Below are 47,537 nucleotides of genomic sequence, written 5' to 3' on the forward strand. Positions count from 1 at the left end.
TGGCCACCGTCAAGCCCGAGTCGAAGCGCGAAATCAGGCGGTCGTCCATGCCCGTGATTTCCTTCGGATACGTATCCGAGGTGATGATGATTTGTTTCTTAGCGGCAATTAATGCCTCGAACGCATAGAAAAACTCTTCCTGCGTGCGGCTCTTGCCGCCAAAGAATTGAATATCATCGATCAACAGCATGTCGAGCGAGTGGTAATAGTGCTTGAAGTCGTCGAAACCCTTGCGCTGGTAAGCGGTCACTACGTCGCGAACGTACTGTTCTGCGTGAATGTAGCGGATCTTTGCGCCCGGATTGTCGGCCATTACCTGGTTGCCGATGGCGTGGATCAAGTGGGTCTTGCCCAGACCGACGCCGCCGTAGAAGAACAGCGGGTTGTACGACACGCCCGGGTTGTTCGCCACCTGGATGGCGGCGGCGCGCGCCAGCTGGTTGGCCTTACCGGTCACGAAACTGTCGAAGGTCAGGTCGGTGTTGATGCGGCTCTGTTCGCGGCGCGGCGCGGCGCCGATGCTCAGTTCCGGCACGCTGGGCTGCGGCTCCGCGGCGCGCGCGCTGGGCGCGCCGCCATTCGGATCGCTGGCCGGGGTGCTGGCGGCAACGGGTTTCTTCGGCAGGGCCAGGCGCGGGTCGAGCACGAACTGCACTTCCGTGGGCGCTTCGAAGTACTGAATGGCCAGGGCAGTGATGCGGCTGGCGAACTGGGTCTTGACCCAATCGAGCTTGAAGCGATTGGGCGCAGCAATGCGCAGCTTGCCCTCTTCGTAATCGAGAGGGATAAGCGGTTTGATCCACGCACTGAATTGTTGCGGTGTCAGCTCCAGTTCCAACTGCGCGGAACAGGCCTGCCAGAAATTATCCATGTATGTCTATGTGAAAAGGTGTGGGAGGGCGTATCGATTCTGCCCTGCGGTCACCGTGTTGCAAGGCCGGCGTCGCGCGAGGGCTCGCCACACGTAACGCGCTATTCTACTCCCGACTGCGAAAGTTATCCACAGGCACGGCTGTTATTTTTGTGTGGCGGGGTGGGGCGCCGTGTGCATAAGAGGCGACTTATCCCCCGGTTATCCCGTGACAGGCAGTGCTGGCGCGGCCTGCGGCGGGGCCTTGCCGGCAGGCGGAGCCCGGCGCGCAAATTTCTTGGCGATCACGGCAATCCTTGACAAGAGGGGGGCATATGCTGAATAATTCAGGGTTCCCCGCCCGTATTCCGTGTTTATTCATTTGGAACGACAATATGGACTAAGCGTGGATTAAGCGGGCGATGAGATTGGCCAGCTTGTGCCTTGGCATAAGTGCGCGATTGTCATTGGCACCAAAAACTGACGGGACGTCAGACCCGATTTTGCATTTTTTTTGTTTTTAGCGAGACCAACATGAAACGTACTTACCAACCTTCCGTCGTTCGCCGCAAGCGTACGCACGGCTTCCGCGCTCGTATGGCTACCCGTGGTGGCCGTGATGTGCTCAACGCACGTCGCGCAAAGGGCCGCAAACGTCTGGCCGTCTAGGCTTGTCGTTGACAGCTGATCGCGTGGCTAGCTGTACTCCAGTCGGCAATCAACGCGAAGGTTCACACGACTTCGCGCGCGTTCGGCGTATCGTTAAAACGGATGAATTTTCATCCGTTTTTCGTTTGCGCCCTTCGCAAAAAACAGCGCATTTTGTGCTGTACACCCGACACAATCAATTGCCGCATGCGCGGCTGGGCGTCGTTGTGGCCAAGCGTTTCGCGCCGCGCGCGGCGACCCGCAACACGATCAAGCGCGTGACGCGCGAGCTGTTTCGCAACAGCGCGATGCCGCCGGTCGACTGCGTGGTGCGTTTGTCGCGCGCCGTCAACAGCAAGGATGGCCCGGCCACCACGACCCGGCTCAAAGCCGAGCTGCGTGAAGAATTGAGCCGCCTGTTCGCGGCGCAAATCGCCGCCCAGGCCCGTTCTGTTGCTGCGCCACCACCGTCCGCGCCATGAAAACCCTGCTGCTGTTCCTGCTGCGTGCTTATCAGTTGCTGATCAGCCCCATGCTGGGACAGAATTGCCGTTTCTATCCGAGTTGTTCGCATTACGCGATGGAAGCGCTGCGCGTGCACGGTACTGCCAAGGGCAGCCTGCTGGCTGCCAAGCGCCTGTGCCGTTGCCACCCCTGGAATGAAGGGGGCGTCGACCCGGTGCCGCCGGCCGACGCTAAACAATCTTCAACGACCGCTTGCGGTTGCAACCACTCCTGACAAATACCCTAATGGATATCAATAAACGTACCATCCTGTGGATCGTGTTTTCCGTCTCGCTGGTAATTCTCTGGAACGAATGGATGATCTCGAACGGCAAGCCGTCGATGTTCTCCGCGAACACGGAACAAACCGCCAAGGCGCCTGCGACCCCTGCCAAGACGGCCGCTGTGTCGGCTGCGGCAGGCGTGCCTGCCCTGCCGGGTGAGGCTGTCGATCCCGCCGCGTTCAAGCGCGAAGTGATTACCATCACCACCGACGTCATCAAGGTCGACATCGACACCCTGGGCGGCCAGGTCAAGCGTCTGGAATTGCTGAAATTCAAGGGCGCGGGCAATCCGGGCTGGTTTGGCGGCTGCTTCGGCCTGTTCAAATGGTGCCAGCCTGACGACGGCAAGCAAAACGAAGTGCTGTTCGACGAAGGCGCAAACCATACCTACCTGGCGCAATCGGGCCTGGTCGGCGGTCCCTTCCCTACGCACGCGAGCGGTTTCACCGTGCAGCCGGGCGTACGCACCCTGGCCGATGGCAAGCAGATTCAACTGGTGATGGAAGCCGTCGAAGGCGGCGTCAAGCTGACCAAGACGTTTACCTTCAAGCGCGGCGACTACGTCATCGACGTGCGCCACGACGTGGCCAACGTGGGCGCTGCGCCCGTCACGCCGCAGCTGTATCTGCAACTGACGCATGACGGCAACAAGCCCGTCGGCGACTCGTTCTTCAACAGTAGCTTCACGGGCCCGACCCTGTACACGCCGCAAGACAAGTACCAGAAGCTGACGTTCGAGAAAATCGAAAAAGCAGCCGTGGAAGACGAGAAGAAGGGCAACGACAACGCCATGAAGGCGCTGCACCCGGCCACGGCAAATGGCGGCTGGTTTGCGATTTCGCAACACTTCTTCGTGTCGGCCTTCGTTCCGCCTGAAAACGCCAAGCGCGACATCTTCACGAAGAAGGTCGGCACCAACCTGTACGCCATCGGCAACGTGCTGCCTCTGCCTACCCTGGCGCCGGGCGCTTCGGCCAGCATGGACAGCAAGCTGTACTCGGGTCCGCAAATCGCCCACTTGCTGGAAAACGTCTCGCCTGGCCTGGAACTGGTCAAGGATTACGGCTGGCTGACCATCATCGCCAAGCCGATGTTCTGGGTCATGGAACAGATCCACAGCGTGCTGGGCAACTGGGGCTGGACCATCATCGCCTTCACGATCCTGATCAAGCTGCTGTTCTTCCCGCTGTCGGCCGCCGGCTACCGCAGCATGGCCAAGATGAAACTGGTCACGCCGAAGATGCAAGCGATCCGCGAACGCTTCAAGGGCGATCCGCAAAAGATGAACCAGGCCACGATGGAGCTGTACAAGACGGAAAAAATCAATCCGCTGGGTGGCTGCCTGCCGATCCTGATCCAGATGCCCGTGTTTATCGCGCTGTACTGGGTCTTGAACGCGTCCGTGGAAATCCGCGGTGCGCCATGGATCGGCTGGATCACGGACCTGGCCCAGCATGACCCATGGTGCATCCTGCCCGTGCTGTACGCGATCTCGATGTTCATCACCACCAAGCTGAACCCGGCGCCGGCCGATCCGATGCAAGCGAAGATGATGCTGTTCATGCCACTGGCATTCTCGGTGATGTTCTTCTTCTTCCCGTCGGGCTTGGTACTCTACTGGGTCGTCAACAACGTCCTGTCGATCGGCCAGCAATGGGTGATCACCAAGAAATACGCGCCAGCCGTCAAGTAAGTCCGGCCAGCGACCAGAAAGCCCGCCTCGCGCGGGCTTTTTTTTGACATCGTACCCAATGGGCACGATGTCAAAAAAGTGGGTTTTGCCGGTTTTCCACATACCTCCCCTTCATGTGCACCCGGTCTGTCGCTGAAAATACCGTGGCTCCTGCAGCCTTCCCGAATACACTACAATTAGCCCATGAAACTCGACTCTTCCCCTATCGCCGCCATCGCCACCGCTCCCGGGCGCGGCGGCATCGGCGTGGTACGCGCCTCCGGCAAAAATCTCGCTCCCCTGATGACGGCCCTGTTCGGCGCGCAGCAGCTGAAACCGCGCCACGCCACCTACCTGCCGTTTACGGACGGCGACGGCGCCATCATCGACCAGGGCATTGCCCTGCATTTCAAGGGCCCCCATTCGTACACGGGCGAAGACGTGCTGGAATTGCAGGGCCACGGCGGCCCCGTGGTGCTGCAGCTGCTGCTGGCGCGCGTGCTGGAAGCGGGCCGGGACAGCGGCTTGCGCCTGGCCGAACCGGGCGAATTCACGCGCCGCGCCTTCCTCAATGACAAGCTGGACCTGGCGCAGGCGGAAGCCGTGGCCGACCTGATCGACGCTTCCACGGAAGCGGCCGCCAAGTCCGCCTCGCAATCGCTGTCGGGCGCGTTCTCGAACACCATCCACGCGCTGGTGGAGCAGGTGACGGGCTTGCGCATGCTGGTCGAGGCGACCCTGGACTTCCCGGAAGAAGAGATCGACTTCCTGGAAAAATCAAATGCGCGCGGCCAGCTGAAAGCCGTCATCGAAGCCCTGAACAAAGTGTTTGCGCAGGCGGCGCAGGGCGCGCTGCTGCGCGAAGGTCTCAATGTCGTGCTGGCGGGCCAGCCGAACGTGGGCAAATCGTCGCTGCTGAACGCGCTGGCGGGCGCCGACGTGGCCATCGTCACGCCGATTGCCGGCACCACGCGCGACAAGGTCAGCGAAACCATCCAGATCGAGGGCATTCCGCTCAACATCATCGACACGGCCGGCATCCGCAGCGCGGGCGAGACCATCGACGCCGTCGAGCGCATCGGCATCGAGCGCACCTGGGGCGAAATCGGCAAGGCCGACGTCATCCTGCACCTGCTCGATGCCGACCACGGCCCCACCCTGGCCGACGAAACCATCGTTGCCGCCTTCCCCGAAGGCGTGCCCGTGGTGCGCGTGTGGAACAAGATCGACCTCTCGGGCCACAAGCCCAGCGTCGACAGCTTGCCGGACGCCACGCACGTCTACCTGTCGGCGCACGAGCACGTCGGCATCGATTTGCTGCGCGCCGAGCTGCTGCGCATCGCCGGCTGGCAACAGACGGGCGAGTCGCTGTTCCTCGCGCGCGAACGCCATTTGATCGCGCTCAAGTCGGCCGGCAAGCATTTGAATATCGCGGCCGCGCACGCGGCGCAGGACGACCAGTCGCTGGACCTGTTCGCGGAAGAGCTGCGCCTGGCGCAGGTGCAGCTGTCGAGCATCACGGGCGAGTTTTCGCCCGACGATCTGCTGGGCGTGATCTTCAGCCGTTTCTGTATCGGCAAGTAAGCGCACTATCAGACTTTCCGGTGGCCAGTCCTGGCCGCTCTTTCTGCTCTTTCCAGCACGGCTGGCCTGTCCGGGCCAGCCGTTTCCTTTCTGCTCCCAGCCTTGCCGGCATCTGCCGGCACGCCATGTTCACTGTCGTTGCACGATTCGCGCAGCCTCGGCCGTTTGCGGCCGGCCGCTTGCGCGCCGTCGCCTCACCGTTTCCTGCACCGGCCCGCTGCTCAAGATCTTGAGCGGAATTTTAAAAAATTCAAATCTTTTTGAGTCCGAATTACGTTTTTAATTTTTTAAAAAATATTTAAAATCAATGGCTTAGATGTGTTTCCGCGATTGGCATGCGAATTGCCATAGAGAAGAGGTCACCGATGGACCTTTCTCTTTTAATCGTGGAGTCTTGCATGCATATCTCGAACGCGGAATTATCGACAGTCACTGAAACCCTGCAATTGCACGAGCTGGAGCAATTGGTGCGAACCCAGGGCCGGCGCCTGCACAATTTTGTCCGGCGCCGCATCGGCAATGCGGAGGATGTCGACGATATCACGCAGGAGACCTTGCTGGAAGCCATGCGCTGCCGCGATAAATTCCAGCATCAGTCGCGCCCCGAGACCTGGCTGTTCGGCATCGCCTTGAACCTGATCCGCAACCACTACCGGCGCAGCCGCGTGCGCGACATCTTCGACGACGTGGAGGCTGGCGAACTGGTCGATGAAGCGGGACGCGGCCCGGCCGAACTGGTTGAGTCGCACCAGATCATGCAGCGGGTCTCCGCCGTGTTCGAGCGCCTGTCCGAGGAAACGCGCGCAGTCATCCATCTGATTTTCAATGAACAGCTGTCGTATGCCGAAGCCGCCAATGAGCTCGACATTCCGATCGGCACCGTTCGTTCGCGCATTTCGCGAGCCCGCGCCCAGCTCAAGCAGGAGAGTCTGGACTGATACCGCAGCCCTGGCCGCCACGGATGCGGTTCCAGGCAAAAGCTTGCCGCGTTCATTCTTCCTGTTATCCTGCCGCTGCCTTCCGCCGTTGCGCCTGGGCTGGCAGCACTGCACGGCGGCACCGCACCATATCGTTCATGGTTGCAATGCGGCCAGGCAGAGATGGTTGCTGTAACGCAAGATATTGCTGAAAAAACAGGGATTTGGCAGCGCCTGCGTGGCTGGCATGAAGCCTGCTATAGCCATGCAGTCGGCATGCATGCCGTCGCCTCTCCCACTCACGGGCCACCTAGAAAGGACTGAACACGCAACCATGTCGACCCACCACTACCAAGTATTAATTGACGAAGTGTGCCGCTTTCACGGCATCGTTCCCACGGGCGATCTCGCGCATGGTGCGCATATCGTGGTTGCCGGGGTCGCGCTGACCTTGCTGCCCAGCGAAGATGCCCACAGCCTGATGCTGTTCTGCGATTTCGGTGAACCGCCATGGCAGTGGCGCGCGGAGGTGCTGCAGCGCGTACTGGAGAGCAATTTGTTCATGTTCTCTGCCGATAGTCCGCACTTTTCAATGGACCATGAAAGCGGCAGGGTGATGCTGCTCGAGCGGCTGGTGGCATCGCATATCAATGCCGATGGCCTGCTGGCCAAGCTCGAACGTTATGCGCAGCATGCGCTGCGCTGGCAGAACAGCTTCCTGCAGCTCGATGCGGACGCGGGCTCCATCGCCAGGCTGAATGAAGGCCTGGCCAGCCTGACCTTGCCAGTACCTGCCAGCCACTACACTTCCGGTCCGGACAAGCACTGAGAATTACCGATGCTCATGGCGCCTGCGGCACATATTCTGGCAGGCGCTGGGACAGGCGGCTTTCCAGCATGGCGTTGAGCTCGCACAAGATCGCTTCCTCGCGCACGCGTTCCGTGATGTCGGTCGCTATCGTGCAGACGGCATGGATATTGCCGTTTGAATCGCGCAGGACGGATTTGACCGACGTGTAGGTATGCGGCATACCGCCGTGCAGCCGCACTTCCTCGCATTCGATGGCGATGCCGGTGGCAATCACCTGGCGGTCGAATCCGGCGAGCGCCTGCGCCATCTCCGGCGGGAAAATATCCTCGTCGCTCAAGCCGCGCATGTCGCCGCTGGCGCCGCTGGCGCCGCCGAACAGCTGTTGACAGCGATGGTTGGCCAGCAGGTAGCGGCCGTCAAGATCCTTGACATAAATGATGGCGGTGGAGCTGTCGATGATGGTCTTGAGCAGTTCGCGGCTTTCATGCAGCGCTTCCGTCGCTTCGCGCAGCTCGGCGCTGCGTTCCAGGTTGCGCTGCTCCAGCTGTTGCCGCAGGCTGCCCAACGTCAACTGCATTTCCAGCCGTGCCAATACTTCGGGCGCGGCGATGGGATGGGCCACGAAATCGGCAGCGCCGGCGGTGAACGCCTGCACCTTGTCCCAGGACCTGTCGTTCGCGCAGATAAAAATGACGGGGACGGCGCACAGGCGCGGATGCGCCTTGATGTGGCGGCACAGGGCGTAGCCGTCGATGCCGGGTTTCTGTACATTGAGCAGCACGATATCAGGCAGGTTCAACGCCATGAACTGCAGCGCGGCCGCGCCGCTAGGGACGAGCAGGATGGTGTAGTTCTGCGCGGCCAGCAACTGTGCCAGCGGACATTGGTGCGCCGGCGTGTCGTCCACAATGAGCACTCGTGCGCACGGCCTCGGTGCGAGGGGGGCATTCATAAACGCGTTCCTTTTTACCTGACGGGTTGATCCTGGCGTCGCGCGCTGCCCTGAGCGGCAGATGGAAAGCGCCATGGAATGCCGCTGTTGATGCGCTGGGGGCGGCGTGAAATTTTGCGTAGCCTAGCATCATTAGGCGGGACTGGCTACAAGGTGGCCAGGACGCCAGAATACGCTTGGAAATGGCGTCTGGCAGCTGCCTTTTTCTTCGCGTTTCATGCTGCTGCGCACTTTGGTGGAAGCGCCATTGCGCTGGCGTTGAATTTCCTGTAAGTTTTCTGCGCTCTATGCTATTTGCTTAAATTCACTGAAAAGTTTCAGCCCTAATTTGAAGTGGCGCCCAAGAGGCGCCGGTGCTTGGTTCAAGGAGATGAGAATGGATGCTGGCCGCCACGGGCCCCGCGAAGGTTGGCTGTATCACGGCAGGGAAATACGCGACGCACACACGGAGGCGCCGCTGGATATCCAGATCAGCGCGGCGGCACCGGGGCGCTTCGCCACCGCTGCTGGCCGCACGCCTACGCTGCAGCAGTTCCAGACCAACGTCACGCGTCTGCTCAAGGTGGAACTGGACGCCGAGCGCGAGCGGGCCAGGAGCCGGGAAGCCCTGGTGCATGCGGGAAAAATGGTGGCGGTGGGCCGCATGGTTGCCAGTGTTAACCATGAAATCAAGCGTCCGCTGGCCAGTATGCAATTGCTGGTCGAAAACGCGCTGGATCTGATCGCCCATGGCGACATCGATTCCGCTGCGGAGAATCTGTCGCTGTTGTTGCGGGCCACCGGCCAGATGAGCGAGCTGTCGCGCCAGCTGGAAGGTTTTTCGCGCAAGACGCCGGTCAACCAGGCCAGCGTATCGGTGCTCGACGTGGTCGAGCATGCCTGCGCCGTCGTGTCGCCGAAGGTGAAGACCCGGCGCTGCCAGCTGGTTGTGCGGGCCGACGGCCATCTGGTGCTGGCCGATTCCGACCGGCTGACGCTAGCCTTGGTCAATCTGGTTGACAATGCGCTCGATGCCAGCGCCGGTACGTCGGACCCGCGCATCGAGATCGCCACCAGCCTGCAGGGCGCCATGGTGGAAATTCTGGTGCGCGACCATGGGCCAGGCATTGCCAGACATGCGATGGAGTGCCTGTTCGATGCCTTTTTTACCACCAAGCCCTATGGCGAAGGACTGGGGCTGGGCTTGGCGCTATCGAGTGAAGTGATCGGCGAGATGGGCGGTGAGCTGAGCGCCAGAAACCACCCGGACGGCGGCGCGGAATTTCGCATCGTTCTGCCTGCGGTGCGGAGCGCGCCATGAGGGCTGCATGCGACATGGCCGCCCTCGCCGGGCGCTTGCCAGGTGCAGCGGCGCCCGACGAGGAGCGTGCCTACCGCGTGGTGGTGATCGAGGACGACGATATGCTGCGCCACGCCGTGACGCAGTCGGTGACCGTCGCCGGCTTCAAGGCGCATGCCTTTGCCTATGCCCACGAGGCGCTGGAACAGTTGGCGCAGATTGCACCTGACGTGGTGCTCACCGATATGTTTCTCAGCGAGCGCGATGCGCTCGACGGCCTGGGCGTGCTCGACAAAATTCGCCATAGCGATGCCAGCCTGCCGGTGGTGCTGATGACGGCGCGCGGCAATATCCCGCTGGCCATCAAGGCGACCCGCCACGGCGCCTACGACTTTCTGGAAAAACCGTTCGAGAAGGAGCGCCTGGTTGGCGTGCTCAGGCGCGCGGCGGAGCAGCGCCGCCTGCAGGTGGAAAACCGCCAGTTGCTCGAGCGGCTGGCGTTTGCCGCAGGCATCGAAAGAGTGCTGGTCGGCAGCGGCAGCGCCATGCGCGAGCTGCGCGCCCTGATTCTGCGTATTGCGCCGGCGCCGGCCAATGTGATCATCCTGGGGGAAACCGGTTCCGGCAAGGAAATGGTGGCGCGCTGCCTGCATGAGTTTAGCGGACGGCAAGGCAATTTTGTGGCGGTCAACTGCGCCGCCATACCCGAGGCGCTGTTCGAGAGCGAACTGTTCGGGCATGAAGCGGGCGCCTACACGGGCGCCGTCAAGCAACGCATGGGCAAGGTCGAATATGCGTGCGGCGGCACCCTGTTCCTCGATGAAATCGAAGCCATGCCTTTGCATCTGCAAGCCAAGCTGCTGCGCGTCCTGCAGGAACGGCAGGTCGAGCGCCTGGGGCAGAACAAGACCATTGCCGTCGACTTGCGCGTGGTGGCCGCCACCAAGGTCGACCTGAAGGAGTTGGGCGTGCAGGGCAAGTTCCGCATCGACCTGTTCTATCGCCTGTGCGTGGCCACCCTGAAGATTCCGCCGCTGCGCGAGCGCCGCGAGGATATCGCCATGCTGTTTGCCCATTTTGTCCACGAGGCGGCGCTGCGCTTCAAGCAGAGCGCCGTCACGCCGACGCGCGACATCCTGCAGCAATTGCTGGCCTATGACTGGCCGGGCAACGTGCGCGAGCTGCGCAACGCGGCGGACCAGGTGCAGCTGGGCATTCCGGTATCGGTCGGCGGCGCCGAAAGCCTGGCAGGACCGCAGTCGCTGGAGGATATCATCGCTTCAGTCGAGAAGGCCGTGATCGGCGATACGCTGCGGCGCCATGGCGGCGCGGGCGGGGCTGCCTGCGCCGAACTGAAGATTAACTATTCCACGCTGTACCGCAAGATGAAGCTGTATGACATGGACCTTGCGCAATATAAGTCCGCTGTCGCGGAGTAATTGAACGCGCGCGCCGCCGCTCCCTCGGAACGGCGGTGCGCATGTTGTCCACGCACGGCCGCGCCAGGCCGCACCCCCGCCACATTGCCTGCATTTCCCCACTCCCGCTTTTTGCCGCCCTTCATATTCTTGCGTCATGGAACTATTGGCGCGCACCCGTTACTTAACTGTTGTGCCGCGCAGCCTTGCATGATGGAGTAATTCGCTTCCTTGCGTCTTTGCAAGTGCGCACTCGCGCGGTCCATCCCGTTTTGGTTCGCGGTACCCGTGTCTATCGGCGCCAGGCCCTTTCCGGCGGCTCTGGCACGGGTGTTGCTATTGATGGGTATGCAGCGGCAGCACAGGCGGTCTCCGGAATGGCGACCGCCGTGCGGCAAGCCGTCTTTATCGCGCGCGCCGGTTGTGCCGGCCAGCGCTTGTCTCGCGCAGCAAACAGGAGTCTTTGTAATGAATCAATGGTCTGAGATGCGGATGAAAAAGAAACTGGCGCTGCTCACGGTGGGCGCGCTGCTTGGCGTCGCTGCTTCGGCGCCGGTCTGCGCGGCGGTAGCGGGCGGCCGCGATGCGGGCGCGAACGCGGCGGCGCGCAATGTGGAGCTGGTACGCGGCGCGGCGCGCGATATGCCACTGGGACAAGCGATCCATGCGATCGTGCCCAGGGAATTTACCGTGCGCACCTCCGGTATCGCGCGCCAGGTGCTGGATGAACCCGTGTCCTGGAGCGGCGGGCGCGCCTGGACCGAGGTCTTGCTCGATCTGCTGGATCCATACCCGGACCTGGCGGCCGATATCTCGCTGAGCACGCGCAAGGTGACCGTGCGCCAACTGCCGCAGGGTGCCAGGATGGCCGCCCTGCAAGAGGAGACGGCGGCGGAAGCGGCCGCCGCGGCGCGGCGCGAGAGCAAGACGGAATTGGGCGATGCCGCGCGCCGCGCGCTTCCGGCTGCGGTGCAGCCCCGGCCGGTTGCCGCCGGCGGCAGTGCCGCAGCGCGCCAGGCGCCGGCCGCGAACGCCACGCAGGAAGCGACGCTGGCCGTCATGCAGATGGCGATTCAGACGGCGACGCAGACCGCGATCCAGTCCGCAGTACAGGCGGCACTGCAAAACGCGGGCGCGCCGGCAAAGCCGGCCGCCACGGCGCCAGCCGTTGCCTCTGCCGCGCCCGCCGCGCCGCCTCCGGCCCCTGCGGCCGCAGCTCCTGTGCCTCCTGCGCCGGTCAAGGCGGCGCCGCCGCCCCTGCCCACCTGGGAGATCCTGCCGCGCGACCGCTCGGTGCGGACGGCGCTGGAGCGCTGGACAGCCAGCGCCGGCTGGCAGCTGTCATGGGAGCTGGCGGTGGACTATCCGGTTGTCGCGCGTACCAGCATTTCCGGCACGTTTGAAACGGCCGTCGAGGCCGTTGCGCAAAGCCTGGAGCGGGCCGAGGTGCCCGTCAAGGCCGTCATGTACCGCGGTAACCGCGTGTTGCGTATCGTTGCGAAAGGAAGCGAGTGATGCGCATCGCGACCTATGCCTTGCTGGCAGCGGGCCTGCTGCTGGCCGGCTGCGCCGGATTGCAGGCGAAAATTGCCGGCGCCAGCGCACAGACGGACGAACGTGTCACGCGTCTGCTCAAGACGGTAGGACAGGCGGAGCCTGCCGCCAAGGCCGCGCCGGTGGTGAGCTATGAAAACGGCCTGTGGCTGGCGACTACGCCCGTCAAGCTGACCAGGCTGCCGCCCGTATTCCAGGCCAGCGCCACCTTCGACCGCACGGTCGATTCGCTGGCCGAATTTGCCGAGCGTATCGGCATGCGCTCCGGCATGCCGGCCAGGGTCACGCCGCAGGCTGCGGCGATTGCCGCTGCGCGGGCTGCCGATGTGCCGCCGACCGCGACCGCGCCAGCAACCGGGGCCGCGTCCGCGAATGGCGGCGCAGTGCCTGCGCTGGGCTTGCCGCCGCTGCCCGCGTCACCGGCGTCCGCCTCCGCTGCGCGCGGCACTCCGCTGCGCATCACCTATGCGCACGGCACGCTGCAAGACTTGCTCGACACGGTGGCCGCGCGTTTCGGCGTGTTCTGGAAATATGCCGACGGCGGTATCCAGTTTTATTACACGGACAGCCAGACCTTCCAGATCAGCGCGATCCCGGGCGAATCGGCGCTGAGCGCCAATGTCGCCAGCAACTCGACGGCTGGCGACAGCGAACAGGGCGGCAATGCATCGGGAGCCGGCGCCGATGCCGGCTCCGGCAGCAGTTCCAGCGCCCGCAACAGCCAGAACACGGGTGTCAAGTCTCAGCTGTCGGTCTTCGCCAGCATTGAAAAGACAGTGGGTTTAATGCTCTCGCCGCACGGCAGGGTGGTCGGCTCGCCCGCCACGGGCGGCATGACGGTGGTCGATACGCCGGACGTGCTGGCGCGCGTGGCGCAGTTCATCGATGGCGAGAACAAGGTGCTGGCGCGCCAGGTGATGATCAATGTGACGGTCCTGGCGGTGACCTTGAGCGAAGGCGAAAATTACGGCATCGACTGGAACCTGGTGTACGGCAATCTCTCCGGCCGCTATGGCATCAAGAATACCTTTGCCGGTACGCCGGGCAGCACGGCGTTTTCGGCGGCGATCCTGGGCACGTCGAACAGCAACTTTGCCGGTTCCTCGATGATGATCGAGGCGCTCTCCAAACAGGGCAAAGTGCGGCGCGAAACGTCGGCTTCGGTGGTCACGCTGAATAACCAGCCGGTGCCCGTCCAGGTGGCCAAGCAGACCAGTTATCTGAAGTCCTCGCAAACCGTGCTGTCGGCCAATGTCGGCTCCAGCACCACGCTCATTCCCGGCGTCGTCACCTCGGGTTTCAACATGACCTTGCTGCCGCATCTGCTGCACAACGGCACGGTGATGCTGCAGTTCTCGACCGATATCTCGAACCTGCGCCGTATCGATGAAGTGCGCAGCCAGAACGGCATGATCCAGACGCCTGAACTGGACACGCGTAACTTCCTGCAGCGGGTGGCGATGCGTTCGGGGGAAACCCTGGTTGTCAGCGGCTTTGAGCAGGTGGCCGACGATCTCGACCAGCAGGGGCCTGGCAAGCCTGGCAATACCCTGCTGGGCGGCGGGCTCAAGGCCAGCAGCGCCAAGGAAATCATCGTGATCCTGATTACTCCGATCGCCATGGCCGGCGCCTGAGCCCGGGCGGAATGCACGATGGCCATTCATATTGTCCCGATCGGGAAAACCAGTTTCATCTGCGGCCTGTTCTGGCAGTCGCTGTCGCGGCCGCGCGACCTGCGCGCCGAGGCGCTGGCGCTGGCGCGCAAGATCGATGTCGACCTGATGGTGCTGCGCAAGGAACACGCGGCAGCGCAGGCTGGCTATGCCAGCAGCCACGATGGCGCCCAGCGCGGCATGGTGTCGCTGGCCGCTGCCGTGGCGCGCACGGTTGCTGCTGACGGCGCCTACTACGACAGCCGCCAGCAGCCAGCGCAGAACTGGCTGGGGGCCTTCCGCCTCAACGACACCAGCTGGGCCTACTTTGCCATGCGCGATGGCAATTTCTTGCCCAATGGCGATTTTGCCGGCAGTCGCGAAGAGGTGCTCGAGCGTTTGCATGGCGACTATGGGCTGGGCGGCTGGAACGTGGTGCTGGGCGAACCGGAACTGGCCGACCAGGGTTTTCATAATTTCAATGCCAAGCGCATCGACGAATTGTTGCCGCGCAGGCCGGGACGGCGTTTTGCCGGCGGGCTGTATGCATTGCGGCCGGCCGTGCGCGCGCCGTATGGCAAGCCGCTGGCGCTGCTGTCCCTGGCGGCACTGCTGCTGGGTGGGGCAGGTTTTGCTGCCTGGCAGCAGCACCAGGCCAGGCTGGACGAAGAGGAGCGCGCGCGCGCCATGGAGGCAGCGCGCAAGCGGCTCGGCAGTGGCGCGCAGGCCGTGCCGCATCCCTGGCGTAGCCAACCGCTGCCGGCCGTGCTGGCGGCGGCTTGCCTGCCCGTGCCGCGACTGATGGCGGCAGGGGGCTGGGCGTTGAGCGAATTCCAGTGTACGGCCCAGCACATCAGCTATCAGTGGGCACGCGCCGATTCCAGCGTGGCCTATCTGCTGGCGCAGGTGCCGCAGGCCCAGGTCGACCTGGGCGGCGCCAGCGCCCGCCATACCTTGCCGCTTGCCCTGGCGGCGGGCGGCGACGAGGCCCTGGCGCCCGCGTCTGCACTGCTGACTCCGCTTTTGGGACGTTTCCAGCTGCTGGGACTGGAGCCCAGGATCGTCTTGCGGCCCAGGCCCAGCGCGCCACAACCCTTGCCCGGCGCCGTTGCGCTGCCGCCACCGCCCGCGCCGGCATGGCAAACCTACAGCCTGTCGGTGCAGGCGGGCGCCATGCCGCCGGCCGTCGTGGCGGCCATTCTTACCGATCCTGGCACCCGCCTGGAAAAGCTGACGTATCGCGCAGGCGAATGGACTATTGAAGGAGTCATCTATGCAAACTAGCTTGAAGTTGCTTGCCCTGGCCGCGGCGTTGTCGCTGGTGCTGTCGGGCATGGCGCGGGCGCAGAACAGCGCGGCCGCCGACCTGACCCAGCTGGAGGCCGAAACGACGCTGCTGAAGGCACGCGCCCGGAAGCTCGACGTGCAGGCCCAGATCGCCACGCGCCAGGCCGAGATCGGACGCCTGGCGGCTCCCGTCGCCAGTGCCGGCGCCAACATCACCGTGCGCGCCATCGAGGGTATCGGCACGCCCCTGTATGCCACCTTGCAGCTGGACAATGGCGAGATGGTCGACGTGAAGGCCGGCGATGTGCTAGCCAACGGCGTCAAGGTGGTGTCGGTCACGCGCGACACGGTGATGGTGCAGCGCAAACGGGGCAAGCCCTTCCGTCTTGCCAGCGCCATCGCCGCGCTGCGCCAGGCACCGCCTGCGCTGGCCTTGCCGCTGCCGGCCGGCCTGCCGCCGATGCCGCCGCCGCCCGGGAGCGCACGATGACGGGCGCGGCGGCCATGGCGGCGGAAGCGCTGCCGTTCAGTCCTGCGGCCAGCGATTACACGGGCGTGAGCGTATTGAGCCGCGACGGCGATTATGCGGGTAGCGCCGAGGAAATGAAGTTTGTCTGCCTGCTGTCCGATGGCCGCCTGCTCGTCGCCGACGGCCAGGCCATGAATTCGCACGTGCTGTCGTATTGCGCCCGGCTCGAGCGCATGGGGCGGCCGTTCCAGCGGGTGTTTACCCGCATCGACAAGATCAGCCAGGCCTATCAGGCGGGCACGGCGGGAGCGGCCCGCCTCGATCATTCGCTGATGCAGCAGACGGCCAAGGAATTGCTCAATACGGCCTGCCAGCAGCGCGCGTCCGACATTCACATCCGCGTGCGCAAATTCAGTACCGAGATCTATTTTCGCGTGCATAACGATCTGCTCAAGGTGAGCGGCCATCCGCGCGATTTCGGCGAGCGCCTGCTGGCCACGCTGTACGGCGCCATGACCACGGTGTCCGACAATGCCTATAAGCCAGGCGAGCGGCAGGATGCCAGCATCGGCGACCGCGACAAGCTGCCGGAAAAGCTGTTCGGCGTGCGCATTGCCACGGCGCCCACGGGCGAAGGCAGCGTCATGGTGCTGCGCTTGCTATACAACGATGCCGGCGATGAGATCGACGTGCGGCCGCTGGGCTTTTCCGAGGAGCATGCTGTCTTGCTGCAGCGCTTCAAGGAGCATCCGCTGGGGATGAATATCATCAGCGGGCCGACCGGTTCGGGCAAATCGACCACCTTGCAGCGCCTGCTGGTGGGCGAAATCCACGAAACCGGAGCCAGGCTGCATGTCATCACGGTGGAAGACCCGATCGAGTACCCGATCGAAGGCGCGGTGCAGACCTCGATCACGAATGCCGGCAGCGAGGACGACCGCTCGCGCCTGTATTCGGCAGCCATCGCCAATGCGATGCGGCTCGATCCCGACACCATCATGATTGGCGAGGTGCGCGACCGCGCCTCGGCGCAAAGCGCGCTGCGGGCGGCGATGACGGGCCACCAGGTGTGGACCACGGTGCACGCCAACAGCGCCATGGCCGTGATCGACCGCCTGGTCGACCTGGGACTGCCGCTGGGCATGGTGGCCGATGCGGGCGTGGTCAGCGGCCTGGTCAGCCAACGCCTGGTGAAGCTGCTGTGCCCGCATTGCAAGAAGAACCTGCTGGCGCATCGCCATGTGCTGGGCGAGGCCCTGCTGGTGCGCCTGCAGCGCGTGCTGGGCACGGCTATCGGCCAGGCCTGCATCGCCGGCGACGGCTGCGCCCATTGCCGCCAGCAGGGCACCATCGGCCGCACGGTGGTCGCCGAAGTCATCGCGCCCGACGCGCGTTTTTTCGAGCATATCCGGGCCGGCGAGAAAGGACTGGCGATGGCCTACTGGCTCGCCGAACTCGATGGCAAGACCTTGCTGCAGCACGCCATCGAGAAAGTGGCCAGCGGCAGCGTCGATCCGCGCATGGCCGAGCGGGCAGTGGGCCACCTGAGCGTGGCCGAGGCCGGGATTGGTAGCCGGCGCGGCTCCAGCCGCGAGCGCAAGGCGGAGACGGTCGCGCGCGGGCACTTGGCGCAGCGGGAAGAGGCGGACCATGCAGCTTGACATGAACCGCTGGTGGGCCAGGGTCCAGCTGGGCGACGCGGCGCGCCTGCGCCTGTATCGCAAGATCGCCACCATGCTGTCGAACGGCTTGCCGCTGCTGAAAGTACTGGAAGACATGCAGCAGCGCGCGGCCGACGGCGGGCGCAAGCCGAACGAGGCGATGGCCATCGTGCTCGACGACTGGCGCCGCGCCGTGCAGAACGGCCACCGGCTGTCGGACGGCATGGCTGGCTGGGTGCCGCAGTCCGAGCAGATGATCATCGGCGCCGGCGAGCAGTCGGGCCGCATCGAGCAAGCCCTGCTGGCAGTGGTCAGCGTGGTGCAATCGGGCCAGCGCATCAAGCGCGCCGTGGTGGGCGGCCTGGCCTATCCGCTGGCGATTGCGGCCATGATCGCCGCGTATATCTATATTTTCGGCACCAGCGTCATTCCCGAATTCGCGCGCATGGCCGATCCCGCGCAATGGCGTGGCGCGGCGCGCTCGCTGTACCTGATGTCGAACTTCGTGCGGGGCTGGATGCCGCTCGTGCTGCTGCTGGCCGTGGCGCTGGGCGCCGTCGTGCTGGTGTCCATGCCGCGCTGGTGCGGCAATGCGCGCGTGCTGGCCGACCGCCTGGTGCCGTACTCGATCTATCGCCTGATCGCCGGCAGCAGTTTCCTGATGGCATTTTCGGCCTTGCAGGCGTCGGGTGTGACGGTGGAAAAGGCGCTGCTGCGCCTGTCGGTCGGCGCCAATCCCTGGTTGCGCGAGCGCCTGGACGGCGCCCTGATGGGCGTGAAATCGGGCCTGAACTGCGGCGAGGCGCTGCGCAACGCCGGATATGGATTTCCGTCGCAGGAAATTGTCGAGGATCTGTGCATCTATGCCGACTACCGGGGCTTTTCGGAGGCGCTCAAGCTGCTCGCCGACGAGTGGCTGGAAGCGGGCGTGGAAAGAGTCACGGCACAGATGAAAGTGTTGAACGGTATCGCCATCGTGTCGCTGGCGATGGTCGTTGCCTGGCTGGTGACGGGTTTTTTCGGCATCCAGCACGAAATCGCCGCGATGACGCGCGCGCTCCAATAACTCCACTCAATCAAAGGAAACCATCATGACTTCGATACGCCAACACGCCGCCAGCCGCAACATGGGCCGGCGCTTTCAACGCGGTGCCTCTCTGCTCGAGGGCATCGCCTACCTGGGCATTGCCGCCATCATCATCCTCGGCGCCGTTTCGCTGCTGAGCAATGCTTTCGGCAGCGCCCATACCAACCGCAGCTATGGCGAACTGACGTCGATACGCACGGGCGTCAAGAAGCTGTACATGGGCCAGTCGGCCGCGTTCGGTACGGGGGAGCTGACGGAAACGCTGATCGGCGCGAAAGTGTACCCGACGTCTCTTTTCGTCAGCGGCAACACCGTCAAGAATTCCTGGAACGGCAATATCGTCGTCACGGGCGCCGGCAATACGTTCACGATTTCCTATGCTGCCGTGCCGAAGGATGTCTGCGTGAACATGGTCAGCGGCGGCAATGACTGGATCGCGCTCAAGGTCAACGAGGGTTCTGTTTTGGCGCCGCCGATTACGCCGACGACGGCCACCACCGCCTGCGACAGCGCCAGCAATACCATTACCTGGACCGCCAGCTAGGCGGCGCGGGGACGCCATGTGGATGCTGTGGCTATTGTTTGCGCTGGGCGCGCTGGCCGGTCATGTGGCGCTGTCCGGCCAGACCGGCCAGCTGCTTGCTGCACCCGCGCGGGCCGGCGACCTGGCGCAGAACATGGCGGTGTACCGGACCGCCGTGATGGCATACGTGGCCGCGCACGCCGGTTTCAGCGGCACGGTGGCGGACGGCGACCTGAGCCTGCCGTCCTGGTATGTGCGCTTGCCGTGGTGGCGCAACCATGTGGCGGACGGCATGGTGACGGTGTATGCGGTCCCGCCGCCGACGGGTTTTTCCGCCGAGCTGCAGCGACTTGCGCGCGGCTCCATGCTGGCTGGCGAGGCGCGTGGCGGCAGGCTGCACACGCCGGATTTCGGCGATACCGGCATCGCCTTGCCCGCCATGGTGCCCGACTTTGCGCCCGTGTGGCTGGCGCCAATCGATTGAACGGAAAGAGCATGCGGACACAGAATCGGGGATTCACGTTGATCGAGGTATTGGGCGCGCTGGCGATCGGCAGTGCGCTGGTGGCCGGCGTGGCCGCCATGGTGGAAGCGGCGCTGGAAGACAGCCGCGGCGAACAGGCGGCGCTGTACCAGGCGCAGATCGTGGTGGCGGCGGCGAAGTACATCAACGTCGATGCCAACTATGGGCAGCTGCTGGCTGCCGCCGGCGGCGCGGCGCCCGCCGTGGTCACCCTCGCCATGCTGAAGGCAACGGGCCATCTGTCGGAAAATGTCATGGCGACCAATGCCTATGGCCAGACGCCGTGCGTGCTGGTACGGCAAACGGCGCCGGGCCGGCTCGATGCGCTGGTGGTGAGCGAGGGCGGCCGTGTGATTCCCGCCAAGGCCGTGGCCGCAGTGGCCGCCAGCGCGGGCCCCGGCGGCGGCTATATCCCTGCCGATGCACCCGCCACCGCGCGCGGCGCGTTCACGTCATGGTCGCTGCCGCTGGCCGGTTTCAGCGGCGCCAGCTGCTCCGGCACGGTGGCAGGCGCCAATCACCTCGCCAGCGCCCTGTTCTTCAACGGCCCGGGCCAGATGGCCACCGATTTCGTGTACCGCAGCGCCGTGCAGGGACGACCCGAGCTGAACCAGATGAATACGCCGCTGCACATGCGCGCCCAAGCCACCGAAGGCAGCTCGGATGCCCTGTGCGTGGCGGGCGATGCGGCGACCTATGGCCGTATCGCGGTCGACGCCAGCGGCGCGCTGTTGAACTGCCGCCTGGGCGTGTGGCGCGGCGCGGGCGGCCACTGGAAAGACCCGGCCGCCAGTTTCGCCGCCTTGCCGGCCAGCGGCAACGAGCAGGGCGACGTGCGCCTGGCGCTCGACACGGGCCGCGCCTTCAGCTGGAATGGCGCGAGCTGGATGGCGCTGGCCGTCGACGAGCTGGGTAACCTGAGCGTGCCGGGCCGCGTCACCGCCGGCCAGATGCTGCTGGAGCGGATCGTCGCGCACCGCGACGCCTGCGAACCGGATGGCTTGCTGGCCCGGGATGCCAGCGGCATGCTGCTGTCCTGCCAGCGCGGCAAATGGCGCAAGTTCACCGAATCGGAAACGACCGATACGGCCTACTACCGGTATTTTGACGTCCGTAATGGCCAGCCCGATATGGATACCAGCATCGACCTGCGCGCCTTGCCCGGTTCGCGTCCCCTGTTCATTGCTGGCGATACCTGTTGCTCGTCTTCCAGCGACGCTGCGTCCGAGGTCCGTGTCGAATTGTACGACGCAGCGGGAGTATTCCTTGGCTATGCGGGCGGCTGCACGGGCCAAAGCAGCTACAACGATGGCAAGGTGGTCAGCGCCACGCCCATCGCCATGCAGAAGATTCCCGAAAATGCCGCGCGGCTCAGGGTCACGGTGGCGACCGCGGGCGACAAGGGCAACAGTGCCGATACCAATATCTATATTTACAACAGCCGCTGACGGCACATGGCCAGGGAACGATACAACATGAACAGGCAGCGGGGAGCGTCGATGATAGAACTGGTGGGGGCGCTGGCAGTGGGCATGCTGGGACTTGCCGGCGTGGCCGCGTGGGCAGATGGGGCGCTGGAAGACAGCAAGGGCCAGCAGGCGGCGCTGTACCAGGCGCAGCTGACGCAGGCCGCGCGCCGCTACATCGACGCCAATTACGCCACGCTGCGGGCGCAGGCTGGCGCGGCGCCTGTGCGCATCGACCTGACCATGCTCAAGGTCGGCGGCCATCTGGCGCAGCGCCAGTCCGGCGCCAACGCCTACGGCCACAGCCCCTGCGTGCTGGTGCTGCCGGCGGCAGCGGGAGGGCTGGACGCGCTTGTGCTCGGCGAGGGCGGCACGGGCATACCGGCCCGTATGCTCGCTTACGTGGCGTCCGTCTCGGGGCGTGGCGGAGGCTTTATTGCCGCCGGCACGCCGGCCGTGGCGCAGGGTGCTTTCCAGTCCTGGTCGGTACCGCTGGCCAGGTTCGGCGGCGCCAGCTGTTCCGGCACGGCTGCCGCCGCCAACCATCTGGCGAGCGCCCTGTTCTTTGATGGGCCGGGCCAGCTGTCGAGCGACTTCCTGTACCGCCACGCGGTGCCCGGCCAGCCGCAGCTGAACCGGATGAATACGCCGCTGCACATGCGCGCCCAAGCCACCGAAGGCAGCTCGGATGCCCTGTGCGTGCCGGGCGACACCGCGACCTACGGGCGCGTAGCCGTCGATGACAGCGGTGCCGTGCTGCACTGCCGCCTGGGCGTATGGCGGCGGCCTGGCGGCCGCTGGAAGGATGCGGTCGCCGTTTTTGCCGCCTTGCCGGCCAGCGGCAACGATAGCGGCGACGTGCGCCTGGCGGGCGCTCCGGCGCGCGCTTTCCGCTGGGATGGCGGCGCCTGGAAGGCGCTGCCGGTGGACCAGTCCGGCCACCTAATATTACCTGGCCGTCTGACCGCGAACGAAGCGCTGATCGGCCCGGGCGGCCCGGCGCGCGCCGCCTGCGCCACCGATGGCCTGCTGGCACAGGACGCGGACGGTGCACTGCTGTCGTGCCAGCTTGGCAAATGGCGCTCGCTGGCGGAGTCGGCCATCACGGGCACGGCGTTCAGCCAGTCGTACTTCGGCAGTTCGCGCCAGCCCAGTCCGGTGGAGGCCAGGATTATGTTGGCTAGTCTGCCGGGCTCCCGGCCCTTGTTTCTGACAGGTTTCTCTACCTGCCAGGCCTTCGACACCAATGATCCGATCGTGGAGGTGTTCATGGTGAACGAAGACGCCGTCGAAAGGAAGGTGGGCGGCTGCATCACCGATGCCGTGATCAACAAGGGGCGCGTGCGCATCGACGCCGTCATCGCGTTGCAGCAGATTCCCGAGAATATCGTCGAGGTGAGGGTGCGTCTGAAAAATCCCTCCGCCGGTCCCGTGGGCAACCTGTCCAGTCTGTCGCTGGCGATCCTGAACAGCCGCTGAAGATGCGTGCCCGTCCTCTCTTCAGACCATTTCTTCGCTACCATCGCCGTGTCGTGCTGGCGGCCTTGCTGCTGGCTGGTGCGTTCAGCTCCATGCCGGCGCAGGCGTGCTGGCGCGAGATCGGCGCCAAATACGGCATCAGTCCGTATTTGCTGCACGCCATTGCCAAGACGGAATCGAATCTGAATCCCCGTATCGTCAGCCGCCCGAATGCCAACGGCAGCTACGATATCGGCTTGATGCAGATCAACAGCAGCTGGCTGCCCATCATCGCCAGATACGGCATCACGGAAGCGCAGCTGCTGGAGCCTTGCGTCAGCATCGAAGTAGGCGCCTGGATACTGGCGCAAAACATCCACCGGCTCGGCAATTCGTGGACGGCGGTCGGCGCCTACAACTCCCCCAACGCGGCCACCGGCCTGCGCTATGCGGCGCGGGTCTACCGCAATCTCGTGCCCGAGGCGGCGCGGTAACAGTCCCCGGCAATTCAACGCAGCAAAAAAAACCATCAGCGGCGGGAACTGCCGGCGTTTTGCATCGACTCAACAGGCATGACCAACTGGTCGTGAATAATCGTTAAGGACCTTACGCCATGCTCCTCGGCTCCCCCAATTATCAGCAATCGCAACCGCAACCTGAACTGAAGCTGCCTCCGCCCAGGAATCCCGACATCCGCCCGATGTTGAAGCAATCCGCGGACACGCCAGGTGCATCCATCATGGTGGTGGGATATGCGGCGCATGGCAGGGAACAAGCGGGGAAATCGCTGGAGGTCGTCCATGCGGCCATGAGAAAAAATACCTTAAAAGCCGGCAGCACGGTCATCCTGCATGTGTCCGGCCAAGCCGATACGGCGCAGCACCTGAAAGCGCTGGCAGGGCTGCAGCTGGAACTGCAAAAGAGCGATATCAATGTCGTCATTGCCGAGGCACCGAAATCATACGCGGATGCCGTGCGCCAGGGCGGACTCTCCGGGCTTGGCGCAAGGTGGAAGCGCCCGGAAATCGACAGCCTGGAACAGGCGAGCTTGCATCAGGGGATGGCCCTGGGCCGCGCTGTATTCTCGGACGAAGAGGAAATCGGCGCGCTGACGACTTCCCGTCAGGGGCTGGAAAAGCTGCATTCGCTGGACGCTGGCGATTTGATGAATTCCCTGAAGGATATCGTCGGCGCACAGGCCATGAAGGAAAAGGTCAGGGTGCTGACCGATAGCAATCATGCCTTGCAGCATGCAGCAAGCCGAGTTGGCGTGCCGAAAAATCATCGGCTCGATCAGCAACAGAACGACGTGATGTTCAAAATGAAATCCAAAGGACCCGCTGGCGGGCCGGCCGCGTCTTTCAGGAAGTACGAAGCGGCCGTGCTTGAAAAAATGGAAGCTGCGCTGGGCACAATTAAAGCCAAGTCCATCACGTCAAGAGCCGATGTGCGGGACAAGGCGGTTGATTATTTTTTGAGGAATGCGCGAAACGCCGCCGGGCCGAAGATCGAGGGGAAAACGCAAGGCATCCTTTGCCATGATTCCGTATGGGATCGGGACAAGGGCGTGAAGGTCAAAAATATTGTGTACGTTTCTGTTCAAAGCAACCAGGACTTGATTGCTGCGCACATCAAGAAACAGATGAGCAAGGGAGAAGATACCCCGCCATATTATAAGGAGACCATGTTTGTTTTTTGTGGCCCGGAGGCGGTACCCGGCGTGGATGCCGTCAGTCTGGCCCAGGCCGCCGATGCCGATGGCATTGCCGATGCAGGCGATGTCAGTAATGACAGTGCCGCTTATCTGAGTGAAAAAGGTGGTTCGCGTGCACAATTGATCAAGTTGGAGGCTGATGGAGGGAATGTGCCGACGATTACTCCTGAAAAATTTGAAGAGCAGCTCGAGGAGTATATCAAATTCCAATTTGAAAAATCAGTTGAAAAATATGAAAGCGGGAATACGACGAAAGATTTGCATTTTCGGATGGGACGGACCGATACCATTGTTGCGGCGCATGACTCGCTGTTTCCCAATTCTAGCAAGGGAAGTGAAAAAACAGGTTCAGTCATGTATGACCAGCGTGAGAAAGATTATTTGGCATGGAAGGCCAATCGCAAGTTCCTGGAAATGATGAGTCGGATACTCAAGCAGTTTAAAGAAGCAGAAATGCAGGATGGTGAAATACAGGATCAGCCTATTGAAATAAAAATGAGCGGAAAAAAAGAAGGTACTTCATTGATATTGAAGGAATGGGCGAAGTTAACTTCCAGTCAGGAAGATACTTTGAAATTTCTTGTCGGGGAAACTGAGTATGGGAAGAATAATGGTGAAAAGGATAAAATTCAATTTTTAAGAATGGCGCATGAGTTTTTACATATTGCGGCAAAGAATGACGGTGTTCCAGCAGACCTGAAAGATGACAAGGCAGCACTAAAAGAGAGGAATTACAAGGATTTTAAAACCAAGAAATTTATAGCATTGAGAGAATTGGAGGAGACAATTTTCGAAGCTTATGAAAATGACTGGAAGCATCAGGAGGCCCAGAACCCCGCGATAGGGGCATGATAATGACCTTACGGTTCTGCCGTGACGACTCGAATTTTTCCCACTTCAATTGCGGATAATCGCTCCGGCGATTGAAACGCCAACTCATGCACGGTAGCCAGCAGGCTATCTGGCCCCCGGCGCCATGCCGAGGCGCGCAATGTCCTCCTTATTTCCGCAGAATCCAGATCGCTTGTACACGGGTCGATATCTTCGCGAAAAATGCAAAAAATTATCGATGCAGATGGAACTGGCTGTCCTTTGACGCGACCCAAAGTGGACATGGCCGATTGGTCATGAATAACCCCTTTCTAAGGACATGCTATGTTATCCATAAGTCAAAAACAGAAAGATGAATCCAAGTCCCAAGGCTCTGTTGAGACATCTGATTTGACGAAGTCTGTTGACACACCTAATTTGACGAAGTCCGACATAGGGACGATGTTAAACAAGAGCGAAACCATACTTGTGGTGGGGTATTCGCCAACCGGCGGAGGACACACGGGGCGTTCGCTCGATATTGTTCAGGAGGCATTGAATGAAGGGTCTTTGAAAGACGGTGACACCGTTATCCTGCACGTACCAAGCAAATGGAATGGCAAGGAGCGTCCTGATAGTCTGGAAGTACTTGCAAAGCAATTGAAAGATAAAAACATTAACGTCATTGTTGCTGCCGCAACGAAATCCGTGCAAGGATTTTTACGCGAAGATGGTACATCGGATGATCCAAGAATTTTGACTGATTTTGCAAATAGTCCATTGCGCGATACCTCAGCGTATATTACGGGCTTGGAGGATGCAAAACATCTTGAAAGTAATTTCAAAGATGAGTTTAAAGATGTCAAGACAATAGAAGCGAAGGATTTGATGCAGTCTATTTCTAACGCTATTGGGGCTGACAAGATGAAAACCCATGTCAGGGTACTTACTGATATGGACCACACCTTGCAAAAGGCCGCGAGCAATCATGAGGTACCTTCCGAACATCGACTGGATCAGCAGAACCATGCAGTCATGCTGGAGATGAATGATAGTGATCTGAAAAAAGAAAATGCTGTATTGTCCAAAGTTTTAGGTGGTAATCGTGAGATGGTGGCACATATTGATTTGGGTGGAAAAAATACGTTGTTAGGAGTTCAAGAGAGTATCAATGGAAGTAATAGTAAATTTTCAAATAAGAATAAGATAGATGTGAATATGAGTAAGAAAGCGGCTATGGAAGAGATGGCCGCGCGTTTGATGGATGAGAAAAACGACCTGCGGAAAGTAGGGAAAGATCAGCAATATCAGGGGGTTTTTTATAAGGATGGATTGAAGCCAGAAAATGTAAAAAATATTATGTATGTGTATGCCCATAATTATCAGAATGGAATTGCTGAAAGTATTATTAAAGGTGTTAATGAAGGCAAGAAAGGTTTTGAAGATACATTGTTTGTTTTTTGTGGTGGCGATACGTTGAAGAAAAGGGAGGGGGAAGAAAAAGCGCCTAATGCAATGCATCTGGCTTATGCTGTTGAGGCAGATGCAATTACGACAATGGGAGCGGGCACGGCTGGGGAATTTGTATATCTCCACGAAAAAGGTGGATCGAAAGCAGGATTGATGATGTTTCCCATTAAGGGACACAATGAACAGGAAAAAAATGCTGATGTTTTGGAAGGTAAGGATAGTGTAAAAGATTATTTGGCAAGATATGCTGATGGTGATGATATGGAATCGAAAATTTATGCATATGTGGCTGACCGGAGAGAAAAGGCAGAAGTTAAATATGGTGGTGATGAGAATTTGAGTAAAATGTTTAATGCTGTCAATAATAAAGATACATATGTTTCAGCAGGACATAAATTATTATTTAATAAGGATGGCAGTGAAAGCTTAAGAAATAATGAAATTGAGGGAAAGGAATTGGAGATGCGGGAATCTCCATTGCTTAGGGCTAATCGGAAATTTGTTAAGACCTTATTTCAGGCAATTCATCAGATTAAAGAAGAAGGAAAAAATGGAACGGTCGGTGAATTTGAAAAAATTAATCTGAGGATTTCAATGGGGAAAAAAGAGGGGGAGACGAAGTTGACTGTGGCGCAGCTTAGGGATAAGCTTGATTCCATTGGGGGGATTATGGATGTAATTAATAAGAAGAATAGGGAGGATATTTATCCTGAGGAAGGTGCCGATATTGTTCTGTCGAGGTCTTTGAAACGTAGTGATGACAAGAAGAAAAGGATTGAAGAAGAGGTGACTAACCCGGACGATTTCATTTTGCTTGGCGAAGCAAAAGAGTTTCTTGATAGGATAATAAGTGCAAAATCAGCAGCAGATGCTTCTGCGGCTTTGAGGGACATGGAGGAAAAATTCGGACATACAGTAATCACAGGATTCTGATCCGAGAAACGCCTAGGCAGTTACTTAGATGGCGGTGAGCGTGGAAAGCAGGGATCCACGCTCGCCTCTTTGATGCCGTGCTGCAATCATGGCCGTTCCTTCCATGAGATCAGTTCCTCCATGCCGAGCCATTCGTCGATGATTTGAAGGCTGTTTTTTTAGCGCCAATGCATACTCTTGCTGACGCCATCTGCAATCATTCCCTCAGCCTTTCCATTCTTCTTGGTACGCCAGAATAGTGTCAATTCGTGCTCATCCAGCACGACAGGCGCTGTCATTGTGCTGTCACAATTGAACTGCGGCAGCGATTCACCCGACCGATAAATGGGGAACGCGCCGTAACAGAAGAGACCTGTTTGGCCATGGCCGCCGGCAAGGCGGCGGACAGCCGATTTTATAATTCGCGGCGCCCGTGCGGTGACGATATTCAAGGGAAAGAGCCATGAGCAAGAAGAGTGTGATGTGTAAGGTGTTGGTCGCTGCAGCTGTTGCCGGAAGCATCGGCGTTGCCACCGCCGCCCCGGTGGTGCTGACGATCGAAAGCTGGCGCAATGACGACCTGCCCATGTGGCGCGATCAGATCATTCCCGTGTTCGAGAAGCGCCATCCCGACATCAAGGTCAAATTCATGCCCATGGCGCCGACCGAATACAACGCCGCACTGAACTCCAAGCTCGAGGCGGGCACCGCCGGCGACCTGATCAGCTGCCGGCCGTTCGACGGCTCGCTGCAGCTGTACCAGAAGGGGCGGCTGGCCTCGCTGAACAGCCTCAAAGGCATGGACAACTTCACGCCCGTCGCCAAAACGGCCTGGAGCACCGATGACGGCAAGGCCGCCTTTTGCGTGCCGATCGCTTCCGTGATCCACGGTTTCATCTACAACAAGGATGCCTTCGACAAGACGGGCGTCAAGCCGCCTGTCACGGTCGACGAATTTTTCGCCGCGCTGGCCAAGTTCAAGGCGGCGGGCAGCTATGTGCCGCTGGCCATGGGCACCAAGGATGGCTGGGAAACCGCGTCCATGGGCTATCAGAATATCGGCCCCAACTACTACAAGGGCGAAGAGGGCCGCAAGGCGCTGATCGCAGGCAAGGCGAAGCTGACCGACGCGCAATGGGTCGAGCCGCTGCGCGTGCTGGCGCGCTGGAAGCCGTACCTGGGCGAGGGCTTCGAATCGCAAACCTATCCGGACAGCCAGAACCTGTTTACGCTGGGCCGCGCCGCGATCTATCCGGCCGGTTCGTGGGAAATTCCCGGCTTTGAAAAGCAGGCCCGCTTCAAGCTGGGCGTCTTCCCGGCGCCGGTGAAAAAGGCCGGCGACAAGTGCTACGTCTCCGACCATCCCGATATCGGCCTGGGCCTGAACGCCAAGTCGCCGAATGCGGCGCAAGCCAGGATCTTCCTGGAATGGGTCGCGTCCCCTGAATTTGCCGGCCTGTATGCGAATGCCTTGCCTGGCTTCTTTAGCTTGAACAAGACGCCGGTGGAACTCAAGAATGCCCTGGCAAGGGAGTTCGTCGGCTGGCGCGGCAAGTGCGAATCGACGATACGCCCGACCTATCAGATCCTGTCGCGCGGCACGCCCGACCTGGAAGGGCAGTTCTGGAACGCGGGCAGTGCTGTCATCAATGGCAGTGTGACGCCGGAAGCGGCGGCGCAGAAACTGCAAAAAGGACTGGACGGCTGGTACAAGCCCGCCAAGTAAGGGTTGCTTCCGGCAGGTCGATATGCCTTCTGCTGGCAGCCCCGGAAGCGGAGGCTGCGTGGATCGTCGTCGCGTGGCGCGCCACGCGGCTTCCCCGCGCCTGCTGCCAGCACAAGCGGCTCCCTGCCGGAACCGGCTCCACGCCAGGTCATGCACAGTCCATTTTGCAAAGGAATTTCTTATGAGCAGTAACGTGTTAGCCGCCGGCGCCGTGCCGGCCGGCGCCAGGGCCAGCCGGCCCGTACGTTGGCATATCGGGGTGCTACTGGCCCCCGCCCTGCTGATCTATACGGCCGTGATGGTGATCCCGCTTGCCGAAACGCTGCGTCTGGCCTTTTTCCGGCTCGCTGGCGACCGCCAGGAGTATGCGGGCCTGGCCAATTTCATGCGCCTGTTTGGCGAAGGAAACTGGTCGCAGCAGTTCTGGAATGCCCTGCTCAATAATAGCTACTTCTTCCTCATGCACTTGCTCATCATGGTGCCGCTGGCGATCGTGCTGGCGGCGCTGCTGTCGCTGCCCCGCATGCGGGCCAGCGGCTTCTACCGTACCGCGCTGTTCATGCCGACCCTGCTCTCGTTCGTCGTCGTCGGCTTTGTGTGGAAGCTGATCCTGTCGCCGCTGTGGGGTGTGGCGCCCTCGCTGCTCGACCTGGTAGGCCTGAAATCCCTGTTCGCCCCCTATCTGGGGCGGGAAGCCAGCGCCCTGACCACCCTGGGTTTCATTTCGATCTGGCAGTACGTCGGCATGCCGATGATGCTCAGCTATGCGGCCATGCTGTCGATCCCGAATGAAATCATCGAGGCGGCGGAAATCGACGGCGTTGTGGGTATCGCCCAGTTCCTGCAGATCAAGCTGCCGCTGCTGTGGCCCACCATCGGCATGATCTCGATCCTGACGTTCGTGGCCAATTTCAATTCCTTCGATCTGATCTACACGGCCCAGGGCGCACTTGCCGGACCGAACTATTCGACCGATATCCTCGGCACCTTGCTGTACCGCACCTTCTTCGGCGCCCAATTGCAGCTGGGAGACCCGAACATGGGAGCGACGATCGCCACGATGATGCTGCTCATTATCCTCGGTATCGTCTGCGCCTTCCTCTTTTTTGTCCAGCGCAAGCTGACCCGTTATCAGCTGTGATGGCGACAGGAGCTCCTATGTTTCAAATCAAGAAAATCATGGCCCGCCTGGCAGCGCATGGCGTGCTGATACTGTTCAGCGTCCTGGCGCTGGCGCCCGTGGCCCTCATCCTGATCAACTCGGTCAAGTCGCGGGCCGATATTTTCCAGTCGCCGCTGTCGCTGCCGACAGGCGCCAGCCTCGACCTGGTTGGCTATACCTCGGTGCTGTTTCACAGTAATTTCACCGGTTATTTCTTCAACAGCATCATCGTCACGGTGGCCGCGCTGGCCGCCACCATCGTCTTCGGCGCGATGGCGGCGTTCGCCTTGTCCGAATACCGCTTCCGCATCCGCGGCCTCACCGCGCTGTACCTGACCGTCGGCATCATGGTGCCGATACGCCTGGGTACGGTAGGCATCATCGAGATGATGGCGGGATTGTCGCTGGTCAACACCAAGACCGCGCTGATCCTCGTGTACACGGCGCAGAGCCTGCCACTTGCCGTGTTCATCCTGGCTGAATTCATGCGCACCCTGTCCGATGACCTGAAGAACGCCGCCAGGGTCGATGGCTTGTCGGAATACAAGATCTTCTTCTGGCTGGTGCTGCCGCTGCTGCGCCCGGCGATGGTCACGGTCTCCGTCTTCACCATGATCCCTATCTGGAACGATCTATGGTTCCCGCTGATGCTGGCGCCGGGCGAGGACAGCATGACCCTGACCCTGGGTGCCCAGGCCTTCATCGGCCAGTACGTGACGGACTGGAACTCCGTGCTGGCGGCGCTGTCGCTGAGCATCCTGCCCATCCTGGCGCTGTATCTGGCGTTTTCCAAGGGCTTGATCCGCGGCATCACGTCGGGCGCCGTCAAATGAGACGCGGCGCCTGGCCGCCGCGTGTTGAACCATGCTGGATGTTGCAGCGTATTTAGTAATCTAACCTGAAGGGAACACGATGAAACGAACACATTACATGGCTTGCGCCCCGTGCCGTAGCGGGAGCGCCGCATGAGCCGCGCGCCGAATCAGCAGCCCTTGCGGGTGGTGGTCGTTGGCCTGGGCCAGATGGGAAGGTCGCATGCGCTGGCCTACCACACCAATCCTGCCTTCGAGATCGTCGCCCTGTGCAGCCGCGGCACGGTGGACTTGCCGCCTGAGCTGAGCGGCTACCGCATGGTCGATTCGCTGGCTGCCGGGCTGGACCTGAAGCCCGACGTCGTGTCGATCAACACCTATACCGACAGCCACGTGGAGCTGGCGATCGAGGCCATGGAAGCGGGCGCCCACGTGTTCGTGGAAAAACCGCTGGCATTGAGCACGGAGTCGGCGCTGGCCGCCGTCAACGCCGCCCGCCGCACGGGGCGCAAGCTGGTGGTGGGCTATATCCTGCGCCATCACCCTTCGTGGAACGAGTTCATCAAAACGGCGCGCGGCCTCGGGGCGCCGTACGTGATGCGCATGAACCTGAACCAGCCATCGGTCGGTGCGGCATGGGAGATACACAAGCGCCTGCTGCAGACGACGCCGCCGTTCGTCGATTGCGGCGTCCACTACGTCGATATCATGTGCCAGATCACCGATTCCCGCCCGGTGCAGGTGCGCGGCATGGGCGTGCGCCTGGCATCCGATATCGCGCCGGACCAGGTCAACTACAGCCATTTGCAGATCCTGTTCGAGGATGGCTCGGTCGGCTGGTACGAGGCCGGCTGGGGCCCGATGATTTCCGGTACCGCGTCGATGATCAAGAACGTCATCGGCACGCATGGCGCCGTCTCGCTGGTGATGGGCGAGGGTGCCGATTCGGCCGATATCAACAGCCATACGGGCGCCGGCCAGCTGTGCCTGCGCATCGCGCCGTCCGAGGCGAACAGCCAGGATTATTCGGATGGCTGGATCTCGATTGGCGACGGCGTCGGCCACCAGATGCTGTGCGACCGCGAGCAGGCGTTCCTGGCCGAGGCCATCCGCGAGGACCTGGACCTGACCGGCCACCATGAAGCGGCGGTGCGTTCGCTGGACATCGTCCTGGCGGCCCAACGCAGCATGCGCGAAAACCGCGCGATCGATCTCTGAAGCGATTAAAGGAATATGACCATGCATGCCCTGGAAATCCAGAATGTTGCGAAAGCCTACGGCAAGAACGATGTGCTCAGCGGAATCGACCTGCGGGTCGACAAGGGGGAGTTTGTCGTGATCGTCGGCCCCTCGGGCTGCGGCAAATCGACCTTGCTGCGCATCATCGCCGGTCTTGACGAGCATACCTCGGGACACCTGCGCATCGCCGGCGCGCTGATGGATGGCGTGCCGCCTTCCAGGCGGGGCATCGGCATGGTGTTCCAAAGCTATGCGCTGTATCCCCACCTGAACGTGTTCGACAACATGAGCCTGGCGCTCAAGCGCGAAGGCGTGCCCAAGGCGGAGATTCGCCAGCGTATCGACGCGGCGGCCACCATGCTGGCTCTCGGCCCTTTGCTGGAGCGCCGTCCGGCCCAGCTCTCCGGCGGGCAGCGGCAGCGCGTGGCGATCGGGCGCGCGATCGTGCGCCAGCCGAAACTGTTCCTGTTCGATGAACCGCTGTCGAACCTGGATGCGGAATTGCGCGTGCATACGCGCCTTGAACTGGCGCAATTGCACCGTACCCTGGGCGCGACCATGATCTATGTCACGCATGACCAGATCGAGGCAATGACGCTGGCTGACAAGATTGTCGTCATGCATGCGGGCAAGGTACAGCAGGTGGGCACGCCGCATGAACTCTACAACGCGCCCGTCAACCTGTTCGTCGCCAAGTTCATCGGTTCGCCGACGATGAATATCGTGCATGGCGTGGCGGCGCAACAGGCGGGCGTTGCCACGATCGGTGTGCGTCCCGAGCACCTGTGCCTGACCGAGGAGGCGCCCGTGTGGTCCGGTACCGTGCGCCACCGTGAATATCTGGGCTCGGACAGCTATCTGTTCGTCACCACCGCAGGCGACGGTGAGCTGTGCGTGCGTGTCGAGGGCGAATCGCGCCATGCCATCGGCGACCGCGTGGGCCTGGCGCCCATGCCTGGCAAGCTGCTGGGCTTTGACGGCGATGGCTTGCGCCAGCCGCTCGCGCAAGCCGGCTAGCCGAGTCTTCTGAACGGCGCGCCGCCAGCCCGGTGCGCCAGTCCACTTTTCCCTTTTTTGTCGTCCCTGCAACCTGGCATGCCGCCCAGGTGGCGCCAGCTTTTGCCTTTTTTTTCGGCCGCAAGGCTCCCCCCGCTCGGGATTGTTTCCCGAAATATTGACCCATATAAGGAGAAATCATGAATCGCTCGATACGCAAGGCCCTGTCCGTCGCATGCATGCTGGTGTGCGCTGGCGCCAGCCCCTTTGTTTTTGCCGACGACCCAGGCGACGATCTGCCGGGTTTCCACGGCTACTTCCGGGTCGGCGCCGGGATCAGCAATGGTACCGAAGGCGGCCGCCAGGCGTGTTTCGGCCTGGGCGGCAACACCATGCGCTACCGCCTGGGCAATGAATGCGATGCCTATGGCTATTTCTATTACAACCGGGAACTGGTGAAGAGCGACGATGGCGTCAGCTTTGTCGGTACGGTCGGGGTGCGCCAGTACTCGCCCAACAGCGATTTCGAGAACCGGGCGGTCATTCCGCTGGGCATACACCGCGCCTATGTGGAAGTGAAGAACCTGGACTTCCTCAATGGTGGCGTGGTCTGGACGGGGCGCCGGGAATATGTGCGGCCCGACATCCACATGCTCGACCTGTTCTACACGAACCTGAGCGGCGTCGGCGGCGGTATCGACAAGGTGAAGGCCGGGCCGGGCAAGTTCAGCTATGCCGTGTTCAAGGACAACGACGACGTGGTCACGAGTACGGCCACCGGGCGCATCGTCAACTCCGCGGCGGCCGTGCGGCAAAACCTCGTCTACCAGGACTTGCCTGTCAATCCGGGCGGCACCCTCGATATCGTTGCCGCCGCAATCCTGGCCAAGGGCGAGGACAAGCATAACGGCTACAGCCTGTCGCTGATCCATCGCCAGAACAAGGTCTTTGGCGGTGTCAATACCGTTGGCGTGCAGTATGGCGTCGGTCCCGGCACCGGCGCCGGGCTGGGCCGTTTCGGCGCCTCGGGCAGCACCATGCTGGGCTCGGATGTGACGCGCATGCGGCTGTTCGACAGCCTGTGGATACAGCCGACCCGGGAAATGAGCATGGAGCTGGTGGCGCTGGTGCAGCGCGACAAGTCCGATCTCACGGGAACGTCGACCTGGACGTCGTTCGGCGTGCGCCCGGTCTATGCGTTCAACAACCATTTCAAGTTGCAGGCGGAACTGGGCACGGACAAGGTCACGTCGCCGGCCGGCGGACGCGACCTGCGCCTGACCAAGCTGACGATCGCGCCCACCATCACCGCCGGGCCGGCCTACTGGTCGCGCCCGGAACTGCGCGCCTTTGTCACGTATGGCAAGTGGAATGACGCCGCCACGGCGGCGGTCAACGCGGCCAACGAGGCTGGCGCCGTTTTTGGCCAGCGCACCAGTGCGGTATCCATGGGCCTGCAAGTGGAAACCTGGTTCTAGCACGCTTCGCACTGCGCAGGCAACGCGGCTTGCGCAGATGCGGTCCACATGCCAGAATCGTACCAGTTTTGCCACCGGCTGGCGTACAGGCTGCCACAGGGGACCGCCAGCCGGAGAGTAAGTACCCAAGACCCAAGAATAGCGACGTACTTAATTATTCAAACGCTCGGAGACGCCATGAAAGCATTGTTGGAAAGTTCGCTCATTCCGCAAGGAGCCAATTGGACTTATTTTCACCGCCGGCTCAACGTCTGCATCCCCTTTAACTGGCATTACCACCGTGAAATTGAACTGACCGTCACCCTGAATAGCCAGGGGCAGCGCTATGTCGGCGACAATATCGAACCGTACACGGATGGCGACCTGGTCCTGATCGGTCCGAACCTGCCCCATACCTGGATGTCGCAGAGCAAGATCAATGAGGCCTTGCCGCACGTGGCGCATGTCTTCTGGATCAACGCGGACTGGCTCAATACCCTGATGTCCACGCTGGTCGAACTGGCGCCGATCAAGTCCATGCTGGTCGATGCGGAACGCGGCGTGGTCTTTTCCGCGAGCACGGTCAAGAAGGTACGGGACCTTGTCCTCGACCTCGAACACGCGTCGCCCGCGGGACGGGTCACGCGCCTGATCGATATCCTGACCATGCTGGCCAATGACAAGGAGGCGAGGTCGTTATGTCCGCCGCGCTGCCAGGTGGCCCAGCTCGATGCATGCGACAAGTCGCGGATCGACCACGCGCTGGCCTACATCCACAGCCATTATGTGGAAAAGATCTCCATGGCCGAACTGGCGAGCCTGGCGGCGCTCAGTGTGTCCGGGCTACACCGCCTGTTCAAGCGCCATACGCGCCAGACCGTCAGCGACTACATTGCGCAAGTGAGGATAGGCAAGGCCTGTTCCTTGCTTGTATCGACCACGCAACCGATTTCGCATGTGGCCGAGCAGTCGGGGTATAGCAGCCTGTCGCACTTTAACCGGCAATTCCTGGGCATCAAGCAAGTCACGCCCAGGGCATTCCGCCAGTCGTTCCGCCATCGCCAGCCGGAGGGCTTGCCGCACCGGCCCGAGGTCAGCACCTACGCGGAGCATCCCGCGGCGGCTGCGAGCCTGGGCAGCCACCGCCAGGCGCCCTGACGCCTGTTTCCTGTCACGGCGCCGTCTGAGGCGTGCCGGCGCTCCAGCCATGCACGCGGCGCTGGCCCTGGCGCACCAGCGCCAGTATTTCCTTGCGTGAAAAACCATCGAGCTTGTTCGGATTGTCCAGCATGGTCAGCGGCTGGCCCAGTTGCACCAGCAGGCGATTGAGCAGCAGGATGCCGAAGGTACGGCAATTTCCAGTGGGAAAAGGGCGCAAGCGCTGCAGCTTCTGGCACAGGTCGATGGCGGCATCGACCTGCGCGGACGGCGTATCCGCTGTGGCGAGCGCGGCATGGTAACTGCTGATCCAGCGCGCCATCAGGCTGGCCAGCGTTGCCGGCGTCGCCTCTGCGCGTTTGAAGATCTTGACTTCGGCGCCCCCGCTGAGCTGTTTTTCAGACAGCGAAAAATGCAGCGCGTCCGCATCGGGCGGTTCGACCGCCGTGGCGCAGATGAATTGCGCCAGCTCGTCCTCGCCTGCCGTGCTGACGGTTTCGCCCGGCAGCATGACAAACTGCGCCCATGCCCCGCTGGCAGCGGGCAGGCTGGCCGGCGCGCTGCCGCCCGCGCCGCTGCACAGCGCGTGCAGGCGCAGGATCAGGGACAGGTCGAGCGCCTCGTCGAGTTCGCGCATCGCCGCCAGCCAGGCGCGGCTCATGTTGTACAGATAACTGGGTTCGCTGTCGAACAGGTGGCCGATGTAGGGATTGCCGTCAATTTGCAAGCCCTTGGCCTGCATCAGTTCCAGCTTGAGCGGATCGATGCACAGGCGCCATAGCTGGCGTGCCGCCACGCTGGCACCTGGTATAGAGCTGGCCAGCTCATCCCACAGGAGCGCGGTCTCGCCCATGCGCGGCCGGAAGTTCTGCAAGGCGCGTTCTGCCGTCTTCGCATAGCGGTCGGCGGCCTGGCTGTTGCGCATGTTTTGCAGGAAATCGTCGCCGGGGCGGCGCAGTTCGCGGCAATACTCCTCGCTTGCCTCGCGTACCGCGGCGATGCTGGCTTCCAGGTGGCGTTCCGCCAGGCCACTTTCCTTGCCCGATGCGGCCTGGCCCTGAGGCACGTGCGCCAGCGCATCGAGCAGCGCGCCGAGGAAGTCATGGTCGGGAAAAATCAGATGCTGGGAGCGTGCCGGATGGGCTTCGGCCAGTTGCCGGAACGTCGCCGTGAAATGCTGCTTGACCGAAACGCGCAGCGCCTCGGGCAGCAGCGGCCCCGGCGTGCTGCGCGCAGTGGCGCAGGCTGGCGGTGCGGCCGCTTCCTCGCTCGCCGGCGGCGGCATCGTGGCTGGCGCCGCCGCCATGCGGATGCCCAGCGTCTTGATGCGGTAGTACAGGGTATTGACGGAAATCTGCAATTCCAGCGCCGCCTTGGCCACCACCTGTTCGTGGCGCTCCAGGGTTGAGACGATCACGTCATGTTCGAAGTTGCGCACCCGTTCGCGCAGGGACAGCGCCGTATCGTCATGCAGGCGGGGTGACGCGTCGGCATCCGGGAGAGCGCCGCTTGCGCCTTGCTCATCGTCGCCCAACGGCGCCAGGCCCAATGCGAAGCGTTCGGCCGCATTCTTCAACTCGCGGATATTGCCGGGCCATGGGTATTCCATCAGCAGCTTTTGCGTGCCGCCGGGAATGCCCGGCAAGGTGCGTGCGTGGCGCTGGCAGGCTTCGCCGAGGAATTCCGCGAACAGCGGCAAGACTTTTTCGCGCGAGTCGCGCAGCGAGGCCAGGCGCAGCTTGACGACGTGCAGCCGGTAGTACAGGTCCTTGCGGAAGCTGCCCTGTTCGACCAGCGTGAGCAAGGCAATCTTGGTCGAGGCGATCACGCGGAAGTCGGAGCGGTAGAAACGGCTGCCGCCCAGACGCTCGCAGCCGCGTTCCTGCAGTGCGCGCAACAGTTTGGCCTGGATCGCCAGGGGCATGCTGTCGATTTCGTCCAGGTAGAGCGTGCCGTCGTTGGCCAGTTCCAGCTTGCCTTCCTTGGCCCGCACGGCGCCCGTAAAGGCGCCGCTTTCATAACCGAACAATTCGCTCTCGGCGATATGCTCGGGAACGGCCGCGCAGTTGATGGCGATGAATTTGCCGCAGCGGCCAGAATGGCGGTGGATGTCGCGCGCCATCACGTCCTTGCCGGTGCCGGTTTCACCCTCGATCAGCACGTCGACCGAGAGCGGAGCGATTTCCTGGACCAGGCTGTCTTGCGCGGTGGCGGGGAGCGAATGTGGCGGCGTGGTGCGAAGTCGTGTCATCGGGTGGCAGTGGTTAGGGGTGGTCTTGCGGGAAGGCTGACATGCACGGAGCGTGCCAGCGTGCTGGCGCCCCCCCGGCCATGTGGCCGCCTTTCAGAATTGAAAGAATGCCGGGGTCGGCACCTTGCAGCGTTGCCGCCGGTTTGGCACAAGCGGGCGGCCGCGACCGGGAGACCGCGGGGATACGGCGGCTGGAATGATTTTTGCTGCGATCCGAATGGCGGTGTTGCCTGCAACGGGCATGGTTATGATCAACAATGGGGCTCCTTTCATGAATACTGACTTTTCCATCACGCGCGACCTGGTCCAGGAAATCATCACGCTGATCGGTTCGGACCTGGTGTTTACCGACCTGCATATCGAGCAGGATGCGCAACTGATGATCAAGACGCCGCGCGGCTGGCAGCCGGTCGGCGATGAACGGGTAACGGCCGAGGACATGCTGCCGGTGCTCGAATCGATCGACAAGGACTGGGCCACCAAGCTGCCCGATGGCGCCATCGACCGCCCCTTTGTGCTGACCCAGTGCCGTTTGCGCTGCAATGCCTACCGCACCACGGGCGGACAAAAGGTCGTCATCTCGATCCGCCGGCTGCCGCTCGATCCGATCGCGCTCGACAAGACCGGTTTGCCGGCCTACGTGAAAACAATGCTGGAGGCCACCAAGGGTGTCATCGTCGTGACCGGCTCCACCGGTTCCGGCAAGACCACCACGCTGGCTTCGATGCTTGACTACATCAACGCCACCCGTACCGCGCATATCGTCACCATCGAACAACCGGTGGAGTATCAGCTCAAGCGGCGCAAATCCATCATCTCGCAAAAGGAAGTCCCCATCGACACGCCCAGCTTTTCTGCGGGGCTGCGCGAAACCATGCGGCAAAATCCGGACATCATCATGGTCGGCGAGATCCGCGACCTGGAAACCGCCGAAACCGTGCTGCATGCGGGCGAATCGGGACATCTGGTGCTGGCCACGATGCATACCAACAGCGCCGTCAATGCCATCGGCAAGCTGCTGTCCTTCTTTCCGCCCCGACAGCAGGAGCAGCGTGCCGCGGCATTGGCCAATTCCCTGATCGGCGTCATTTGCCAGGGACTGGTGCCGACCGAGGATGGCAGCGCGTTCGTGCTGGCAAGCGAATTGCTGTTCAATAATAACCAGCAGATCGCCTCCTTTGTCGCCGATCCCGGCAAGCTGCACCTGCTGGCCGATTTCATGAAACGGCGCCAGGACAATATGTCGCGCAGCCTGAACGAAGACCTGGCGCACCTGGTGGGGCGCAAGATCATCCACCCCAGGGATGCCATGCGCGTTGCCTACAACCGCATCGAACTGCATGAACTCATCAGCAACGCACGCTGAAGCGCCGTAACCACCTGCCTTTCTGAGTGGCGGCGGCGACCACATTGGTTCCCGCCGCCTGTTTGCCGTTCTCCCGTCGCCTTTCTTTCCTCTCTTCCCGCCGCAGTCCGTCGCCAGCTTTTGCCTGTATGGCGGCATCGCTGCGAAAAAATGCCGAAGCATGGAACCGGATGGACCGTGCACGCCACTTAAGCAGCGTTGCAGTCAATTCTTTTCCTGAACAGCACACCTTATTTCTGGAGCGAGGGCCTATGAGTACGTTTTCCACGCAGCGCCATGCGAGGCGCCGGACATGCTAGACGCGATCCCGTATGCCTGCGCGCAGGACGTGCCGCCGGCGCTGGTGCGCCAGCTGGTGCGCGTCGAATCGGGCGGGAACCCGTTTGCGATCGGCGTGGTCGGCGGCCGCCTGGCGCGCCAGCCGCGCACCTTGGCCGAAGCGTTGGCCACGGTGCAAAGCCTGGAGCAGCAAGGCGTTAACTATTCGATCGGCATCAGCCAGGTGAATCGCATCCATTTTCCGCGCCTCGGCTGGAACAAGGAGCTGGCCAACGGCTTCGATGCCTGCGGCAACCTGCAGGCCGGGACGGGCATTCTGAAGACCTGCTATCAGCGCGCCGTCGGCGCCGGCTATGCCGGCACGGCGCTCGATGGCGCCAATGCCGCGAGCAGGGCATCGCTGTCCTGCTATTACTCGGGAAATTTTGTCAGCGGCGAACGCCTCGGCTATGTCGCCAGGGTACTGGGCGGCTCGCCTGATCCTGGCCAGGGCCAGGGCCAGGGCCAGGGCCGCCAGCTGGCTGCCGCCACTTCTTCCATTTTGTTCGACTAACCATAGGGGATATCCATGAAACTCAATAAAGTAACTGTGCCGCTTCTTTTGTTCATCCTGTCGCAACCAGCCCTGGCCGGCGGCCTGGAGGGGGGCAAGAAAGTGCTCGACGAGGTGTCCAAATGGATGACCAGCATCGGCCTCATCATCGTGACGATTGCCCTGATGGTGGTGGGCTTCCGCATGGTATTCCAGGCGGCGGAATGGAAGGACGTGGCGCCCGTCTTCTGGGGCGGCGTGCTGATTGGCGGCGCGAGCGGCATCGCTGGCCTTTTCGTGAGCTGAGCCATGGCTTACGAAGACGTGGTATTCAAGGGGGCGACGCGGCCGGCAATGATGGCAGGGGTGCCTATCGTGCCCTTCATCCTGGTGGTCGGCATCCACCTGCTGATCGCCATCTGGGCCATGGTGCTGGTGAACCTGTTTGTCGCCTTCGTCATCCTGATGACCTGCGTGCTGAACGTTCTGTTCATGCGTCATATCAGTTCGAACGACGAACAGCGCTTGAACCAGTATTTGCTGCGCATGAAAAGTACCGCCGGCCGGCGCAACAAGGCGCACTGGGGCGCGCATGCCGTATCGCCCAATGATTACCGGAGGCGCGCATGAAGAACGATGCGGTTTCCACGCTGGAACTGGTGGCCAGGGACGACCGCGTCAGCAGCCACCTGCCGTTTTCGGCCAGGATCACGGAGAACGTCGTGTCGACGCGGGGCGGCGATTATATGTCGACCTGGTCCATCACCGGGCTGTCGTTTGAAGGCTTGAGCTACGCTGATGCCTACGCCAAGATGGAAGCGCTGAATCTGCTGGTGCGCAGCCTGTCGAACGGCAAGTATGCGTTCTGGGTGCACCGCATCCGGCGCGTCGCCGCCGATAAGCTTTCTGTGCCCGAGAGCGGTTTCCCCCGGCGCTTCCTGCAGCAATACTACGACGGGCTGGCGGAAGGCGGCATGATGTCGACCGAGATCTTTCTGACGGTGCTCCATCGCCCGCAGCCCCAGCGCGCCACCGGCGTGCTGGGCAAGATCGGCCGTACCCTGGAGGACATCGCGCATGAGCAGGAACTGGCGCTCGACATCATGGAAAGCCTGCACCAGCAGGTCTGCCGCACGCTCGATGCGTACGGGCCGGAACGCCTCGGCGAGTATGAACACAACGCTATCCGTTATAGCCGCCAGCTGGAGTTCTATGCCTATCTGCTGAACGGCCACTGGTGGCGCATTCCCGTCAAGGACGTGCCTTTGCACAAATACCTGCCGATGGCGCGCGTCCTGTTCGGCAACGAGATCATGGAAACGCGCACCACGCTGGGATCGACCTATTCCGCCTTCGTCGACATCAAGGATTATGTGGATTTTTCCCATCCCGGCATCCTGAACACCATGCTCAGCCTGCCGTATGAATATGTGGAAACGCATTCCTTCTCGCCCATGAACGTGCTCGATGCGAAGGCTGCCCTGACCCTGCAGCGCAACCGCATGATCAGCTCGAACGACAATTCGGTCAGCCAGCTGACGCAACTGGACGATGCACTCGATGGCGTGGCGAGCGGCAATTTCACCCTGGGCGAATACCACTACAGCCTGCAGGTGAAATCCGCCAGCGTGGACGGTATCAAGGCGGCCCGCTCGGCGGCGATCGAATCCCTGCAAAGCGCCGGCTTCCTGGCGGTGGTCATCGACCTGGTGACCGATCACGCCTACTTTGCTCAGTTGCCCGGCAACTGGCGTTCGCGGCCCCGTTCCGCGTATCTGAGCTCGCGCAATTTTTCGGGCCTGTGTTCGATGCACAACTTTACCTTGGGAAAGCGCGACGGCAATCCCTGGGGTGAAGCGGTGACGATCCTGCGCTCGCCCGCATCCCAGCCATACTATTTTAACTTCCATGCCACGGCGCCGGGCGAGGATGCCTTTGGCACATCGGCCCTGGGCAATTGCCAGATCATCGGCCAGTCTGGCGGCGGCAAGACAGTGCTGGCGCTGTTCCTGATGATGAACCTGTACAAATACGGTACCCAGGTCGTGTTTTTCGACAAGGACCGTGGCGCCGAGATCGCGGTGCGCGCGGCGGGCGGGCAATACCTGTCGCTGGAACGGGGCAAGCCGACCGGTTTCAACCCCTTCAAGATGGAGGCCAGCGAGGCCAATATCTTGTTCTGGGACGATCTGGTCAAGTTTTGCACCCTGATGCCGGGCGCTCCCCATTTGCCGCGCGAGGAGGCGGAAATCTCGCACGCGGTGCGGGCCATCGCGCTGCTGCCCGCTTCCATGCGCAGCTTTACCGCCGTCATGCAGAACTTGCCGAACGTGGATGCGAACAGTGTGGCCGAACGCCTGCGCAAATGGTGTGCCGACGGCGCGCTGGGCTGGGCCCTCGATTGCGATGAAGATCTGCTGGAATTCGGCACCACCCGCACGTATGGCTTCGACTATACGGAGCTGCTGGAAGATGCCCAGACCTGTCCGGCGATCATGATGTACCTGATGTACCGGGTCGAATCCCTGATCGACGGGCGCCGCTTCGCCTTCTTCATGGATGAATACTGGAAGGCGCTGTCGGTGCCGTACTTCGAGGACTTCGCCAAGAACAAGCAGAAGACCATCCGCAAGCAGAATGGCTTCGGCGTCTACATGACGCAAAGCCCGTCCGACACGCTGCGCAGCCCGATTGCGCGTGCGCTGATCGAGCAGACGGCCACCTTCATTTTCCTGCCCAATCCGACGGCCGACTATGGCGATTACGTGGACGGCTTCAAGCTGACGGGAACCGAATTCGAGCTGCTCAAGAGCCTGGGCGAAGGGTCGCGCATGTTCCTGATCAAGCAAGGTACCAGCGTTGCCATCGCGACGCTGGATTTGCATGGCTTCAGCGACGAGCTGAAGATTTTGTCCGGCACCACGGCCAACGTCGCCAGGCTCGATGCCTTGCGTGCGCGCCATGGCGACCATCCCGATCAATGGATCAATCGTTTTCTTGAGGAAGTACGATGAAAAAAAATGTCATGAGCACATTGCTGGCGCTGTCCTTTGCCGCCGTTCCCGCCGGCATGGCGTATGCGGCTGGCCAGGCGGCGCCAAGCACCACTCCCTTGCCGGTGTCCGACAAGGATGTCTTTGCCCAGGTTGAAAAGCTGGTCGAGCAATCAGGCAAGACGACCACCGCGGTTACCGAGATGAACACGACGCTGAACAACGCAGTGAAACGCAATCGTGAATTGAACAAAATTGCCGACCCTTCCGGGTCTCGCGTCGCGATCTTGAAGAATGATAATGCCGATGCCTATATCAAGACCGTTGCCGATCAGGCGAAAGCGCTGCGCTGCGGGAAATTCGAAGAGGCGCCGAAACAGGATAAACAGCTGGAGCTCTGCCGCAAAGTGGAACAGGCCAGTTTCGATCTGCTCACCATGCTGAAAGACAACCTGGAAACGAGCCGGCAACGTGCGCTGAAAATTCTCACCCTGCTCGATGAACTGAAGATGACGACACCGTCCAACCTGATGCAGGCTGCCGACTTGCAAAGCCGCATACAGATTGAAACAGCGCTGCTGCAAAACGAGAAAACCATGGTCGATATGGCCATTGTCAAGAATGAGCAGGAGATCCGTTTGTATAACCAGTTACTGGTAGCACTGGCCAAAGATGGCCCAGGAGATGCGGCCGGGAACCGTTTCTACATCCGATAATCGTCCAGTACGCCAAGCAACCAGGAAGCAGCCATGCCATTTGAAATCTACGAGGGCCTCAGCACCAGAATTCTCAAGAATGTGGCGAATGTCGACACGGTCATCGACCATTTTGTGGGCGTGGTCATTCCCATCATCGAAGTTGGCCTGGCATTGCAGATCGTCCTGCACGGCTATCGGGTCATTCGGGGGGAGGGAGGACAGCATCACTTTCTTGATGTGTTTTCAAGAAGTTTGCGGGCTTTCCTGGTACTTGCGCTGGCATTGACCGGAAATATGTATGAGCAGAATGTCCACCAGTTCATTGTTGGCTTGGGCAACGATGTGCTGGTGGGATTTGGTGGCGCCGAAGGATTGACCAAGTATCAGCAGATCGACCTCGCGATGACGCAAGGGCTTGCCGCGTTCGATGCAGTGGTGGCCTGGGGTAACGACCATATCAACATTGGCTTTATCTATGTCGAACTCACCGGCATATTGGCGATACTGGCCGGCACGCTGATGATACTGATCATCCTGCTGCTGGGTGTGATTGCTTGCGCCGAATTGCTGATCATCGACTTTGGCCTGTACATCATCTTTGGTGTTGGCCCGCTGTTCGTTGCCTGCTATGCCTTTGAAGCGACTGCCCGCTATTTCGATACCTGGTTCGCCAGCGCCCTGAAATGGACGTTCACGGCGGTTGTCATCATGATCACAGTACTGATGTCGGTGAAATTGCTGCAGGACTTTGTCTACGATATCAGCACTGCCGGCAACCTCAAACAGATCATGCTCGTCATTCTTTCAGCGTCGGCTGCCGCCGTGGTGCTGATCATGATTGTGATGCGGGCACCGGCCATTGCCAGCGACCTGGTGGGTGGAACGGGCTTGAACGGCGTGGCGGGAAGTATCAAGTCCGCTGTCTCGAACGGCATAAAGACCAGCGTGAAGACCGTGCTCAAGGGGGGATTGTACGGGGTGAAGAAGACGGGCGGAGCTGTCGCGGGTGCTTTCCGCAAGTCGTCCAAGGATGGCGGAACGGGCGAGGACGGCGGTGGAAAGGGCAAGTCGGGCAAGAACGGCGGCTCGGAAAGGGGACCGGGCAGCGATGCGCTGGACTCATCCAAAAACCATGGCAAGCCTGGCAATTCGCAGGGGAAGTCAAGAAGTCCGGTACTGACCCTGCCACCGGTCAAGAAATAGGGAAAGGAAATGCGATGAAAACAATGATGTGGGCAGTATTTTTTCTGATGCTGGGCGGGTGCGCCAGCAAGCCGCCGGAATTGCTGTTTGCTGATGGCAGCGGCCGCATCCCGGTACACGGCGCGCGCACCGCCGTCCCGCCGCCGGACGAGGTACCTGATGCAGAACCGGCGCAGCCCAATGCTGATCCGGCAACCAAGCAAAGTTAAAGGACATGAACATGTTTCGATTCAAGCGCCCGGTGGCCGGCGAGGCACGGGAAGTATCAAAGCTGAGCTGGGAAGCCGATATCGTTCTCAACGAGCGCCGCTCGCGCCTGATCGCCTGGCGCGTGGCCAGCGTCTCCATGCTGCTGGTGATGCTGATGGTGATCAGCCTGATGCTGCTGATTCCCCTCAAGCAGGTGGTGCCGTATGTGGTGACGGTGGACCGGCTGACCGGCGAAAGCAGCATCACCAGCTCGGCCAAGGACTTCGTTGCCAGCAGTACGCTGAACGACAAGCACTGGATCAAGAGTTTTTTGATTGCGCGCGAGCGTTACAGCTATCAGCTGTTGCAGCACGACTATGACCTGGTCAAGGCGCTGGCCGGCGAGGCAAGCTGGAAATCGTATGCCAAGCTGTACGAAGGCAGCAATGCGCGCGACAAGGTGCTGGAGGCGAATACGGAAATTCTGCCGACGGTACTCAGCATTACCTTGCACGGCAACGGCATGGCCTCGGTGCGTTATGAGCTGCGTACGCGCAATGTGCGCACCAATGACGAGGCGGTGCTGACGCGTCACGTGGCCACGCTGCGCTATCGCTATCAGGCGCAGAGCGCCAAGCGGGAATTCGAGATGATAGACAACCCCTTGGGATTCACCATCGACGGCTACCAGACCGATCCTGAATTCATGAGCAAGGATGCCGATGGAGGCGCGAAATGATGCGCGGGCTGACGGCTTGCCTGCTGTGGGCGGCGATGGGCTGCTGCGCCGCCGATCCCATGTTCAATGACGACGATGAGATGCGCCGTGTCGAGCTTGTGACCTATGCTCCCGACAAGGTGGTGAAGGTGGGCGCCATCATCGACCAGCCGTTCCTGATCGAATTTGCCGGCGACGAGGTGCTCGAGGAGGTGGCCGGCGGCGCGGTGGGCGGCTGGGAGGTGCATAAGAAGGTCAACCGTCTGTTTGTCCTGGCACGCAAGGAGGCGAAGTATGCGACCTTGCTGGTGACGACCAACAAGCGCTCGTATGTATTCGACCTGCTGCCCAAGCTGTCGACGCCGGCCAATTTCAAGCGGCGCCGCTCGAAGATTGTCTTTACCTATCCGTTACCGACGGTCCCGCCCGCACCGGCCTTGCCGCCGGCGCCGCGCAATGACAATTACTCGATGCAGCTGGTGGCCGTGCAGGCCGATATCCGTCCCAGCGAGGTATATGACGACGGGCGCTTTACCTGGCTGCGCTTTCCCGGCAACGTGGAAGTGCCGGCAATTTACAAGGGCGAGCCGGGCACGCGCGAGGAAATGCTGGTCAACCATCATATGGAAGGCGACTACGTGGTGATGCACGCCATTGCGCCCCTGTGGAACCTGCGCCTGGGCGGCTCGATGATCGGCGTCTTCAACGACAGTTACGAACGCCGCGGCAACGCACCCAGGAGCGGCACGACCGTTCCCGGCCTGGTCCGGGAGAGCAAGCCATGAGCGAAGAAACTGTTCCGGCCCCGGCCCCGGCCCCCGCTTCGCCGCCGGATTTCGACCCGCACCGTTTCAGCGCCGAGCCCAAGCGCAAGCCGAACAAGACCGTCATCGTCATCATCGGGGTCTTCGTGGTGTTGATGGTGCTGATCGGCGCCTCCGTGTATCTCGCCAAGCAGCACCTGAGCGACTTCATGGCCGAACGCGCCGAGCGCAAAAAGGAAGAGCAGGAAATGAAGAAGGCAGGGGAGGACACGAGCCGCAAGGGCAAGCTGTTTGCCGCCAGTTCCGCCAGTTCCTCCAGCGCCGACGGTGCTTTGCCGGCGCGTTTCGGCAAGGCCGACGAGAAGAAGGAAGGGGCGGAAAGCGCGTTGCCGATTCCGCTGTTGCGCAACGGGTCCGCCGCTGCCGCGCCGCCACCGGCACCGCCTGCTGCCCCGCCGCCTCCGCCGCCCCCGCCGCCGCCTTCGCTGA

At 61.6% G+C, this 47,537-nt stretch carries 45 protein-coding genes (1 of these 45 running past the window's edge); 41 read left to right on the forward strand and 4 right to left on the reverse strand.

What is annotated here, in order from left to right:
- A protein-coding gene (gene dnaA, locus GCN75_RS09500; RefSeq protein ID WP_034754339.1) for a chromosomal replication initiator protein DnaA crosses the window boundary here: on the reverse strand, positions 1-871 show its 5' portion. 524 nt of this gene lie to the left of the window's left edge; only the first 871 of its 1,395 coding nucleotides appear in the window; the start codon lies at positions 869-871; the stop codon falls past the left edge of the window.
- Positions 872-1,384: 513 nt separating this feature from the next.
- On the opposite strand from dnaA, the gene rpmH reads away from it, so the two are divergent.
- The 7 genes from rpmH (at position 1,385) to GCN75_RS09535 (ending at position 7,288) form a co-directional block, all read left to right on the forward strand.
- Positions 1,385-1,519 carry a 50S ribosomal protein L34 gene (gene rpmH, locus GCN75_RS09505; protein ID WP_010401996.1) on the forward strand — a complete coding sequence of 45 codons (135 nt, stop codon included), beginning with the start codon at positions 1,385-1,387 and terminating at the stop codon, positions 1,517-1,519.
- A gap of 8 nt (positions 1,520-1,527) precedes the next feature.
- The gene (rnpA, locus tag GCN75_RS09510; protein ID WP_080753306.1) at positions 1,528-1,980 is read left to right on the forward strand and encodes a ribonuclease P protein component; all 453 of its coding nucleotides are present in this window, start codon (positions 1,528-1,530) and stop codon (positions 1,978-1,980) included.
- Positions 1,977-2,237 carry a membrane protein insertion efficiency factor YidD gene (yidD, locus tag GCN75_RS09515; protein WP_099380761.1) on the forward strand — a complete coding sequence of 87 codons (261 nt, stop codon included), beginning with the start codon at positions 1,977-1,979 and terminating at the stop codon, positions 2,235-2,237. The genes rnpA and yidD overlap by 4 nt, the downstream gene beginning before the upstream one ends.
- An 11-nt stretch (positions 2,238-2,248) precedes the next feature.
- Complete coding sequence (yidC, locus tag GCN75_RS09520) at positions 2,249-3,979, forward strand: membrane protein insertase YidC (protein ID WP_152259051.1); 1,731 nt, start codon at positions 2,249-2,251, stop codon at positions 3,977-3,979.
- Positions 3,980-4,162: 183 nt separating this feature from the next.
- A complete protein-coding gene (gene mnmE / locus GCN75_RS09525) occupies positions 4,163-5,542 on the forward strand; it encodes a tRNA uridine-5-carboxymethylaminomethyl(34) synthesis GTPase MnmE (protein WP_152282308.1) in 1,380 nt (459 codons plus the stop codon).
- Between the two features lie 398 nt (positions 5,543-5,940).
- Entirely contained in the window at positions 5,941-6,480 is a 540-nt protein-coding gene (locus tag GCN75_RS09530; RefSeq protein ID WP_193317426.1) for an RNA polymerase sigma factor, read from the forward strand.
- Positions 6,481-6,793: 313 nt separating this feature from the next.
- On the forward strand, positions 6,794-7,288 hold the full coding sequence (locus tag GCN75_RS09535) for a CesT family type III secretion system chaperone (protein ID WP_193317427.1): 495 nt from the start codon (positions 6,794-6,796) through the stop codon (positions 7,286-7,288).
- 13 nt (positions 7,289-7,301) lie between these two features.
- On the opposite strand, the gene GCN75_RS09540 is transcribed toward GCN75_RS09535, so the two are convergent.
- Positions 7,302-8,177: a PAS domain-containing protein gene (locus GCN75_RS09540; RefSeq protein ID WP_193317428.1), complete on the reverse strand. Its 876-nt coding sequence runs from the start codon at positions 8,175-8,177 to the stop codon at positions 7,302-7,304.
- Between the two features lie 123 nt (positions 8,178-8,300).
- Between GCN75_RS09540 and GCN75_RS09545 the strand changes: the two genes are divergently transcribed.
- The 16 genes from GCN75_RS09545 (at position 8,301) to GCN75_RS09625 (ending at position 27,526) form a co-directional block, all read left to right on the forward strand.
- Positions 8,301-8,495 carry a hypothetical protein gene (locus GCN75_RS09545; protein WP_152282312.1) on the forward strand — a complete coding sequence of 65 codons (195 nt, stop codon included), beginning with the start codon at positions 8,301-8,303 and terminating at the stop codon, positions 8,493-8,495.
- Between the two features lie 103 nt (positions 8,496-8,598).
- On the forward strand, positions 8,599-9,522 hold the full coding sequence (locus GCN75_RS09550; protein ID WP_193317429.1) for a sensor histidine kinase: 924 nt from the start codon (positions 8,599-8,601) through the stop codon (positions 9,520-9,522).
- On the forward strand, positions 9,519-10,940 hold the full coding sequence (locus GCN75_RS09555) for a sigma-54-dependent transcriptional regulator (protein WP_226941227.1): 1,422 nt from the start codon (positions 9,519-9,521) through the stop codon (positions 10,938-10,940). Before GCN75_RS09550 ends, GCN75_RS09555 begins: the two co-directional genes overlap by 4 nt.
- A 447-nt stretch (positions 10,941-11,387) precedes the next feature.
- Positions 11,388-12,434, forward strand: coding sequence for a toxin co-regulated pilus biosynthesis Q family protein (locus GCN75_RS29520; RefSeq protein WP_226941228.1), 1,047 nt, complete (start codon positions 11,388-11,390; stop codon positions 12,432-12,434).
- Positions 12,434-14,107: a PilN family type IVB pilus formation outer membrane protein gene (gene pilN / locus GCN75_RS09570; protein ID WP_152282314.1), complete on the forward strand. Its 1,674-nt coding sequence runs from the start codon at positions 12,434-12,436 to the stop codon at positions 14,105-14,107. The genes GCN75_RS29520 and pilN overlap by 1 nt, the downstream gene beginning before the upstream one ends.
- Before the next feature lie 18 nt (positions 14,108-14,125).
- On the forward strand, positions 14,126-15,409 hold the full coding sequence (pilO2, locus tag GCN75_RS09575; protein WP_152282315.1) for a type 4b pilus protein PilO2: 1,284 nt from the start codon (positions 14,126-14,128) through the stop codon (positions 15,407-15,409).
- A complete protein-coding gene (gene pilP, locus GCN75_RS09580; protein WP_152282316.1) occupies positions 15,399-15,902 on the forward strand; it encodes a type IV pilus biogenesis protein PilP in 504 nt (167 codons plus the stop codon). The genes pilO2 and pilP overlap by 11 nt, the downstream gene beginning before the upstream one ends.
- A complete protein-coding gene (locus tag GCN75_RS09585) occupies positions 15,899-17,542 on the forward strand; it encodes a GspE/PulE family protein (protein ID WP_152282317.1) in 1,644 nt (547 codons plus the stop codon). Before pilP ends, GCN75_RS09585 begins: the two co-directional genes overlap by 4 nt.
- Positions 17,532-18,608, forward strand: a complete 1,077-nt coding sequence (locus GCN75_RS09590) for a type II secretion system F family protein (RefSeq protein ID WP_152282318.1) — start codon at positions 17,532-17,534, stop codon at positions 18,606-18,608. The genes GCN75_RS09585 and GCN75_RS09590 overlap by 11 nt, the downstream gene beginning before the upstream one ends.
- 25 nt (positions 18,609-18,633) lie before the next feature.
- Entirely contained in the window at positions 18,634-19,173 is a 540-nt protein-coding gene (locus tag GCN75_RS09595) for a type 4 pilus major pilin (RefSeq protein WP_152282319.1), read from the forward strand.
- A gap of 16 nt (positions 19,174-19,189) precedes the next feature.
- On the forward strand, positions 19,190-19,636 hold the full coding sequence (pilM, locus tag GCN75_RS09600) for a type IV pilus biogenesis protein PilM (RefSeq protein ID WP_193317430.1): 447 nt from the start codon (positions 19,190-19,192) through the stop codon (positions 19,634-19,636).
- 11 nt (positions 19,637-19,647) lie between these two features.
- Positions 19,648-21,123 (forward strand): shufflon system plasmid conjugative transfer pilus tip adhesin PilV, encoded by a 1,476-nt coding sequence (pilV, locus tag GCN75_RS09605; RefSeq protein ID WP_152282358.1) that lies wholly within the window; start codon positions 19,648-19,650, stop codon positions 21,121-21,123.
- A gap of 51 nt (positions 21,124-21,174) precedes the next feature.
- Positions 21,175-22,620 carry a shufflon system plasmid conjugative transfer pilus tip adhesin PilV gene (pilV, locus tag GCN75_RS09610; protein WP_193317431.1) on the forward strand — a complete coding sequence of 482 codons (1,446 nt, stop codon included), beginning with the start codon at positions 21,175-21,177 and terminating at the stop codon, positions 22,618-22,620.
- Between the two features lie 2 nt (positions 22,621-22,622).
- Complete coding sequence (locus GCN75_RS09615) at positions 22,623-23,093, forward strand: lytic transglycosylase domain-containing protein (protein ID WP_152282322.1); 471 nt, start codon at positions 22,623-22,625, stop codon at positions 23,091-23,093.
- Between the two features lie 119 nt (positions 23,094-23,212).
- A complete protein-coding gene (locus tag GCN75_RS09620) occupies positions 23,213-25,165 on the forward strand; it encodes a hypothetical protein (protein ID WP_152282323.1) in 1,953 nt (650 codons plus the stop codon).
- Positions 25,166-25,468: 303 nt separating this feature from the next.
- A complete protein-coding gene (locus GCN75_RS09625; RefSeq protein ID WP_152282324.1) occupies positions 25,469-27,526 on the forward strand; it encodes a type 1 periplasmic-binding domain-containing protein in 2,058 nt (685 codons plus the stop codon).
- A gap of 158 nt (positions 27,527-27,684) precedes the next feature.
- Here GCN75_RS09625 and GCN75_RS09630 read toward each other — a convergent pair whose 3' ends face one another.
- Entirely contained in the window at positions 27,685-27,957 is a 273-nt protein-coding gene (locus tag GCN75_RS09630; RefSeq protein ID WP_152282325.1) for a hypothetical protein, read from the reverse strand.
- Positions 27,958-27,968: 11 nt separating this feature from the next.
- Between GCN75_RS09630 and GCN75_RS09635 the strand changes: the two genes are divergently transcribed.
- From GCN75_RS09635 to GCN75_RS09665, 7 genes are all read left to right on the forward strand, one after another.
- Positions 27,969-29,231: an ABC transporter substrate-binding protein gene (locus GCN75_RS09635; RefSeq protein ID WP_152282326.1), complete on the forward strand. Its 1,263-nt coding sequence runs from the start codon at positions 27,969-27,971 to the stop codon at positions 29,229-29,231.
- 181 nt (positions 29,232-29,412) lie between these two features.
- Positions 29,413-30,372, forward strand: a complete 960-nt coding sequence (locus GCN75_RS09640; RefSeq protein ID WP_152282327.1) for a carbohydrate ABC transporter permease — start codon at positions 29,413-29,415, stop codon at positions 30,370-30,372.
- A 17-nt stretch (positions 30,373-30,389) separates the two neighbouring features.
- Positions 30,390-31,226: a carbohydrate ABC transporter permease gene (locus tag GCN75_RS09645; RefSeq protein ID WP_152282328.1), complete on the forward strand. Its 837-nt coding sequence runs from the start codon at positions 30,390-30,392 to the stop codon at positions 31,224-31,226.
- Positions 31,227-31,358: 132 nt separating this feature from the next.
- The gene (locus GCN75_RS09650; RefSeq protein ID WP_152282329.1) at positions 31,359-32,423 is read left to right on the forward strand and encodes a Gfo/Idh/MocA family protein; all 1,065 of its coding nucleotides are present in this window, start codon (positions 31,359-31,361) and stop codon (positions 32,421-32,423) included.
- Positions 32,424-32,444: 21 nt separating this feature from the next.
- Positions 32,445-33,461 carry an ABC transporter ATP-binding protein gene (locus GCN75_RS09655; protein WP_152282330.1) on the forward strand — a complete coding sequence of 339 codons (1,017 nt, stop codon included), beginning with the start codon at positions 32,445-32,447 and terminating at the stop codon, positions 33,459-33,461.
- Positions 33,462-33,640: 179 nt separating this feature from the next.
- A complete protein-coding gene (locus GCN75_RS09660; RefSeq protein ID WP_152282331.1) occupies positions 33,641-34,918 on the forward strand; it encodes a maltoporin in 1,278 nt (425 codons plus the stop codon).
- 177 nt (positions 34,919-35,095) lie between these two features.
- Positions 35,096-36,055 carry a helix-turn-helix domain-containing protein gene (locus GCN75_RS09665; protein WP_193317432.1) on the forward strand — a complete coding sequence of 320 codons (960 nt, stop codon included), beginning with the start codon at positions 35,096-35,098 and terminating at the stop codon, positions 36,053-36,055.
- 13 nt (positions 36,056-36,068) lie between these two features.
- Here GCN75_RS09665 and GCN75_RS09670 read toward each other — a convergent pair whose 3' ends face one another.
- Positions 36,069-38,306, reverse strand: coding sequence for a sigma 54-interacting transcriptional regulator (locus GCN75_RS09670; protein WP_152282333.1), 2,238 nt, complete (start codon positions 38,304-38,306; stop codon positions 36,069-36,071).
- Positions 38,307-38,577: 271 nt separating this feature from the next.
- Here GCN75_RS09670 and GCN75_RS09675 point away from each other — a divergent pair, with 271 nt between their 5' ends.
- The 11 genes from GCN75_RS09675 to GCN75_RS09725 all read left to right on the forward strand — a co-directional run.
- A complete protein-coding gene (locus GCN75_RS09675) occupies positions 38,578-39,672 on the forward strand; it encodes a type IV pilus twitching motility protein PilT (RefSeq protein WP_152282334.1) in 1,095 nt (364 codons plus the stop codon).
- Positions 39,673-39,964: 292 nt separating this feature from the next.
- Complete coding sequence (locus tag GCN75_RS09680) at positions 39,965-40,504, forward strand: lytic transglycosylase domain-containing protein (protein WP_152282335.1); 540 nt, start codon at positions 39,965-39,967, stop codon at positions 40,502-40,504.
- Positions 40,505-40,519: 15 nt separating this feature from the next.
- Complete coding sequence (locus tag GCN75_RS09685) at positions 40,520-40,789, forward strand: TrbC/VirB2 family protein (protein ID WP_152282336.1); 270 nt, start codon at positions 40,520-40,522, stop codon at positions 40,787-40,789.
- 3 nt (positions 40,790-40,792) lie between these two features.
- A complete protein-coding gene (locus GCN75_RS09690; protein WP_152282337.1) occupies positions 40,793-41,113 on the forward strand; it encodes a type IV secretion system protein VirB3 in 321 nt (106 codons plus the stop codon).
- Positions 41,110-43,497, forward strand: coding sequence for a VirB4 family type IV secretion/conjugal transfer ATPase (locus GCN75_RS09695; protein ID WP_152282338.1), 2,388 nt, complete (start codon positions 41,110-41,112; stop codon positions 43,495-43,497). The genes GCN75_RS09690 and GCN75_RS09695 overlap by 4 nt, the downstream gene beginning before the upstream one ends.
- Positions 43,494-44,192, forward strand: coding sequence for a type IV secretion system protein (locus GCN75_RS09700; protein ID WP_152282339.1), 699 nt, complete (start codon positions 43,494-43,496; stop codon positions 44,190-44,192). Before GCN75_RS09695 ends, GCN75_RS09700 begins: the two co-directional genes overlap by 4 nt.
- Positions 44,193-44,225: 33 nt before the next feature.
- Positions 44,226-45,377 carry a type IV secretion system protein gene (locus tag GCN75_RS09705; protein WP_152282340.1) on the forward strand — a complete coding sequence of 384 codons (1,152 nt, stop codon included), beginning with the start codon at positions 44,226-44,228 and terminating at the stop codon, positions 45,375-45,377.
- A gap of 14 nt (positions 45,378-45,391) precedes the next feature.
- The gene (locus tag GCN75_RS09710; RefSeq protein WP_152282341.1) at positions 45,392-45,586 is read left to right on the forward strand and encodes a hypothetical protein; all 195 of its coding nucleotides are present in this window, start codon (positions 45,392-45,394) and stop codon (positions 45,584-45,586) included.
- Between the two features lie 11 nt (positions 45,587-45,597).
- Positions 45,598-46,305, forward strand: a complete 708-nt coding sequence (locus tag GCN75_RS09715; protein ID WP_193317433.1) for a virB8 family protein — start codon at positions 45,598-45,600, stop codon at positions 46,303-46,305.
- A complete protein-coding gene (locus tag GCN75_RS09720; RefSeq protein ID WP_152282343.1) occupies positions 46,302-47,069 on the forward strand; it encodes a TrbG/VirB9 family P-type conjugative transfer protein in 768 nt (255 codons plus the stop codon). Before GCN75_RS09715 ends, GCN75_RS09720 begins: the two co-directional genes overlap by 4 nt.
- Positions 47,066-47,537 (forward strand): hypothetical protein (locus GCN75_RS09725; protein WP_226941231.1); only part of this gene is annotated, 472 nt, incomplete at its 3' end. The genes GCN75_RS09720 and GCN75_RS09725, both read left to right, overlap by 4 nt.

The organism is Janthinobacterium violaceinigrum, from assembly GCF_009208555.1.
Classification (GTDB): domain Bacteria; phylum Pseudomonadota; class Gammaproteobacteria; order Burkholderiales; family Burkholderiaceae_D; genus Janthinobacterium; species Janthinobacterium violaceinigrum.

Coding starts and splice junctions, on each gene's coding strand:
- rpmH (WP_010401996.1), top strand. CDS start 1,385: ATGAAACGTACTTACCAACCTTCCGTCGTTCGCCGCAAGCGTACGCAC.
- yidD (WP_099380761.1), top strand. CDS start 1,977: ATGAAAACCCTGCTGCTGTTCCTGCTGCGTGCTTATCAGTTGCTGATC.
- yidC (WP_152259051.1), top strand. CDS start 2,249: ATGGATATCAATAAACGTACCATCCTGTGGATCGTGTTTTCCGTCTCG.
- mnmE (WP_152282308.1), top strand. CDS start 4,163: ATGAAACTCGACTCTTCCCCTATCGCCGCCATCGCCACCGCTCCCGGG.
- GCN75_RS09530 (WP_193317426.1), top strand. CDS start 5,941: ATGCATATCTCGAACGCGGAATTATCGACAGTCACTGAAACCCTGCAA.
- GCN75_RS09535 (WP_193317427.1), top strand. CDS start 6,794: ATGTCGACCCACCACTACCAAGTATTAATTGACGAAGTGTGCCGCTTT.
- GCN75_RS09545 (WP_152282312.1), top strand. CDS start 8,301: ATGCCGCTGTTGATGCGCTGGGGGCGGCGTGAAATTTTGCGTAGCCTA.
- GCN75_RS09550 (WP_193317429.1), top strand. CDS start 8,599: ATGGATGCTGGCCGCCACGGGCCCCGCGAAGGTTGGCTGTATCACGGC.
- GCN75_RS09555 (WP_226941227.1), top strand. CDS start 9,519: ATGAGGGCTGCATGCGACATGGCCGCCCTCGCCGGGCGCTTGCCAGGT.
- GCN75_RS29520 (WP_226941228.1), top strand. CDS start 11,388: ATGAATCAATGGTCTGAGATGCGGATGAAAAAGAAACTGGCGCTGCTC.
- pilN (WP_152282314.1), top strand. CDS start 12,434: ATGCGCATCGCGACCTATGCCTTGCTGGCAGCGGGCCTGCTGCTGGCC.
- pilO2 (WP_152282315.1), top strand. CDS start 14,126: ATGGCCATTCATATTGTCCCGATCGGGAAAACCAGTTTCATCTGCGGC.
- pilP (WP_152282316.1), top strand. CDS start 15,399: ATGCAAACTAGCTTGAAGTTGCTTGCCCTGGCCGCGGCGTTGTCGCTG.
- GCN75_RS09585 (WP_152282317.1), top strand. CDS start 15,899: ATGACGGGCGCGGCGGCCATGGCGGCGGAAGCGCTGCCGTTCAGTCCT.
- GCN75_RS09590 (WP_152282318.1), top strand. CDS start 17,532: ATGCAGCTTGACATGAACCGCTGGTGGGCCAGGGTCCAGCTGGGCGAC.
- GCN75_RS09595 (WP_152282319.1), top strand. CDS start 18,634: ATGACTTCGATACGCCAACACGCCGCCAGCCGCAACATGGGCCGGCGC.
- pilM (WP_193317430.1), top strand. CDS start 19,190: ATGTGGATGCTGTGGCTATTGTTTGCGCTGGGCGCGCTGGCCGGTCAT.
- pilV (WP_152282358.1), top strand. CDS start 19,648: ATGCGGACACAGAATCGGGGATTCACGTTGATCGAGGTATTGGGCGCG.
- pilV (WP_193317431.1), top strand. CDS start 21,175: ATGATAGAACTGGTGGGGGCGCTGGCAGTGGGCATGCTGGGACTTGCC.
- GCN75_RS09615 (WP_152282322.1), top strand. CDS start 22,623: ATGCGTGCCCGTCCTCTCTTCAGACCATTTCTTCGCTACCATCGCCGT.
- GCN75_RS09620 (WP_152282323.1), top strand. CDS start 23,213: ATGCTCCTCGGCTCCCCCAATTATCAGCAATCGCAACCGCAACCTGAA.
- GCN75_RS09625 (WP_152282324.1), top strand. CDS start 25,469: ATGTTATCCATAAGTCAAAAACAGAAAGATGAATCCAAGTCCCAAGGC.
- GCN75_RS09635 (WP_152282326.1), top strand. CDS start 27,969: ATGAGCAAGAAGAGTGTGATGTGTAAGGTGTTGGTCGCTGCAGCTGTT.
- GCN75_RS09640 (WP_152282327.1), top strand. CDS start 29,413: ATGAGCAGTAACGTGTTAGCCGCCGGCGCCGTGCCGGCCGGCGCCAGG.
- GCN75_RS09645 (WP_152282328.1), top strand. CDS start 30,390: ATGTTTCAAATCAAGAAAATCATGGCCCGCCTGGCAGCGCATGGCGTG.
- GCN75_RS09650 (WP_152282329.1), top strand. CDS start 31,359: ATGAGCCGCGCGCCGAATCAGCAGCCCTTGCGGGTGGTGGTCGTTGGC.
- GCN75_RS09655 (WP_152282330.1), top strand. CDS start 32,445: ATGCATGCCCTGGAAATCCAGAATGTTGCGAAAGCCTACGGCAAGAAC.
- GCN75_RS09660 (WP_152282331.1), top strand. CDS start 33,641: ATGAATCGCTCGATACGCAAGGCCCTGTCCGTCGCATGCATGCTGGTG.
- GCN75_RS09665 (WP_193317432.1), top strand. CDS start 35,096: ATGAAAGCATTGTTGGAAAGTTCGCTCATTCCGCAAGGAGCCAATTGG.
- GCN75_RS09670 (WP_152282333.1), bottom strand. CDS start 38,306: ATGACACGACTTCGCACCACGCCGCCACATTCGCTCCCCGCCACCGCG.
- GCN75_RS09675 (WP_152282334.1), top strand. CDS start 38,578: ATGAATACTGACTTTTCCATCACGCGCGACCTGGTCCAGGAAATCATC.
- GCN75_RS09680 (WP_152282335.1), top strand. CDS start 39,965: ATGCTAGACGCGATCCCGTATGCCTGCGCGCAGGACGTGCCGCCGGCG.
- GCN75_RS09685 (WP_152282336.1), top strand. CDS start 40,520: ATGAAACTCAATAAAGTAACTGTGCCGCTTCTTTTGTTCATCCTGTCG.
- GCN75_RS09690 (WP_152282337.1), top strand. CDS start 40,793: ATGGCTTACGAAGACGTGGTATTCAAGGGGGCGACGCGGCCGGCAATG.
- GCN75_RS09695 (WP_152282338.1), top strand. CDS start 41,110: ATGAAGAACGATGCGGTTTCCACGCTGGAACTGGTGGCCAGGGACGAC.
- GCN75_RS09700 (WP_152282339.1), top strand. CDS start 43,494: ATGAAAAAAAATGTCATGAGCACATTGCTGGCGCTGTCCTTTGCCGCC.
- GCN75_RS09705 (WP_152282340.1), top strand. CDS start 44,226: ATGCCATTTGAAATCTACGAGGGCCTCAGCACCAGAATTCTCAAGAAT.
- GCN75_RS09710 (WP_152282341.1), top strand. CDS start 45,392: ATGAAAACAATGATGTGGGCAGTATTTTTTCTGATGCTGGGCGGGTGC.
- GCN75_RS09715 (WP_193317433.1), top strand. CDS start 45,598: ATGTTTCGATTCAAGCGCCCGGTGGCCGGCGAGGCACGGGAAGTATCA.
- GCN75_RS09720 (WP_152282343.1), top strand. CDS start 46,302: ATGATGCGCGGGCTGACGGCTTGCCTGCTGTGGGCGGCGATGGGCTGC.